Source organism: Microcystis viridis FACHB-1342 (assembly GCF_014698335.1).
In the GTDB taxonomy this organism is placed as follows: domain Bacteria; phylum Cyanobacteriota; class Cyanobacteriia; order Cyanobacteriales; family Microcystaceae; genus Microcystis; species Microcystis ichthyoblabe_A.
The window spans coordinates 1-42,614 of sequence record NZ_JACJSV010000043.1; the positions used below are offsets into that span (position 1 = coordinate 1).

The 42,614-nt window shown below is 44.0% G+C and carries 30 protein-coding genes, 3 tRNA genes and 4 pseudogenes; 20 read left to right on the top strand and 17 right to left on the bottom strand.

Going from position 1 to position 42,614, the window contains the following annotated elements:
* A pseudogene (locus H6G40_RS22860) lies at nt 1-67 on the bottom strand (GDP-mannose 4,6-dehydratase); the annotation flags it as partial.
* Between the two features lie 301 nt (nt 68-368).
* Between H6G40_RS22860 and rpsT the strand changes: the two are divergent.
* The 4 genes from rpsT to H6G40_RS14525 all read left to right on the top strand — a co-directional run bounded on the left by rpsT (nt 369) and on the right by H6G40_RS14525 (nt 9,188).
* Nucleotides 369-662 (top strand): 30S ribosomal protein S20, encoded by a 294-nt coding sequence (gene rpsT, locus H6G40_RS14510; RefSeq protein WP_069474334.1) that lies wholly within the window; start codon nt 369-371, stop codon nt 660-662.
* Between the two features lie 50 nt (nt 663-712).
* Nucleotides 713-1,492, top strand: coding sequence for a TatD family hydrolase (locus tag H6G40_RS14515; protein ID WP_069474335.1), 780 nt, complete (start codon nt 713-715; stop codon nt 1,490-1,492).
* A gap of 153 nt (nt 1,493-1,645) precedes the next feature.
* Nucleotides 1,646-4,957, top strand: a complete 3,312-nt coding sequence (rpoB, locus tag H6G40_RS14520) for a DNA-directed RNA polymerase subunit beta (RefSeq protein WP_002735867.1) — start codon at nt 1,646-1,648, stop codon at nt 4,955-4,957.
* Nucleotides 4,958-5,180: 223 nt separating this feature from the next.
* Nucleotides 5,181-9,188, top strand: coding sequence for a DNA-directed RNA polymerase subunit beta' (locus H6G40_RS14525; protein ID WP_002737103.1), 4,008 nt, complete (start codon nt 5,181-5,183; stop codon nt 9,186-9,188).
* A 189-nt stretch (nt 9,189-9,377) separates the two neighbouring features.
* Here H6G40_RS14525 and H6G40_RS14530 read toward each other — a convergent pair.
* The 3 genes from H6G40_RS14530 to H6G40_RS14540 form a co-directional block, all read right to left on the bottom strand.
* Nucleotides 9,378-9,451: transfer RNA gene (locus tag H6G40_RS14530), tRNA-Pro, on the bottom strand.
* Nucleotides 9,452-9,491: 40 nt separating this feature from the next.
* Nucleotides 9,492-10,007 carry a GNAT family N-acetyltransferase gene (locus H6G40_RS14535; RefSeq protein WP_002736326.1) on the bottom strand — a complete coding sequence of 172 codons (516 nt, stop codon included), beginning with the start codon at nt 10,005-10,007 and terminating at the stop codon, nt 9,492-9,494.
* Nucleotides 10,008-10,113: 106 nt separating this feature from the next.
* Nucleotides 10,114-10,198 (bottom strand) — tRNA-Ser (locus tag H6G40_RS14540).
* 734 nt (nt 10,199-10,932) lie between these two features.
* On the opposite strand from H6G40_RS14540, the gene H6G40_RS14545 reads away from it, so the two are divergent.
* From H6G40_RS14545 to H6G40_RS14555, 3 genes are all read left to right on the top strand, one after another.
* A complete protein-coding gene (locus tag H6G40_RS14545; RefSeq protein ID WP_002752328.1) occupies nt 10,933-11,694 on the top strand; it encodes a peptidylprolyl isomerase in 762 nt (253 codons plus the stop codon).
* Nucleotides 11,695-11,770: 76 nt separating this feature from the next.
* Complete coding sequence (locus H6G40_RS14550; RefSeq protein WP_002735308.1) at nt 11,771-14,764, top strand: peptidase domain-containing ABC transporter; 2,994 nt, start codon at nt 11,771-11,773, stop codon at nt 14,762-14,764.
* Nucleotides 14,765-14,925: 161 nt separating this feature from the next.
* Nucleotides 14,926-16,695 carry a beta-barrel domain-containing protein gene (locus tag H6G40_RS14555; protein ID WP_002736909.1) on the top strand — a complete coding sequence of 590 codons (1,770 nt, stop codon included), beginning with the start codon at nt 14,926-14,928 and terminating at the stop codon, nt 16,693-16,695.
* On the opposite strand, the gene hisA is transcribed toward H6G40_RS14555, so the two are convergent.
* Nucleotides 16,692-17,453, bottom strand: a complete 762-nt coding sequence (hisA, locus tag H6G40_RS14560) for a 1-(5-phosphoribosyl)-5-[(5-phosphoribosylamino)methylideneamino]imidazole-4-carboxamide isomerase (protein ID WP_002736165.1) — start codon at nt 17,451-17,453, stop codon at nt 16,692-16,694. The two genes, H6G40_RS14555 and hisA, sit on opposite strands and share 4 nt — an antisense overlap.
* A 433-nt stretch (nt 17,454-17,886) precedes the next feature.
* Between hisA and pedR the strand changes: the two genes are divergently transcribed.
* Entirely contained in the window at nt 17,887-18,168 is a 282-nt protein-coding gene (gene pedR / locus H6G40_RS14565; RefSeq protein ID WP_002737431.1) for a photosynthetic electron transport-dependent transcriptional regulator PedR, read from the top strand.
* Entirely contained in the window at nt 18,152-18,703 is a 552-nt protein-coding gene (locus H6G40_RS14570; RefSeq protein WP_002774341.1) for a TolB family protein, read from the top strand. Before pedR ends, H6G40_RS14570 begins: the two co-directional genes overlap by 17 nt.
* Nucleotides 18,704-18,923: 220 nt before the next feature.
* Here H6G40_RS14570 and H6G40_RS14575 read toward each other — a convergent pair.
* The 3 genes and pseudogenes from H6G40_RS14575 to H6G40_RS14585 form a co-directional block, all read right to left on the bottom strand.
* A pseudogene (locus H6G40_RS14575) lies at nt 18,924-19,139 on the bottom strand (IS5/IS1182 family transposase); the annotation flags it as partial.
* A 138-nt stretch (nt 19,140-19,277) separates the two neighbouring features.
* Nucleotides 19,278-20,141, bottom strand: a complete 864-nt coding sequence (locus H6G40_RS14580) for a glycosyltransferase (RefSeq protein WP_002754777.1) — start codon at nt 20,139-20,141, stop codon at nt 19,278-19,280.
* 64 nt (nt 20,142-20,205) lie between these two features.
* Nucleotides 20,206-21,810: a glycosyltransferase 87 family protein gene (locus H6G40_RS14585; RefSeq protein ID WP_002774344.1), complete on the bottom strand. Its 1,605-nt coding sequence runs from the start codon at nt 21,808-21,810 to the stop codon at nt 20,206-20,208.
* Between the two features lie 240 nt (nt 21,811-22,050).
* On the opposite strand from H6G40_RS14585, the gene H6G40_RS14590 reads away from it, so the two are divergent.
* Nucleotides 22,051-23,709 carry a hypothetical protein gene (locus tag H6G40_RS14590; RefSeq protein WP_042790834.1) on the top strand — a complete coding sequence of 553 codons (1,659 nt, stop codon included), beginning with the start codon at nt 22,051-22,053 and terminating at the stop codon, nt 23,707-23,709.
* Complete coding sequence (locus H6G40_RS14595; protein WP_002738077.1) at nt 23,706-24,671, top strand: glycosyltransferase family 2 protein; 966 nt, start codon at nt 23,706-23,708, stop codon at nt 24,669-24,671. The genes H6G40_RS14590 and H6G40_RS14595 overlap by 4 nt, the downstream gene beginning before the upstream one ends.
* Nucleotides 24,672-24,715: 44 nt before the next feature.
* Here the strand turns inward: H6G40_RS14595 and H6G40_RS14600 are convergent, their stop codons facing one another.
* Nucleotides 24,716-25,081 carry a DUF1815 family protein gene (locus H6G40_RS14600; protein WP_002737496.1) on the bottom strand — a complete coding sequence of 122 codons (366 nt, stop codon included), beginning with the start codon at nt 25,079-25,081 and terminating at the stop codon, nt 24,716-24,718.
* 555 nt (nt 25,082-25,636) lie between these two features.
* Here H6G40_RS14600 and rpe point away from each other — a divergent pair.
* A complete protein-coding gene (gene rpe / locus H6G40_RS14605; RefSeq protein ID WP_002736739.1) occupies nt 25,637-26,344 on the top strand; it encodes a ribulose-phosphate 3-epimerase in 708 nt (235 codons plus the stop codon).
* Between the two features lie 273 nt (nt 26,345-26,617).
* On the opposite strand, the gene hisN is transcribed toward rpe, so the two are convergent.
* Nucleotides 26,618-27,424 (bottom strand): histidinol-phosphatase, encoded by an 807-nt coding sequence (gene hisN, locus H6G40_RS14610; protein WP_069474337.1) that lies wholly within the window; start codon nt 27,422-27,424, stop codon nt 26,618-26,620.
* 354 nt (nt 27,425-27,778) lie between these two features.
* On the opposite strand from hisN, the gene H6G40_RS14615 reads away from it, so the two are divergent.
* The 3 genes from H6G40_RS14615 to hypF are packed head-to-tail and all read left to right on the top strand — an operon-like array spanning nt 27,779 to nt 31,273.
* On the top strand, nt 27,779-28,231 hold the full coding sequence (locus H6G40_RS14615) for a rhoptry family protein (RefSeq protein ID WP_069474338.1): 453 nt from the start codon (nt 27,779-27,781) through the stop codon (nt 28,229-28,231).
* A 52-nt stretch (nt 28,232-28,283) separates the two neighbouring features.
* Nucleotides 28,284-28,958 (top strand): hypothetical protein, encoded by a 675-nt coding sequence (locus tag H6G40_RS14620; protein ID WP_002737425.1) that lies wholly within the window; start codon nt 28,284-28,286, stop codon nt 28,956-28,958.
* 50 nt (nt 28,959-29,008) lie between these two features.
* On the top strand, nt 29,009-31,273 hold the full coding sequence (hypF, locus tag H6G40_RS14625) for a carbamoyltransferase HypF (protein ID WP_069474339.1): 2,265 nt from the start codon (nt 29,009-29,011) through the stop codon (nt 31,271-31,273).
* A 92-nt stretch (nt 31,274-31,365) separates the two neighbouring features.
* Here hypF and H6G40_RS14630 read toward each other — a convergent pair whose 3' ends face one another.
* The gene (locus tag H6G40_RS14630) at nt 31,366-31,659 is read right to left on the bottom strand and encodes a hypothetical protein (protein ID WP_002754794.1); all 294 of its coding nucleotides are present in this window, start codon (nt 31,657-31,659) and stop codon (nt 31,366-31,368) included.
* Between the two features lie 365 nt (nt 31,660-32,024).
* Between H6G40_RS14630 and H6G40_RS14635 the strand changes: the two genes are divergently transcribed.
* Nucleotides 32,025-33,755 carry a diflavin flavoprotein gene (locus H6G40_RS14635; protein ID WP_069474340.1) on the top strand — a complete coding sequence of 577 codons (1,731 nt, stop codon included), beginning with the start codon at nt 32,025-32,027 and terminating at the stop codon, nt 33,753-33,755.
* A gap of 72 nt (nt 33,756-33,827) precedes the next feature.
* On the opposite strand, the gene H6G40_RS14640 is transcribed toward H6G40_RS14635, so the two are convergent.
* Together H6G40_RS14640 and H6G40_RS14645 are read right to left on the bottom strand one after the other, a co-directional pair.
* The gene (locus tag H6G40_RS14640) at nt 33,828-34,310 is read right to left on the bottom strand and encodes a PIN domain-containing protein (protein ID WP_069474341.1); all 483 of its coding nucleotides are present in this window, start codon (nt 34,308-34,310) and stop codon (nt 33,828-33,830) included.
* Nucleotides 34,297-34,581 carry a UPF0175 family protein gene (locus H6G40_RS14645; protein WP_002754799.1) on the bottom strand — a complete coding sequence of 95 codons (285 nt, stop codon included), beginning with the start codon at nt 34,579-34,581 and terminating at the stop codon, nt 34,297-34,299. Before H6G40_RS14645 ends, H6G40_RS14640 begins: the two co-directional genes overlap by 14 nt.
* Before the next feature lie 292 nt (nt 34,582-34,873).
* Here H6G40_RS14645 and H6G40_RS14650 point away from each other — a divergent pair.
* Nucleotides 34,874-35,155, top strand: a pseudogene (locus H6G40_RS14650) (flavin reductase family protein); the annotation flags it as partial.
* A gap of 75 nt (nt 35,156-35,230) precedes the next feature.
* Complete coding sequence (bchH, locus tag H6G40_RS14655; protein WP_069474342.1) at nt 35,231-38,896, top strand: magnesium chelatase subunit H; 3,666 nt, start codon at nt 35,231-35,233, stop codon at nt 38,894-38,896.
* 259 nt (nt 38,897-39,155) lie between these two features.
* Here the strand turns inward: bchH and moaC are convergent, their stop codons facing one another.
* Nucleotides 39,156-39,656, bottom strand: coding sequence for a cyclic pyranopterin monophosphate synthase MoaC (gene moaC / locus H6G40_RS14660; RefSeq protein WP_069474343.1), 501 nt, complete (start codon nt 39,654-39,656; stop codon nt 39,156-39,158).
* 43 nt (nt 39,657-39,699) lie between these two features.
* Here moaC and H6G40_RS14665 point away from each other — a divergent pair.
* Together H6G40_RS14665 and H6G40_RS14670 are read left to right on the top strand one after the other, a co-directional pair.
* Nucleotides 39,700-39,773 (top strand) — tRNA-Arg (locus H6G40_RS14665).
* 183 nt (nt 39,774-39,956) lie between these two features.
* A complete protein-coding gene (locus H6G40_RS14670; protein WP_002737966.1) occupies nt 39,957-41,270 on the top strand; it encodes a tetratricopeptide repeat protein in 1,314 nt (437 codons plus the stop codon).
* Between the two features lie 15 nt (nt 41,271-41,285).
* On the opposite strand, the pseudogene H6G40_RS14675 reads toward H6G40_RS14670, so the two are convergent.
* From H6G40_RS14675 to H6G40_RS14685, 3 genes and pseudogenes are all read right to left on the bottom strand, one after another.
* Nucleotides 41,286-41,700: pseudogene (locus H6G40_RS14675) on the bottom strand (type II toxin-antitoxin system VapC family toxin).
* A complete protein-coding gene (locus H6G40_RS14680) occupies nt 41,697-41,960 on the bottom strand; it encodes a hypothetical protein (protein WP_002766985.1) in 264 nt (87 codons plus the stop codon). Before H6G40_RS14680 ends, H6G40_RS14675 begins: the two are co-directional and overlap by 4 nt.
* 60 nt (nt 41,961-42,020) lie before the next feature.
* Nucleotides 42,021-42,272: a hypothetical protein gene (locus H6G40_RS14685; RefSeq protein ID WP_042790830.1), complete on the bottom strand. Its 252-nt coding sequence runs from the start codon at nt 42,270-42,272 to the stop codon at nt 42,021-42,023.
* Between the last annotated feature and the right edge of the window lie 342 nt (nt 42,273-42,614).

Below are 42,614 nucleotides of genomic sequence, written 5' to 3' on the forward strand. Positions count from 1 at the left end.
ATTCGCTTAGATAGGAACCATCTTGACCGGTGATGCCGGTAATTAGGGCGCGTTTAGCTTCAGTCATCAGTAATTTACCTAATCGGAAAGAATAAAGACCAGGGCAGGGTCTGACTGCTTATAGCACACTTTAGCCCCTCATGACAAGTTTAGCGATTAGTTATCGGGACAGTCTTGACAAGATTCCCTGAACCTGAATTCAGGTTTGGCAGTCCCTTTAACCCTTAATCCTTTCCCATCTGTGGAGTCCAAATCCTGAAAATATCTCTTCTTGTCGGGAAAACTCTTGCCACAAATAGCACAAATCTGTTATGATGGTTTGTCTGTGTCCCGATCAACCATACCAGTATTGAGAACAAGAAACGACTGTGGCTAATACAAAGTCTGCACTCAAACGAGTCCAAATCTCCGAAAGAAATCGACTACGCAACAAAGCGTACAAGTCAGCCGTAAGAACCCTGATCAAAAAATGTCTTGTCGCTGTCTCGGCCTACGGAGCCAACCCCAGCCCAGAAGGGTTAGAAAGCGCCCGACAAGCTCTATCAGAAGCTTACAGTAAAATCGATAAAGCCGTCAAGCGCAACGTCTTGCACCGGAACAACGGTGCTAGAAAAAAAGCCGGTTTAGCCAAAGCTTTGCAAAAAGTTAGCCAAGCTTCCTAAGGAACAAGTAAGCTGTAATCAGGACAGACGCAACAAGCGATCGGGGGTCGATGCAATTAATAGATACGCACGTTCATCTGAACTTTGACGTTTTGCAAGCCGACTTGCCCGCTATCTCCGAACGTTGGCGAAGTGTGGGAGTCGTTCATCTGGTTCACTCCTGTGTTGAACCAGAGGAATTTGCGGCGATTAAAGCCATTGCTGATCAATTTGAGGAAATTTCCTTCGCCGTCGGTTTACATCCCCTAGATGCCCAAAAATGGCGAGATAATAGTGCCGAGCAGATCGAATCCCTAGCCCGATCTGATCGGCGCGTCGTGGCGATCGGGGAAATGGGGTTAGACTTCTATAAAGCGGATAACCAAGAGCAGCAAAAACGGGTGTTTTGGACGCAATTGGAAATCGCCGATCGTCTCGATAAACCCGTGATTATCCATTGTCGAGATGCGGCTAAGGAAATGCGGGAGGAAATCAGTGCCTTTCGGCAACAAGTGGGCAAAATTCGCGGCGTGATGCACTGCTGGACTGGCAACCCCGAAGAAACTCAATGGTTTTTAGATTTGGGTTTTTACATCAGCTTTAGCGGCATTGTCACCTTCAAAAACAGTAAAACCGTGCAAGCTGCCGCCCAAATTGTCCCCAGCGATCGCCTACTGATCGAAACCGATTGCCCCTTTCTCTCACCCAATCCCCACCGCGGTAAACCTTGTGAACCCTCTTTCGTCTTCCATGTAGCCGAAACCGTCGCCCGTCTGCGCGGCTATCCGGTCGAAACCCTAGCCGAACAAACCACCCACAACGCCCGCAAATTATTTCAACTCCCCAGTTAAAAAACATAGTTTATTAGACAGGAGAAAGGAGTCAGGAGTCAGGAGAAAGCTTTCATTTATTCTCCGGTGTTCCCCTACTCCCCCATCACCCATCCCCTCACCGCTCACTGATATCCGACCGTCGCTATCGTGTCATCAGCCCTTGTAACCATAATGAACAATCTTACCTTTAACCTCTTACCCGACCTCATCGAAATCCAACACTCCAGTTTTCGGTGGTTTTTGGAAGAAGGACTAATCGAGGAACTGAACAGCTTTTCCCCCATCAGCGACTATACAGGTAAATTAGAACTACATTTCCTCGGCCAGGACTACAGACTCAAAGAACCGAAATACAACGTCGATGAAGCCAAACGACGTGATAGCACCTATTCCGTTCAGATGTACGTTCCTACCCGTCTAATCAACAAAGAAACGGGAGAAAACATCGAACAGGAAGTGTTTATCGGCGATTTACCCCTGATGACCGAACGGGGAACCTTTATCATTAACGGGGCCGAACGAGTCATCGTCAATCAGATCGTCCGTTCCCCCGGTGTTTACTACAAAGCCGAAATCGACAAAAACGGTCGCCGTACCTACTCCGCTTCCCTGATTCCCAACCGAGGAGCTTGGTTAAAATTTGAAACCGACAAAAACGGCTTAGTCTGGGTCAGAATCGACAAAACCCGCAAATTATCCGCCCAAGTTCTCCTGAAAGCGATCGGATTGAGCGATAACGAAATCTTTGACTCCCTACGCCATCCCGAATTTTACCAAAAAACCCTCGACAAAGAAGGCAATCCCACCGAAGAAGAGGCACTCCTCGACCTGTACCGCAAACTACGCCCCGGGGAACCCCCCACCGTCACCGGCGGACAACAACTACTCGAATCGCGCTTTTTTGACAATAAACGCTACGATCTCGGTCGCGTTGGTCGTTATAAACTCAACAAAAAACTACGCCTCAACGTCCCCGATAACCAGCGCGTTCTCACCACCACCGACATCTTATCGGCGATCGACTACCTAATTAACCTCGAATTTGACATCGGCAACACCGACGACATCGACCACCTCGGCAACCGTCGCGTCCGTTCCGTGGGTGAACTGCTCCAAAACCAAGTGCGAGTAGGTTTAAACCGCTTAGAAAGAATCATTCGGGAACGGATGACCGTCAGCGAATCCCAAAACCTCACCCCCGCTTCCCTAGTCAACCCGAAACCCCTAGTAGCGGCGATTAAAGAATTCTTTGGTTCCTCGCAACTCTCCCAGTTCATGGATCAAACCAACCCCCTAGCGGAATTGACCCATAAACGCCGCATTTCCGCCCTTGGACCTGGCGGTCTGACCCGGGAACGGGCCGGTTTTGCCGTGCGCGACATCCACCCCTCCCACCACGGTCGCATTTGTCCGGTGGAAACCCCAGAAGGTCCCAACGCCGGTTTAATCGGTTCCCTGGCCACCTACGCTCGCGTCAACGACTACGGTTTTATTGAAACCCCCTGTTATGCGGTGGAAAATGGCCGAGTACGCTATGATCTCCCCGTTAAATACCTCACCGCCGACGAAGAAGACGATCTCAGAGTCGCACCGGGAGACGTGGCCACCGATGAAAATGGTTATATCCTGGGCGAAACTATCCCCGTGCGCTATCGGCAGGAATTCTCCACCACTTCCCCCGAACAAGTGGACTACGTTTGTGTTTCCCCCGTCCAAATTGTCTCGGTGGCCACTTCCCTGATTCCCTTCCTCGAACACGACGACGCTAACCGCGCCCTCATGGGTTCTAATATGCAACGACAAGCGGTTCCCCTGCTGCGTCCCGAACGTCCCCTGGTGGGTACCGGATTGGAAGCACAGGCCGCTCGCGACTCTGGTATGGTCATCGTTTCGCGTACCAATGGGGTCGTTTCCTACGTCGATGCTAACCGGATTCGCATCAAAGTGGCGGATGAAGACAAAGAGATTTTTGGCAAGAGCGAGATCGAGTACGAAATTCAGAAATATCAACGCTCTAACCAAGATACCTGCCTAAATCAGCGTCCTTTAGTCTATCAAGGTGAACAGGTTGTGCCGGGGCAGATCCTCGCCGATGGTTCCGCCACCGAAGGAGGAGAAATCGCCCTCGGACAGAATATCCTCGTCGCCTATATGCCCTGGGAAGGCTATAACTACGAAGATGCGATTTTAATCAGTGAAAGACTGGTGGCACAAGACACCTACACCAGTATCCACATTGAAAAATACGAAATCGAAGCCCGTCAAACTAAGCTAGGACCAGAGGAAATCACCAGGGAAATTCCCAACGTCGGTGAAGATGCCCTGCGAAACCTCGATGAACGCGGCATTATTCGCATCGGTGCCTGGGTAGAAGCCAGCGATATCCTTGTGGGGAAAGTCACCCCGAAAGGCGAATCAGACCAACCCCCCGAAGAAAAACTACTGCGGGCAATTTTCGGCGAAAAGGCCCGGGATGTACGCGATAACTCCCTGCGCGTCCCCAACGGCGAAAAAGGCCGGGTAGTGGATGTGCGCGTATTTACCCGCGAACAGGGAGATGAATTACCCCCTGGGGCCAATATGGTGGTAAGGGTTTACGTTGCCCAAAAACGCAAAATCCAAGTGGGCGATAAAATGGCGGGTCGTCACGGCAATAAAGGGATTATTTCTCGGATTCTGCCCCTAGAAGATATGCCCTACCTCCCCGATGGTCGCCCCGTCGATATCGTTCTCAATCCCTTGGGGGTTCCCAGTCGCATGAACGTCGGTCAGGTGTTTGAATGTTTACTGGGTTGGGCCGGGGAAAATCTGGGCGTGCGCTTTAAGATTACTCCCTTTGACGAAATGTACGGGGAAGAAGCCAGCCGTTTAACCGTCCACGGATTGCTAGAAAACGCCTCGAAAAAACCCAATCGCGATTGGGTGTTCAAGGAAGAACACGCCGGCAAAGTCACCGTCTATGATGGTCGCACCGGCGAACCCTTTGACCGTCCCGTTACCGTCGGTATGGCCTATATGTTAAAACTGGTTCACCTGGTTGATGATAAAATTCACGCCCGTTCTACTGGTCCCTACTCCTTGGTTACTCAGCAACCCTTGGGCGGTAAAGCTCAACAGGGAGGCCAGCGCTTCGGAGAAATGGAAGTCTGGGCCCTAGAAGCCTACGGGGCGGCCTATACTTTGCAGGAATTGCTAACGGTAAAATCCGATGATATGCAAGGACGGAATGAGGCTTTAAATGCGATCGTAAAAGGCAAGCCGATTCCCCGCCCGGGTACGCCAGAATCCTTTAAGGTTTTGATGCGAGAATTGCAATCCCTCGGCCTCGATATCGCCGTTCACAAGGTGGAAAATGCCCCCGATGGTACTTCCCGCGATGTGGAGGTGGATCTGATGGTCGATGTCGGCCGTCGCGCCCCCTCTCGCCCCACCTACGAATCCTTAACCACGGAAGACCTTGAAGAAGAAGAATCGGAAGTGTAATTTCAGTTATCAGTGAGCAGTAATCAGTAATCAGTGAGAAGTCAGGAGTCAGTAGTCAGGAGACAGGAGAGAATTTTCCAGGAAAAAGCAAAAAAAAGGACAGTAAAGTAAAAATTTGCCTATTCCCTATTCCCCGTTCCCTATTTCCTGTTCCCTTTTCTAACTGAATGCTGAATGCTGAATGCTGATAGCTAATAGCTGTTTACCTGTTACCCGGATCGAGATGTTTTATAACCAAACTGTTGACAAAGGAAAACTGAAAAAACTGATCGCTTGGGCCTATCAAAACTACGGTTCGGCGCGCTGTTCACAAATGGCCGATGAATTGAAAAACCTCGGTTTTCGTTTCGCTACCAAAGCAGGGGTTTCCATTAGTGTGGATGATTTAACCGTACCGCCGGCTAAACGACAAATGATCGAAAGTGCCGAACAGGAAATCCGGCAAACCGAACAGCGTTATGTGCGCGGGGAAATCACCGAAGTGGAACGCTTCCAAAAAGTAATCGATACTTGGAATAGTACATCTGAATCGCTTAAAGATGAAGTAATTCGCAACTTCCAAGTTACCGATCCCCTCAACTCCGTCTATATGATGGCTTTCTCCGGAGCGCGGGGCAATATGAGCCAAGTGCGTCAGTTAGTGGGAATGCGGGGATTAATGGCTAATCCCCAAGGGGAAATTATCGACCTCCCGATTAAGACTAACTTCCGGGAAGGATTGACCGTTACCGAATACGTTATTTCCTCCTACGGGGCGCGCAAAGGTTTAGTTGATACCGCCCTACGGACGGCAGATTCCGGTTATCTGACCCGTCGTCTCGTCGATGTGTCCCAAGATGTCATCGTCCGCGAGGCCGATTGTGGCACCAATCGTTACATCGAATTAACCGCCATGACCGATGGCGATCGCGTGTTAATTCCCTTAAGCGATCGCCTATTAGGTCGTTCCCTGGCCGAAGATGTGGTGGTCAATGGAGAAGTGATCGCCACCCGCAACCAGATTATCGATGACGAAACCGCCGAAAAACTAGGGCGACTCGTCGATAAAATCAAAGTCCGCAGCCCCTTAACCTGTGAAGCGGCCCGCTCGGTTTGCCAAACCTGTTACGGTTGGAGTCTGGCCCACGGTCATCCGGTGGATATGGGGGAAGCAGTGGGAATTATTGCCGCCCAATCGATCGGGGAACCGGGGACTCAGTTAACCATGCGTACCTTCCACACCGGGGGTGTATTTACCGGAGAAGTGGCCCGGCAAGTGCGGAGTCCCTTCGAGGGAAGCGTGCGTTTTCTGCCGGGGTTAAGTATCCGTAACGTGCGAACTCGCCACGGAGATGAACGGGACCAGGTGGAGGCACCGGGGGAAATTAAATTAACACCCAAGGATAAAACTAAAGAAACTGTCACCTACTCTTTAACTCCGGGATCACTGCTATTTGTCACCGATGGGGCAACGGTAAGCGAGGAACAGTTACTAGCGGAAATAACCTCCGATAAAGTCCAAAAATCCACGGAAAAAGCCACAAAAGACGTAACCAGCGACTTAGCTGGCGAGGTGCTATTCTCTCAATTAGTCCCAGAGGAAAAAACCGATCGCCAAGGCAATACCACCCGCATCGCCCAACGGGGGGGATTACTATGGATTCTCTCCGGAGAAGTGTATAACTTGCCAACCGGGGCCGAACCTGTGGTCAGTAACGGCGATCAAGTACAAGTGGGGGATGTTTTAGCAGAAACTAAGCTGGTATCCACTAACGGCGGTTTGGTGCGTTTAGCCCCCAATAGCCGGGAAATCGATATCGTCACCGCTTCCGTGTCCTTGGATCAGGCCGAAGTAAAAGTAGAAAGTAGTGCCGGTCGGGAACAGTTTATTATTCATACGGGAGATGGTCAAAGCTTCCTACTGAAAACCACTCCGGGGACAAAAGTACAGAATCATGCCATTGTCGCCGAGTTAATCGATGATCGCTATCAAACCCACACCGGCGGCATGATTAAATACGTCGATATCGAAGTCGCCAAAGGCAGCCGCAAACAGGGTTATGAAATCACCAAAGGCGGCACGATCCTCTGGATTCCCGAAGAAACCCACGAAGTCAATAAAGATATTTCCCTCTTACAGGTGGAAGATGGGCAGTATGTGGAAGCAGGGGAAGAAGTGGTTAAAGACATCTTCTGTAACTGTAGCGGTGTGGTGGAAGTGATCCAGAAAAATGACATCCTCCGGGAGATTATTGTCAAACCAGGGCTGTTATTTATGGATCTCGAACCGGAATCCTCCGGAATTGCCCAAGAACAGTTAATTTACCCCGGGACACAGTTGACTCCCGAAGTGACGATCGAGGAGTTACGGCAAGCGGAATGGGTGGAAACTAACGAGGGTTTGGGATTACTGCTGCGACCAGTACAGGAGTTCGCCGTAGAAGACCAATCCACTTCTCCCACCCAAGGTTCCGCTAACCAAGAAGGAGGACGACATATCGAACTGCGATCGGTGCAGCGCATCTTCTTTAAAGACGGGGAAAGAGTTAAATCCGTCGAGGGTTGTCAACTGATCAGCACCCAATTAGTCCTCGAAATTTCCAGCGAAGAACCAGAATCAGTCTCCCATCTGACGGCCGATATCGAGTTAGAACCGATTGAGGACAGGGATTGTCAGCGTTTACAGTTAGTTATTCTCGAATCTCTGGTGCTGCGTCGGGATAGTGATAATGATCCTTTAGGGGGTAATATTCAGACTCGCGTTCTCGTCCAAGATGGCGATGAAATTCCACCGGGGGCAGTGGTGGCCCGGACTGAGATTCAGTGTAAGGAAGCTGGAGAAATTCGCGGGATTCGCAAGGGTAGCGAACCGGTACGCCGTCTTTTAATTGTCAGTGACCGTGACGAGTTTATTCTCCCGCTCGCTGTTGCTCCCACCGTCAAAGCTGGGGATCTGGTAATCGCCGAAACCGAGATCGCTGTCGGAGTTTTAGCCCCCAATTCCGGTCAAGTGCTGGCCGTTGACCAAACCACCACCGGCTATGAAATCCGTCTGCGTAAGGCCCGACCCTACCGAGTATCGGCGGGGGCGATTCTGCACATCGATGAGGGAGATCTGGTCCAACGGGGCGATAATTTGGTGCTGTTGGTGTTTGAGCGCTCGAAAACCGGGGATATCATTCAAGGTTTACCCAGAATCGAAGAACTGCTCGAAGCACGCAAACCGAAGGAGGCTTGTGTACTAGCACGCAAACCGGGAGTTTGTCAAGTGGAGTATCAAGATTCTGAGATCGTCGATATTAAGGTGGTCGAGGATGACGGCACGATCAGTGAATATCCGCTTTTAGGCAGTCAAAACCCCCTGGTGAGCGATAATCAGCGTATCGATGTGGGTCAGGCGTTAACCGATGGTCAGGCTAATCCCCACGAGATTTTAGAGGTGTTCTTTAATTATTATGTGGATAGCTTGGGCAGTTACGAAGCGGCCTTAAAAGCCTTGGAAAAAACCCAGATGTTCCTCGTTGATCAGGTACAGTCGGTTTACCAATCCCAGGGGATCGATATTGCTGATAAACACATCGAAGTGATCGTGCGTCAGATGACTTCTAAGGTGCGGATCGATGACGGTGGCGATACCAGTATGTTACCCGGGGAATTGTTGGAATTGCGACAGGTGGAGACGGTAAATGAAGCCATGTCAATCACCGGTGGGGCGGCAGCTAAATATACGCCTGTACTACTGGGAATCACCAAGGCTTCCTTGAATACCGATAGCTTTATCAGTGCCGCCTCCTTCCAAGAAACCACCCGCGTCCTCACGGAAGCGGCGATCGAAGGCAAGTCCGACTGGTTACGCGGTCTCAAGGAAAACGTGATTATCGGTCGTCTGATTCCGGCGGGTACTGGCTTCAATGCCCACGAAAACATGGCGGGGGTCAGCGATTACACCCCCCCGGAGGAGGAATATAACTACAACAACAATCGTGGTTATTACGCTCCTCCCGGCGGCCTCGGTTTCCCCCCTCGTCCCGGTTTCGGCGACAGTAGTGAGGATAGCGATATGATTCTTGACGATCAAACCGCTCGCGCCTACGCTGAGGGTGATGTGGTCGATTTAGAGGATGATGAAATGGCTTTCCTATCTTCCCGCGGCAGCAGTCGCTTTAGTCGCCAACCCATCAGCGACAGCTGGTCAGAAGTCGATGAGGAAGGGGGAGAGGACGATTTCGAGGGGGATTACGAAGAAGAATAATCGTCTGTAGATATCTTAAAAGGAGGAGTGGCAGGAAAAACCTTTGTTATTCCCCAAAAACCTCCTCCTTTTCCCGACAAACTCCCTAATTTTTTAGCTAACTCACCAGAGTTTGGCAATAAAAGAAGGCAGCATTTTTTGTCAACCAGAAAGGGTACAAGGTTGAGATTTGAAGAATTTTCTCTCAAGTCGGGATGACAGGATTTGAACCTGCGGCATCCTGCTCCCAAAGCAGGCGCGCTACCAAGCTGCGCTACATCCCGAGGTAAACTCTTTTTTTAGTATAGCCTAAGAGCCGCATTATTAATCGGGATACCAAAACATCCCTTTGATACCTTCGGGATCGAGAACAAAACCGAGACGACGATAGAAATCCACCACCTGCGGATCGGCGAAAAGAGTTATATTACTGATGTCCTCACCTCGCAACTTCCTGATCATAAATTTCATTAATGCTTTACCAAAGCCTTTACTTTGATAGTGAGGATGAACAACCACATCCCAGACCGTAGCATTAAAAGCGTGATCGGAAGTGGCACGAGCAAAACCCACTAAACGACGGCGATTACCTCGCACTTCCCACATCGACACCACTAAAAAACTACATTCGATCGCTTTTTTAACCTTGCGTAAAGGACGACGGGCCCAACCTACCGAGTCACAAAGTTCTTCTAACTCATATAGATCTAGCTCTCGATCGGTACTAAAAAATACTCGCGTCTGTCCGAGGTCATTCTGGGCAACCTCTACCAAGTCTCCCGAATAGTCAGGTGATGCAGTGACTTCCGAGCTATTAAATAATCTCTTCCAAAAAACCATGCCGGGGGGCTACTGCCTCAATATTATCCTTTTAGCCTAGTATATTTTATTTTCCCCTCTCTAAGAACAATCGGGCAACCGGAGTCCAAATGTGATTGGGTGAGTACGGAGAGGGTGGGATTTGAACCCACGAACCATTGCTGGTTACTCGATTTCAAGTCGAGCGCGATCGACCACTCTGCCACCTCTCCAAGGCAGCTAGACTTATATCCTATCATTAGATTCCTTGCATAAATCAAAAAATTTTCCGCAAATGAAAGGAAAAGGTGTGCATATTAGACCTCTTGCAGAAATCAAAAATCGTTGTTAGGGTTAGGAGTCAGTAGCCAGTAGTCAGTAGTCAGGAGAATTAAGAATGAATAATAATCAATTAAATGGTCTATTTACAGATTTTTAGCGTTGGCTGAATAAGTCTGTTGGTGGAGTCAGTAGCCGGTCGTCAGGAGATAGGAGTCAGGAGATAGGAGTCAGGAGATAGGAGATTATTTTATTTATTCTCCCCACACCCCACACCCCACTTCCCACTTCCCACACCCCACACCCTGTCCCCACGAAAAACTTTTTCAGCAGACCCTGATTATGCAAGAGGTTTACTATCGGGTTAAAGATTAAAATTTCCCCTTTCCCCCTTCCCCGACTTCTGCAAGAGGTCTATTCTAGTACATTAGAAGTGTGATTAGGGGTTTCTGAGCAGGATGTTGGGCGGAGGCCGATAGGCCCGACTACTTCCCCTCACTACCCCCGCCGGGATGACCGACTTATTCCTTTAATTTCTGTAATTTTCAGCTTTCAAAGGGTAAAACTCAAATTAGAATAGGGAGGGGTGCCTTAAAATTGCTGTTTTGGCGTATAATCACCTCAATAAAATTTAGAAGCTCCTAGAGTTGATAGTTTTAAACATTTCTGTGAGGAAAATGTATTTATTATGAGTTCAATTATTGAAATCGGCGACCAAAAAATTAGCGAGTCAGAGGTATTGCCTCTTTTGGCAAAATATGGTATGTTACCCCAGTTAATCCGGGAAGTAATTATCGAACAAGCGATCGCCAATATCACCTGCAATCCCGAAGAAAGAAACGCGGCCTATTCCCGTTTCTATCAAAATAATCAAATTGCCAACGATGAGCAAATGAAATCTTGGTTACAACAAAACGGGATGGATTCCGAGCAACTAGAATATCTAATTCTGCGGGACATTAAATTAGAAAAATTTAAACAGGAGACTTGGGATAACAAAGTAGAATCCTACTTCTTGCAAGTCAAAAGTCAATTGGATAAGGTGGTTTATTCCCTGATTCGGACAAAAAATATCGGCATTGCCCAAGAACTATTTTTCCGGATACAGGATCGAGAAAATAGCTTCGCTGAACTGGCCAAAAAATACTCCCAAGGATCAGAAGCGGAAACCGGAGGACTGCTTGGACCCGTGGAACTGAGCACTCCCCACCCCCAGATCGGGCAAATTCTCAAAGCAAGTAAACCGGGGCAACTGTGGCCACCGACGCAAGTGGGAGAATGGGTCGTGATTGTCCGGTTAGAAAAATATTTATCCTGTGAATTGGACCCTCCCACCCGTCAACGCTTACGGAATGATTTATTCCAACAATGGTTAATGACTCAAATGCAAACAGTGAAATCTATCCCCGAATCAACCCCAGTCAATAGCGAGCAGGTATCGATTACATAGCATTTCCTTGCAAAACTGGGTAAACCCAGTCTTTTCGCTTAATTATTTGTCAACTTAGTCAATTTTCGCCTAGCTAATGAGTTATACCACTTTAGATTTTACCGCCTTTCTGGAGACTGTACAGCCCTTTGATCGCCTGCCCGTAGAGGTTAGACGTTCCCTCGGTCAGAAATTACAACCCTTTCGCTATGAGATGGGCAATGCCATACTCAAGTGCGATCGCTTACCCTCTCACCTCGTTCTTCTCTACGAGGGAGAGGCCAGACTTTTGGGTTACGATGCTAGGGTTAACAATTCGCTGCCGGTTACTTTGGCTAAATTGCAGCAAGGAGATTTATTTGGGTGGATGAGTCTTCTGCGCGGTACCCCCTGTGAAACGGTGATCGCTTCTTCGGAAGTCACGATCTGTTTAACCTTAAAAGAAGAGGATTTTTGGTCTTTAATCAATAATTACCCGGAATTTAAGCAATATTTCTTTGAACAAACCTCGATCGCTGAAGTTTATGCGACCCTAGGCTCCTATCTTAATCAACAGGCCTGGGGTGGGGGAGACCTGAAAGAAATTGCACAGGCTCTTTTAAACAGAGCTTGTGTGTCCTACAACCAGATTAACGATGATTATCTCTGGTTAGTCAGCGAAAATACCGACAATTATCCTATCGGCACAGTTATCACCCAAAATAATCCGACTAACACCCGTTTATTAGGTCTTTTCTCCAATCAGTTAGATGAATTCTTCGACGTAGCTCAGGGCAAGTTCTTGACAGTTGCAACCGAAGCGGCTGCGGAAACAAAAACCGATGATATCTGGGAAACCCAAGTCATTAAGGGAAATAAACCCACCCAGGTATTAGATATCCCTCAAGGAAAAATAAGCGACATCACCAGCGATATCGACCTTGAAAACACTGTCGAGAAAAACCGGAAATCCTATCCCTTTTTCAGGGGAAAAACGGAACTAGAGGCGGTGAGTGCCTGTTTTCAGATGATCTGCAAATATTTTAATATCCCCTTTCGCAAGGACGTGATCCAACGCATACTAGGGGATCAACTGCAAAGAACTGGCAGCCTTTCCCTGCCCCTGTGTGGGGCTGTGGCCGAGGTAGTGGGACTCCATAGTCAATTAGTGCCTTTACCTGCTACTTCCTTGCCCAATATCAACCCTCCTGCCCTAATTCGCTGGCAAGACAGCATCGTTATCCTCTACGAAATCAATCAACGGGAAACCACGATCGCTGTTCCCGAACGGGGGATAATTAAACGCAAAACCAGCGAATTTCTGGAATCTTGGGGCGAAAAAGGGGAAGTAATTCTGCTTAAACCCACCAAACACACCCAGCAACAGCGTTTTGGCCTATCATGGTTTTGGCCTTCTGTCAAGAAACATAAACGAGTCTTAATAGAAGTTTTTATTGCTTCTTTCTTCGTGCAGTTATTTGCCCTGGCCAATCCCTTGATGATTCAGGTGATCATCGATAAAGTGATCGTGCAGAATAGCCCAGAAACTCTGAATACCCTCGGGGTTTTCCTGTTAGTAATTGCCGTTTTTGAGGGAATTTTAACCTTTTTGAGGACATCCCTTTTTGTCGATACCACTAACCGCATCGACATGACCCTCGGTTCGGAAATTATCGATCACCTGCTGCGCTTACCCCTGAAATACTTTGAACGGCGACCTGTGGGGGAAATTTCGACAAGAATCAATGAATTAGAGAATATTCGGCAATTTTTAACAGGCACAGCCCTAACGGTGGTATTAGATGCCATTTTCTCGGTTATCTACATCGTGGTTATGTTGATCTATAGCCCGATTCTAACCGTTTGGGCGCTGGGAGTCGTACCGATTTTAGTTCTGTCCACAGCTATTTTCGCACCAATCGTGCGGCGACAACTGCGAGCAAAAGCGGAACGAAACGCCGAAACCCAATCCTATCTGGTGGAGGTGATGACGGGAATCCAAACAGTAAAAGCACAGAATATCGAATTGCGTTCCCGTTGGCAGTGGCAAGAACGTTATGCTCGCTATGTGGCCGAAGGTTTTCAAACGGTAATGACCTCAACTTTGGCCGGTTCCTTTAGTCACTTCTTTAACCAATTATCGGGTTTATTAGTGCTGTGGGTGGGAGCAGCCTTAGTTTTAGACGGACAACTCACCCTTGGTCAATTAATCGCCTTCCGGATTATCTCTTCCTACGTTACCTCGCCGATTCTGCGTTTGACCCAACTCTGGCAAAACTTCCAAGAAACCGGCTTATCCCTGGAAAGATTAGCCGATATCGTCGATACTCCCCAAGAAGCGGAACTCGATCGCCACAATATCCCCATGCCCTTAATTAAAGGCACTGTCACCTACGAAAACCTCGCTTTCCGCTTCAATCCCCACGGTGCCCTGCAACTATACAACATCAATTTAGAATTCCCCGCCGGCACTTTTGTCGCTTTGGTGGGAGAAAGTGGCGCCGGGAAAAGTACCATCACTAAACTATTAGCTCGTCTCTACGAACCAGAATCGGGACGGATTCTCATTGATGGCTACGATATCAACAAAGTGGAACTCTATTCCCTGCGTCGTCAAATCGGCATGGTTCCCCAAGAAACTCTATTATTTGACGGTACGGTACAGGAAAATATCGCCCTGACTAACCCCGATGCGACGGTGGAGGAAATTGTCTCGGCAGCGAGAGCAGCTGCAGCCCACGAATTTATTATGACCCTACCCAATGGCTATAATACCCGCGTCGGTGAACGGGGGGCATCCCTATCGGGGGGACAACGACAACGGGTTGCGATCGCTCGTTCCGTCCTGCAAAGACCGCAAATTCTCATTCTTGATGAGGCCACCAGCGCCCTCGACTATAATACCGAACGGCAAGTGTGCCTGAATCTCAAAGAAGTTTTCAAGGATCATACGGTCTTTTTTATTACCCATCGTTTAGCTTCGATCAAATCCGCCGATATTATTGTCATGATGGATAAAGGGACAGTAGCGGAGGAAGGCACCCACGAGGAATTAATGGCCAAAAAAGGCCTTTACTATACTCTCTATAAACAACAGGATTCGCAAATCTAGTTAGTCAGGAGACAGGAGTCAGGAGACAGTAATCAGGAGTCAGAAGATTAGTTTTATTTATTCTCCCCACACCCTACACCCCATCACCCCACACCCCATCACTCCACACCCCACACCCACGAAAAACTTTTTCAGCAAACCCTAAATATAGGAGAATCCCCATGAACGGTAATTCTAACAACGGCCACAACGGCAACGGCAAAGGTAAAAGCGATGAACTGACCCAAGCGGGTAAAAACGTGGCCACTACCACGAAAAATAAAAGTATTACCCCTTCTTTACCCACTTTCAGCCCACCGGAACAATCGGTGATTCTGAAACAATCGCCCATTTGGTCGCGGACGATTATCTGGACATTAATGAGTGTCACCACTGCCGCTTTAATTTGGTCAGTGTTCGCCAAAATCGAGCAGGTGGTCGGTGCCCAAGGACAACTTAAACCCCAGGGCAAAGTGCAAGAAGTACAAGCACCGGTGAATGGGGTGGTACAGTTCGTTAAAGTTAAAGATGGCGATCGAGTTAACAAAGGGGATGTACTGGTTTTAATGGATTCCAGTGCCTCGCAAGTGCAGTTAGAATCTTTGAAAAAAATTCGCGCCACTGCTGAGAAGGAAAATCAATTCTATCGTCTCTTAATGGCGCAGGATCTGACACCGGCAGCAGTGGAAAGTTCGATCGCTCAATTAAAATTACCGAGTGAAATCGCCGATTTAGCCCGTAATCGTGCCGCTTTGGTAGCAGAAAATCAACTTTATCAAGCACAGGTCAGTGAAGGTGCCTCTAGCTCTGCTCTACAAGGGGAAGAGTTAGCCCGTTTAGAGGTTGCCCAACGAGAGGCCAATTCTCGACAAGCGGCCGCTAGATTGGAAATGGAACAATTAGCAAAACAATTGAACCAAACCAGGGTACAGTTGGCCGATGCCCGCTCCCAATTAATCAATGATCGCTTCGTCTTAGAAGAAATTAAGACTCGTAATGCCAATTCGATGAAACAAGGCCAAGAAGGCTTGGATATCGAGCGTAATATTCTTAAGGATATTGAACCCTTGGGAGAAGAAGGGGCGGTCGCCCGTTATCAGATTAATAAACAAAAACAATCTGTCACTGACCGTCAAAATGAACTGCAGCAGCAAGAGGCTAACGGCAAAATTGATCGAGAAAAACAAGAGCAAGAAGTACAAACCCGCATCGCCGAAATTTCCCGTTTGGAACAGGAAGAAAAGCGTTATTCCCTATTGATCTCCCAAGCGCGAGAAAGGCTGATTAACACCACAGTAATCACGGAAAAAGATGTGCGTGATAAAATGGCGGACAATCAGAAACGGATTGCTGAAATCGATAGTCAGATCAGTCGCGTTATCATTGATAACAACAAGCGCATTGCTGAGTTAGATAGTCAAATTAGTCAAGCACAACAGACGATTAAATATCAAAAAATTACCGCCCCCATCGATGGTGTGGTCTTTGATCTCAAGGCGCGGCCTGGGTTTGTTCCCCAACCAAGTCAAGCGGAAGCATTGTTAAAAATTGTTCCCGATGGCTGTCCCACCCAGATCAAAGATGCTGCTAAAGGTTGTTTAGTGGCAGAGGTGGACGTGACTAACCAAGACATCGGTTTTGTGCGCGTGGGACAAAAGACCGATATTCGCATTGATTCCTTTTCCTACAGTGAATACGGCGATATTAAGGGAGAAGTAATCTCGATCGGTTCTGATGCTTTACCTCCCGACGAAAATCACCGTTTTTATCGGTTCCCTGTCCGGGTAAGCTTGAGCAGTCAAGAGTTAGTTTTGAAAGATAAATCTACTCTGCCGCTGCAATCGGGGATGTCTGTGAGTGTCAACATCAAAGTCAATGAAAATCGCACGGTTTTGGGGCTATTTACCGATATGTTCAATAAACAGGTGGATACTCTCAAACAAGTCCGTTAGGCGAAAAAATTCGGGGGTAGATCCTGCCAACGGCCTGAACCGATCGCGCTAATCGCTTCCGAGAGGTTAACTGCACCGGTATAAAGAGCGCGGCCCACGATTACTCCCGTTACTCCTAAAGGTTCCAAAGACAATAAACTCAGTAAGTCCGTCAGGGAACTAATGCCCCCGGAGGCGATGACGGGAATTTCGACAGATTCGGCTAATTCTCGCAAAGCGGCGAGATTCGGGCCAGAAAGGGTGCCATCTCGATGAATATCAGTGTAGATAATCGTGCTGGCTCCTCTTTTTGCCATATCTTGACCGAGTGCGATCGCATCTACTGAGGAAGTTTCTAACCACCCCCTGGTGGCTACTTTACCATCGCGAGCATCAATACCAACAATTATTTGCCCCGGAAAGCTTTGACAAAGTTCGCTGACTAATTCTGGCTTTTCTACGGCTACTGTCCCTAAAATCGCCTTTTCTACCCCGATTTTTAGGAGATTACTCACCGTTTCTAGATCTCGCAGTCCACCCCCCACCTGTACGGGAATGGCAATATCATTAAGAATTGTTTCAATGGTTGACAAATTAACCGATTTACCCTCTTTGGCTCCATCCAAATCGACTAAATGTAATCTGGTTGCCCCCTGATTGACCCATTCTCGCGCCACTATTGCGGGATTATCATTAAAAACCTGCGATTGTTGGTAATCTCCCTGATAAAGTCGCACACATTTGCCATCGAGAATATCAATAGCGGGGATAACTTCCATGTTTTTCTCAATATCTAACTAAGGAGCGTTTTTTATTATATATTACCAGCCTTGTCAGTTATCAGTTATCAGTTATCAGTTATCAGTTTTGAGTCTGAGAGGGGAACAATCCCTCTCAACGCATTGTCCACAAAGGTTTTAAAGTGCCAGCCATTGCGGGGATCGGGGGGAAAATTCCTGGACTTTTTCCCTGAAAATTAGGTAACTGACTACCTCAAAACTGGTAAAACCCCACACCCCAAACCCCATACCCCACTCCCAGGAAAAGCTTTTTGCCGCAAACCATCTATATTAAGTGTGCATGATCAAATGGCAGTAACAGTGCTGTCTTTTCACTGATTACTGTTTACTGATCACTGATTACTGATTATCGATTCCTAGGGGAAAAAATTCTTCTAGAATGATAAGTACATATACGAGAGGAATTATACTCATGTCTGCTGGGAAGTTTCAAACAGCCGCTTCATTATCCGATCGAGAGCTAGAAATACTCGATTTAGTGGCTAATGGTTTAACTAATCAAGAAATCTCGGAAAAGCTGGAGATTAGTAAGCGTACCGTTGATAATCATATTAGTAATATCTTGACGAAAACAAAAACCGATAATCGGGTGGAATTGGTGCGTTGGGCATTGCATTGGGGTAAAGTTTGTCTTGATGATATTAATTGTTGTATCCTTCCTTCCCCGGCGCTGACCGATGATCAGGTTTCCTAAACTTCTTCGACTTTTGCTTGCGGTTAATATCATCAGTCTGGGGGGATGTAGTGATGCGGGTTTTGTCACCCCTCCCCAACAGCTTTTAGGAAATACTTTAAATACCCCTTCCTCAGAAGATAATCCCCGTTTTAACTACGATGGTCGTTATCTGGTTTTTGCCTCTGATCGCAGGGGTCAACGAACGATTTATTTATTCGATCGAGTGGCTAATCGTTTAGTTCCCCTACCGGGGTTAAATCAAGCAAAAACCTATCAAGATCAGCCAGATATTAGTGCCGATGGTCGTTATATTGTTTATGTGTCGGAACAGTCCGGTAAACCCGATATATATATTTATGATCGACAAACTCTGCAAGCAAAAAATCTCACCGAAAATATCTTAGGAGAAGTGCGTCATCCGACGATTAGTGGTAACGGTCGTTTTATTGCTTTTGAAAGTAATCGTTTCGGTCAATGGAATCTGGAAATATTCGATCGAGGTGGCGAAATTTCTCCTTCTTTACCCCCGATAAATTCTTCCCCGTCCCGATAGTATTGGGAGAGAAGGGAGAAGGGTGCGGGGAACTCACAGGTGTAGGTATTTTACAAACCTGTGAAGAGAAGACAAGGAGGACAAGGAGGGAAAGTGGACAAGGAAGTTTTTAGGCGCAAAGAGCAAAAGTGAGATGAGGAAGTATTAACAGCAAGAGTAGATTTTGTCAGGGACTGTTGTGGAAATAAACCATTTAAAGAAATAGCGGATCTTCTCGTTTCTGTTCAGTATTTTTATCAGCTACTAATTGGGATTTTAAAGTATGATAACCTCTTTTACTACCCAAAAAATCTTTCTGTTTCTTTTGGTGGCGTTCCCTGGGAGTTTCCGTTACATCCATTACCGTTACGACCGGTATCTCTGCTTGATTTAGTAGAGCTTTTTTTCCTTTTAAACGGAAGTTTCCCGATGGTAAAAGCATCCGTCTTTTTGAATTGTTCATCTGGTAAGTTTTGATAATCCATACTTTTGCTAATAAACATAGCAAAAGTATAGATGATTTCCTGACCTAAGATCACATTTTATTCTTTTTTCCACTTCCATCTAAAAATCGAGAAAAAAGAAAAACGCTGCATTATACCATAAAAAAATTATGTAAGAGGTTTATTCTTTGACAATAGAGTTGAATTCCTTGCAGCTTGGCTAAGGAGAATTTGGGTTTAATGGGAAGGAGCAGTAAAGACATAAAACTCATCCGCAGCAAGCGATAAACAAGGATAGTTAAAGTCGTATGTTTTTCGAGACTGAGAAGATAACCATAGATATTATGAGTTAGTCTTAGATAACCATAGCGTCGGGTGATAGAAGATGGTTCATGAATAATTTTAATCTGATTGGTAACAACGACTAAATAGCCTTGATTTGCGTATCTTCGGGAAAAATCAAAGTCTTCGTAGTAGAGAAAGTAATCGGGATCAAAATGGGGACAAGTGGAAAAATTAGAGAAATTAATTAATAAACTGCATCCCGTCACCCAGTCAGGAATAAGATAGGGTTTATTTCCATAGTCTAAGGATTCCTCTACCACGTTAATTGTGCCGATTTTAGCATTAAATTTTCCCCAACCAAACCAGATTTTACCATCCGGTTCGTAAATTTCTGTACCAGCGATGGCAACTTCGGGATATTGCTGAAAAAATTTGCTTGCTTTCTCCAGAGAGTCCGGTAATAAGTAAGCATCGGGATTAACTAACCAAACGATAGCTTCTTTGTCTTGTTGATAAATCCAATCAAGTCCTAGATTACATCCTTTCCCAAATCCTAAATTTTCTCCCGCTTCAATAATCTTGACTCTTTGCGCTGCTAAAGATTGGATATTTTTATCTTCAGTGGAATTGTTAATAATGATGAGAGTAGCAGATAAGTTATCGTTGAGGGAAACGATTAAACGCTTAATTAATTCCCCGCAATTGTAGTTAACCGTCAATAGATAAATCATTACAGATAAAAGGTAGGAGTCACTGGCAATTAATAATGGTTAGAGAATAGCTTTTCCGTACTAATTACTCTTTTTGGAGAGGACAGAGATTATACTTTTCAATTTTACTGGAAAAGGGTTGACAATTTTGGAAGTCAATCTCTAGATTTTCTTTAGCTAAATCCTTCCCTAGCTCTGGAGATTTGCTATTAAAGTCAGTCATCAGAATATAGAGATTACCCACGGGGGTTTCTGCGATAAACTTTTCAGCATTTTTTCGCATTAAAGTTCCCTCACTAACTCCCATATTTCCTCGCAATCGCACAAAACGAGTCGAAGCGGGAAAATGGGGAACTAGATAACCCGTTCCTTCATCTCCCCACATAACAATCGTGGAATTTTCGTAGGGTTTTAATGCTTGACTATCGATACCAAAGTAATTATCTGACCATCCCATTCTCCACCAGTCTAAGGGTTTGACTGTAGCGGCAATTAAGGCAAAAATAGCGATTGAGATTATAAAAACTGTCCTTTTATGAGGATAAAGATAGGCAATGATCAGGATAATTAAAACTGGTGTAATTAACTCTAAAACTATCAAGTAACGATAGATAGAAAAACCCTTTAACCAGATCAGATAGGCACTACAATAAAAAGGTAATAGAAATCCGAGAATGGGTACATGGACTAAATTATTTTTTTGCTCTAGAGAACGGCGAGAGGTGTACTGATAAATAATCACTCCCAGAAGAATGACAATTAAAAGATAGGCAATGGCAAAACGAGTCTCTTTAAATTTTACCTCAGCCACTAGGGTTTGTTCCTGCACAAAATAAAAGGGATAAAATAAAAATTGCCAAACATCTTTCGGTAAAAACCGGGTATCTTGCAGGTTAAAATCTGTTTCGATGTAGGGAGATTGAAAAATTTTGTTGAAAAAGGGAAAAAGGGGATTAGCAAAATTAGTCCACATCAGGATTATCCAATAACCCATCGTCAGGGAAAAACCCACAGCCATAGAGAGAATTAAAGTCAGAAGATTACGCAGCTTTTCTTTGATGGTATTGGTTAAAAAACTAATCGCCACGATTAAACTGATACTATACAGTGCCGTGGTCAATTTTAGTCCCGTTGCTAGTCCTAAAAGCAATCCTGCGAAAATTATCGTTTTAAGCTTAACTGGTTGATTACGACCAAGACAAGCGATAATCAAAAATAATCCTGCCAAAACAAAAACACTGCTGGTACTATCTCCGATACTGGTTCCTAATTCGGAAATATAGGCTGCGCCAAAAATACTGGTAATCGCTGCCGCTATGCTTAAAGTTATCTTGTATCTTTCGCAAACCTTATCAAAGGAGTGATAAGTGATTAAATGAACTAACCACTGATTTAAACCGTGAAATCCTCCCAAGAAAAACCCAACCACCACCGGAGGTAGTTTTAGGTAATAGATAGCAACAAAAAAAGGAACATCCATCAAAGGATTAAAGAAAGTTTGTATCTGTGCTGGGAGGACATCATACTTAAAACGTCCCGTTAATAACATATAGGGATTATAAAAATGATAATTCCGTAAATCCCAGCTAACATCTTGACCTAAGATAACTGATAAAATCCCTAGTCCGATAAAATAAACTACTGCCCAGAGGAGGGGATGAGTCAGGTTGAACCGTTTTAATAATGTCATAACTTAATCAATAATTCTGGTGAATTTGACGAGAAAACTAACCCGTTTTTGTGCCATTAGACTAATTAGTAGCTCTGGGACGAGTCGGACTTTTAGCTGATAGCTTTTTACTTGATATACCATGTTTGGCTAACAAATACAAACGGAAACTTTTAACTCCCAAAAACGTCCTTAGGCGAGTTGACCAAATTTTGATATACTAAGGTGATAAAATTGCCCACCATACTGACTCGATCGCCCATGAAGTCCAGAAAAGGGTTAATCTCGGTCAAGCAAGCTTATCTAAAAATTCTATCGGTCATCCTAGTTCTGGCGATAATTGGTTTATCGGTAGTCGGAAACTATGGTATCACTTGGGACGAACCGATCGAAGTGGATATGGTCAATCATAATCTCGAATATATCCGAGAAAACAAGCCCATATCAGAAATGTCCCGTCATTACGGCTTTTATTTTAACTACATCTCCCAGCTCATCTACGAGAGCAAAGAAAAATTTTTCCCCGCTACCCCCAATCTTCCTCCCAATCCCACTGATAAGGATAAATGGCTATCGAGGATCTGGCAAATAACCCGGGTTAAGCACGTCGTCACCTTTCTTTTTTCCCTGATTGCCTATCTATCGGTGGTGGGAATCGTCGCTATCTTAGCAGGAATCGAATCTGCTTGGTTAGGGGTGCTAATTTTAGCCCTATTTCCCGCTTTTTGGGGTCATAGCTTCTTTAATCCCAAAGATATCCCCTTTGCAGCCATGTTCACCCTCGGAACCTTCGCTGGTTCCGTATTACTAGATAAATATTTTCAGTCCGAAAATCAGACTATTAAACTAGGATTTAACCGTTTAACCGTTTATTCTTGCCTCTACGGGATTCTCGCTGGTTTAATCACCGGAATTCGCATCGGTGGCTTTTTTATCCTCTTTTATCTCATCTTCGCCCATCTGGTGGCCCGATGGAATTTAAAAACAATCCTCAAAACTCTCTGGCGTTTTCTGCCCCTATACGCAGTTATTATACTTTTTTGGGCAATAACCACCTATATAGTCTATCCTGCTGCTTGGAGAAACCCGATTACTTGGTTTATCGAAGCGATAACCCTCATGTCGAAGTATAACATCTGGGATAATACGGTTCTCTTTGACGGTCAAAATATCCCCGGTCGTTCCTTGCCTTGGTACTATCTACCCCGGCTATTTTCCCTCACCACCCCCGTCCTCCTGCAAATCGCCGTCCTATTGGGTGTAATGGGGATTTTGACAAAAATGACCAAATTAACGCCAAGCCAGCGTGCTTGCGCCATAATCACCCTACTGCAAGCGTTTTTACTGCCCACCTTTGCTATCCTGCGTCAATCTACCCTCTACGACGGCATCCGTCACTTTTTATTTGTCATTCCCGCCCTAGCAGCGATCGCATCTACGGCCATTATTTGGACATATCATAAACTCAAGCGAAAGTCAATAAAAATCTTTCTAACGACCCTGCTAATCCTCAACTTTAGCGTCATTGTCTATGACATGATTAGCCTGCATCCCTACGAATACACCTACTATAATCGCGCCTACGGAGGCTTAAAAGCGGTCCAAGGTCAACAGGAAACCGATTACTGGGGATTAAGTCTCAAGGAGGGGATGGAATGGCTTAATCAAAATGCCGCCGCTAACTCTACCATTGTGGTTGCCGGTCCGATATTTGCGGCGGAAATGGTAGAGAATCACCAACGAAACTTTACGATAATCTATCGAGATGACTTTGCTTGGGGAAAAGCTCCCGAACCCGATTATTACATGGGTTTATCCCGATACGATTATTTCCAAGCTTTCCCCCATTGTCCCATTGTTCACGCCGTCCAACGCCAAGACACCCCCCTAACCATCATTAAACGTTGTCCTCAGCTATGATCGAAATGACCGCTATTCCGCCGATTTCCTTGCAAAACTACCGTATCGCTGCGATTATTCCCTGTCACAACGAAGAACTAACGATTGCTAAAGTTGTCTCCCAATTCCAAACTTTTCTGCCAGAAGCGGCAATTTATGTTTATAACAACCGCTCTAGCGATGATACCGTGACCGAGGCCCTGAAAGCGGGGGCGATCGTGCGTCAGGAAACCCAACCGGGAAAAGGCAATGTTGTCCGGCGGATGTTTGCCGATATCGAAGCGGATATCTATGTTCTCATCGATGGTGATGATACCTACGAAATTGCGGCAGTACGACGCTTAATTGAACGAATGCTGCGGGAACAATTGGATATGGTGGTCGGTGCGCGTCGGGAAGCGGTAAAATCCTCCCAGGCTTATCGCCGGGGTCATCGCGCCGGTAATCTATTTTTAACAGGATTCGTTAAATTTCTGTTTGGAGCGCGTTTAATCGATATGCTCTCCGGTTATCGCATCTTTTCTCGTCGTTTCGTCAAATCTTTTCCCGCTTTGTCCAATGGTTTCGAGATTGAAACCGAGTTAACTATCCACACTTTAGAATTAAAAATTCCCTTCGCTGAAGAACCAACCCTCTACGGGGAACGTCCCGAAGGTTCCCAAAGTAAGTTAAAAACCTTTCAAGATGGCTGGCGGGTATTGGGAACCGCTATCCTACTTTTTAAAGAAATTCGTCCTTTTCTCTTTTTTAGCCTTGTCTCGCTGATTTTGGCGGTTATTTCCCTCCTCTTAGCGATTCCCGTCCTGTTTGAATACCTCGAAACCGGCTTAGTGCCACGTTTTCCCACCGCTATTTTATCGGCCTCGATCATGCTTTTAGCCTTTTTAGGTTTGACCTCTGGCATGATCCTCGATTCCGTCTCCCGGGGACGAAAAGAGATGAAACGAATGGCTTATCTAGCTAACAGTTGGCTGAAAGCTTAGGGAAAAAAGCTCCCTAAACATACAAGTTTAGGTCACATCTCCAGTTAAACCGTCTCTAACCGTTGCAGCACGGAGGAGGGTTTTTTGTCAATAAATTCCGCCGGCGGAATTTGATATTTAATCAGATTGGCTAATTCCTGTAGTTGGCTGATGGCTTCCGCGCCTTCGAGTTTCATTAACTCTCGATCATCGCGCATTTCTGTCCAGGTGATGCCGTAATCGGACACGAGAAACCGAATTAGATGGGTTTCCCCCAATCCCACCATAAAAGATGCGCTATTCATTTGACCGCCACAGGTGTAGCAAGATGCTAGATAACCTTGATTTTCTAAGGCGATCGCTAAAGCCTGTAAATCCATGACTAAGTCTTTGACCAGTTGGCGATGCTGTTCTGCAAGTCGTTTAAACACAATTTTCCTCCTGATAACACTCCTCAAGTATAAAACCTTAACACTTTTTTAAGATTCTTTTCTGAGAAAATAGGGTACGTGAACTAAGTTTTCTTACGGATGGTAAGTAACAAAATGTAAAGAACCCAAAATCTAGGGTAGCGTAAATTTCTGAGATAGCTAAGTATATATAACTACAGAACCACCAGTTTATCCGTCTTTCCGCCCCCTCGATCCCAACTATTCCCATCATGCCTATTTTTAAAGTTTATGATCCAGTTTCGACAAAAAAGTTCGTAAATCTATATTGACAATTACATAAACCTATGCTTCTATGCCGGATGCGGAGGGGTGTGGGGTGTGGGGTGCGGGGTGTGGGGTGTAGGGTGTGGGGTGTGGGGTGTAGGGTGTAGGGTGTGGGGTGTGGGGTGTAGGGTGTAGGGTGTTTTCTCAGTGAACTGATAACTGATAACTGATAACTGATAACTGATAACTGATAACTGATCACTGATCACTGATCACTGATTGCTGATAAGATTGTTACGAAAATATAAACACGAAATTCTATAGTTAGCCATGACCCAAAACGGAAGCTCGAAGTCGATCGTTGTCTCTCCCTCGATCCTATCGGCGGATTTTAGTAAATTAGGAGCCGATATCGAGGCTGTGGATAAGGCAGGAGCCGATTGGATTCACGTTGATGTGATGGATGGTCGTTTTGTCCCGAATATCACCATTGGACCCCTGATTGTCTCCGCTATTCGTCCCTATACGAAAAAACCTTTAGATGTGCATTTAATGATCGTGGAACCAGAAAAATATGTGGCTGACTTTGCGAAAGCGGGTGCTGACATTATTTCTGTTCACGCTGAACATAATGCTTCTCCCCACCTCCATCGTACTCTTTGCCAAATTCGCGAACTCGGTAAACAAGCGGGTGTGGTGTTAAATCCCTCCACTCCCTTAGATTTAATCGAATATGTGCTGCATTTATGCGATTTAGTCCTAATTATGAGCGTTAACCCCGGTTTTGGTGGCCAGAGTTTTATCCCGGAAGTTGTCCCCAAAATCCGTCAATTACGTCAAATCTGCGATGAAAAAGGCTTGGATCCCTGGATTGAAGTGGATGGCGGCTTAAAACCGGCTAATACTTGGCAAGTTCTCGAAGCGGGTGCTAATGCGATCGTAGCAGGTTCGGCGGTATTTAATGCCCCTGATTACGCAGCAGCGATCGAAGGTATCCGTAACAGCAAACGTCCCCAACCTCAATTAGCCACCGTTTAATTGTCGCAGGGGTGGGTTAGCTGTTGATTAATTAGGGTCTGCTGAAAAAGTTTTTTGTGGGGACAGGGTGTGGGGTGTGGGGTGTGGGGTGTGGGGTGTAGGTTTTTACTGATTCCCATCTGGTCAATTACCTAATTTTCAGAGAAAAAGTCCCGTAATTTTCCCACGATCACTCCCATAACTGGGACTTTTTGATTGACAAAAAGTCTAAAAGTCTTACCCAACAAGGTTTTTAGATTTATTCAGCCAGCCTTAATTATCTTAGTATTGGCACTAACCCACTCTGCTGATTTGTTCTAAAACCTGCCGCCATAAACCCGAATTAGAGACGGCTAAAACTTCGCTAGAATCAGCTTGTAGGGGATTACCAGACCAATCGCTAATTATTCCGCCCGCACCTTCAATAATCGGGATTAAAGCACAAAAATCGTAGTATTTCAGGTCTGATTCTAGGATTACCATCGGCATGGCAGTGCAGCCAGTGGCTAACATCATATAGTTATAACAATCACCCCCAAAAGCGGTACGTTTGCAGACGGTTTGCAGCTGACGAGCGATCGCTTGTTGTCGTTCTGTGATAAACATTAAGGGAGTGGTGGAGGCTAAACAGGCATTTTTTAAGACAAGTTCCCGATCCTGACGATAGGGATTAACAATCATCTGGTTATTATAAAGACTGGCTTTTCCCTTCACTCCTAACCAGCGATCGCCTAAAATCGGTTGATCGACAATTCCTAAAATCGGTTGATTTTCTGCCACTAGGCCGATTAAAGTCCCAAAAATCGGTAATCCTTTGACAAAAGAGGATGTGCCATCGATCGGATCCAATACCCAATAACGACCACTTTGGGAAGGAATATTGGCTCCTTCTTCCCTAATAACCCCATCTTCAGGCAATTCTCGCCGAATAATCGCCACCATCGCCTCCTCAGCTTCTTGATCGGCGATTGTTACTATTGAGGAAACTTGATCGAGTTTTGTTTCGGTTTCTAGATGAGGCTGCCGAAAATAGCGCCGGATAATCTCTCCAGACGCGTCCGCTAATTGATGAGCTAGTTGGATAGTGCGATCAATATTCATCAAGAAAAGTTATCCATACAGGAAAACAATAATATTTATTTATGTTAAAGGGAAGTGGGGATTTAGCGGAAATTTCCCTATCACCCTAAATCCCTATTGCCTCTTGGATAGTGCGATCGATATTCATCAATAAAAGTTATCCATAGTGGAAAACAATAATATTTATTTATGGTAAAGGGAAGTGGGGAGATGGGGGATTTAGCGGAAATTTCCCTATCACCCTAAATCCCTATTGCTGTGTCGAACCTAGAACCATCAATGGGGAACAGCTTGATTTTGACTCCATAATTAAGTTAGTCAACAATCGATTTAATCTCAAGACGAGAAAAAATTAATCTATTAGGAGTTTAGCTGATGACGGCTTTTACGGAAAATGACCTAAAAAGGTTAGAAAATCTGATTATCAATGGACAAAAAGCAATCGAAACTCGTTTAACCTCTCTGGAGAGTGGACAAAAAGCGATCGAAACTCGTTTAACCTCTCTGGAGAATGGACAAAAAGCGATCGAAACTCGTTTAACCTCTTTGGAGAGTGGACAAAAAGCGATCGAGAATAGTGTCGGAGAGATCAAAAGAGAAATTCAGGTCTTAGAGATAGGACAGACGGAAATTAAGGGAGAAATCAGGACTTTAGACGCAAAAATCACCGGTTTAAATGAAAGAGTGAAACTCATCGAGGCATCCGTGGGAAAAATTCCCGATTTAGCCGAAAAAATTGGGGAGGTAAAAAACTGGAAACAGATCGGTATATCGATTGTGACTGCTTTTGTGGGTGGGGTAATTGGTTGGTTGATTCGGGGAAAATAAAACTAGGCCATGTAACATAGTATTAAGCATTTGTATATTTTTATTAATTTTTATGGAACAGACAGCTTTAAATCTGATCGCGATTACCGTTTTTTCGATCACTCTTTCCGTATTTGTCACTCCTTTGCTGTCTATTTCGCCTTTTGTCCCTGCTTTGGCTACTTTTAGCCTCTTGGGATTAGTTACCGTCGATACTCTCACCTTTAATAACCGAGGCGTGACTTTACTACTGGATGCTCTTTCTCCTAGTAAACACCGTCAAAGAGTTATTCACCACGAAGCCGGACATTTTCTCACCGCTTATATTTTAGGCATTCCGATCGCCAGTTATAGTTTGACCGCTTGGGAAGCCTTTCGTCAAGGCCAGGAGGGAGTCGGCGGCGTTCAATTTGACCTAGCAGATTTAGAGCAAAAAGTCAAGAACTTTACCGATTTTCCTGCTTTTTTAGAGCGAATTTCTACGGTGTGGATGGCGGGAATTGCTGCCGAAACCTTAGTTTATGGTAAAGCGGAGGGGGGAGAAAGCGATCGATTTTATCTGCAATCGGCCTTAAAATTAGCGGGGGTTCCTGAGAATAATTATGCCCAAAAAGAGCGCTGGAGTTTATTACAGGCAAAAACTCTTTTAGAAAAACAACAGACTGCCTATCAAGCTTTAGTGATAGCTATGGAAAAAAGGACCAGTGTGGAAGAATGCTGTCGAGTGATTAGTGAAAGTTTAGTATAACGGGAAAAGTAATCAGGGATAGATTTGATAATTTCCCCGTTAAATTATTTATGAATAATCAGAGCATTCAATCCGATCAGCGATTAGCTTTAATTGTGCGCGGAGCAGTACAAGGGGTCGGTTTTCGTCCTTTTGTTTATCGATTAGCAACGGAATTAAACCTAACTGGTTGGGTGAATAATACAGCAGCGGGAGTTTTTATTGAAGTTGAGGGCAATCGAGACAAACTAGAAACTTTTTTGAATCGATTATCTTTAGAAAAACCACCTCGATCGCTAATTGAAAATATTGAGACTCAATGGTTAAATCCTGTCGGTTATCAAAACTTTAGCATACGTCATAGCAGCGGCGGTGAAAAAAATACAATTGTTCTGCCCGATTTAGCCACTTGTCCCGATTGTTTAGCCGATATTTTTGACCCGAATAATCGTCGTTATCGCTATCCTTTTACTAACTGCACTAACTGCGGTCCTCGCTACAGTATTATCGAGAGTTTACCCTATGATCGCAGTGCCACAACTATGAGGGGTTTTAATCAGTGTCCCGAATGTCAAAGGGAATACGAAAACCCTCTGGATCGCCGTTTTCATGCCCAACCGAATGCCTGTCCTAGTTGCGGACCCAAAATTAGTCTTTTAGACAGTCAAGGCTCTGTATTAGCGGAAAAAGATCAGGCTTTAATAGCCACTGCTAGAGCAATTCAACAGGGAAAAATTATAGCGATCAAAGGATTAGGAGGATTTCACCTAGTTGTCGATGCAAGAAATACGGAAGCAGTGCAAAAATTGCGACAACGTAAACAGCGACTGGATAAGCCTTTTGCCGTGATGTATCCTAATCTTGAGTTAGTGAAAAAGCATGGTTATGTATCTTCTTTAGAATCGCAATTATTACAGTCTCCTGCTGCGGCAATTGTCCTGATTAAACAGCGAAAAAATTATCTTTCTGCTGCCGTTTCTCCGGGTAATCCCTACCTAGGAGTCATGTTACCCTATACTCCCCTACATCATCTTTTATTAGCAGAATTAGGCTTTCCTATTGTAGCAACCAGTGGTAATCTAGCCGATGAACCTATCTGTATTGACGAAAAAGAAGCTTTAGAAAAATTAGGAAAAATCGCCGATTTATTTCTAGTTCATAATCGTCCCATAGTTCGACCAGTGGATGACTCTATTATCAGGGAAATGGCGGGAAAAGCGATGATTTTGCGGCGAGCGCGGGGATATGCTCCCTTTCCCGTTAAAGTTAATGAGGGAGATTTCCCCCCGATTCTGGCCGTGGGAAGTTATTTTAAAAATACCGTGGCTATCTACCAAAAAAATCAAGTTTTTATTAGTCAACATATCGGCGATTTAGATACAGTTAATGCTGTTAATCATTTTGAAAATATCCTCGATAGTTTAAAAAAATTATACGAGTTTGCACCCGAAGTTATTGCCTGTGATGCTCATCCTGAATATCTAGCAACCAAGTACGCTTATAGCTTAAATTTGCCCGTTATTCCCATTCAACACCATTACGCTCACGTTTTATCCTGCATGGCAGAACATCAGCTACAACCTCCAGTTTTAGGGGTTGCTTGGGATGGAACAGGATACGGTTTAGACGGCACAATTTGGGGGGGAGAATTTATCCATATTGCTGCCGATTCTTGGCAGCGAGTCGCCCATTTTAAACCCTGGCCATTACCCGGAGGAGAAAAAGCGGTTAAAGAACCCAGACGAGTGGCTTTAGGATTACTAGAAGTTATGGAAAATACTGATAGGATAAAATCAGCTTTTAGTGAACAGGAATGGTCGATTTTTAGGCAAATGTTAACAAAAAAAATTAATTGTCCTTTAACTTCTAGTGTCGGGCGTTTGTTTGATGGTGTGGCGGCGATTCTAGGTTTATGTTATCAATTAAGTTTTGAGGGACAGGCAGCAATGCAGTTAGAATTTGCCCTTGATGGCATTAAAACGGAAGAGTATTATCATTTTTCTTTATCCTCCGACTCCCCCATAGTTATTGATTGGAATCAGATAATTTTAGGAGTTGTTGAAGATTTAGAAAAACAAGTACAAATCGGCATAATTGCCGCTAAATTTCATAATAGTTTAAGTGAGATTATTGTAGAAATTGCTCAGAAAATAGGCAGAGAAAAAATTCTCCTGACGGGAGGCTGTTTTCAAAATCGTTATCTGACGGAAAGAACAATTAATCGCTTACAAGCTTCGGGATTTCAACCCTACTGGCAGCAAACAGTTCCCACTAATGATGGTGGTATTAGCCTTGGTCAAATTATCGGAGCTTTTTCTCAACTTAAACAGTTCTAGAATAGCCGACAATCTACCTTTTTATTAGGTTATGTCAGCAGCGTTAAAGATAAACCACAGAGACACAAAGAACACAGAGAGCCGATTTTTTTCTAGACTGTTAAACGATGCCACTCAACGATTTTATTGCCTACTTTCAAAATAATTGCTTGACCTAAACCCAGTTCTTGTGTCACATTAACTAGATGGGCGAAATTTTGACGAGTGATTGCTAGTCCCTGCAAACAGGCTAGAAAATCGAGACAGAGAACCGTAGAAAATTCCCAAGTTTGCCGGTAAATACGGCAATTGTCCGGTAAAAAAGCCACAAGAGTGCGAAAATGACTCAAAGCGGCTTTCTCAAAATTGGCGCTAGTGCAGTCAAAAGACGAGTGCTGATAGCTCATAAAAACTTTGCCTGATAGGGAGATAGCAGGGTTTCCCTCAGACTAGCACCTCGCTTCTGGGGATCACGTTCCCTTTAGAATTTCTCAATAGACTGGCAAATCCCCCCAGAGGAGTATCGTTACCCGCGAGCCAATTGCTAGAAGCTAGGTTTCTTCCCAGAGATAGTGTACTGTAGATATTGATGTCCTTCCGGCTGGTAAGATAACCTATAAATTTCCCCACTCGTCCCCAGCGATAAAAGGCTGTATTTAGTCAAAAATCAAGTGTTGACTTTGATGCCAAACTTGCCTAGTAAAAAATGATCACAGCCTCAAGTTGCCGCTTAACTAATTGACTACTTAACTGATAACTGGTAACTAAGATTATGAATAATGCAATTGTCAAACCGAGAGATGTACAAGTAGCACCTATTGCCGTCGATACTTTTGTCTTTCGTTCCCGCACTTGGGACCGGTTAAAATTCGAGATCGAATATGGATTACAAAAGGGAACTACCGCCAATAGTTATCTGATTAAAGGTGAAAAAGTCGCTCTTTTTGATCCACCGGGGGAATCATTCTCGGCTATATTTTTAGAGGCTTTAACTAAAAGAATCGATTCGAAAACTATTGATTATATTATCCTCGGTCACGTTAACCCCAATCGTGCCGTCACCCTCAAGGCACTTTTAGAAATCGCGCCTCAAGTCACTTTTGTTTGTTCCAATCCGGGGGCAATTTCCCTGAAAAAAATTCTCGAAACCGAAGCATTAAATCTGTTGGTTGTCAAGGGGGAAGAAATATTAAATTTAGGGGCAAACCATCAATTAGAATTTATCCCCACTCCTAACCCCAGATTTCCCGATCAACTCTGTACCTACGACAGTAAAACCGATATTCTCTACACCGATAAATTATTCGGAGCGCACGTTTGTGGCGACCAAATTTTTGATGAGGGTTGGAGCGTTTATAACGAAGATCGGCGTTATTATTTTGATTGTCTCATGGCTCCCTATGCCAGCCAAATTAGCAACGCTTTGGAGAAATTAGCCGCTAAATCGCCCTTATTTTATGCTGTTGGTCACGGCCCTCTGGTGCGTTACGCGATGCACGAATTGACCCTTTCCTATCAACAATGGTTGGCAGTACAAAAGTATCAAGAGTTGACAATCGCCCTGATTTATGCCAGTGCCTACGGCAACACCACCACCCTCGCTCAAGCGATCGCCATGGGGATCACGAAAGCGGGAGTAGCAGTCACGGCGATTAATGCCGAGTTCGCTGAACCGGACGAGATCAAAACGGCGATCGAAAAAAGTGTCGGTTTTATCTTTGGTTCCCCCACTTTGGGAGGACACGCACCGACTCCCATCCAAACCGCCTTGGGGATTACCCTAGCAAATGGCGATAAAAGCAAGCTGGTGGGAGTTTTTGGCTCCTACGGTTGGAGTGGGGAAGCGGTCGATCTTTTAGAAGGTAAATTCCGGGATGGCGGTTATCGCTTCGGTTTTGAGCCAATTCGGGTTAAATTTAAACCCACGGAGGCAATTTTAAAGACCTGTGAGGAAGCAGGAACCGATTTCGCTCAAGCAGTCAAAAAAGCTCGCAAAAGCAGACAACCGAAAACTAATGTTAACCAATCCCAAAGCGATCGGCGATCGCAGGCTCTGGGCCGTTTGGTGGGTTCTCTCTGTATCGTCACCTGCGAATTGGGGGAATTGCGCGGCGCCATGTTAGCCTCTTGGGTGTCGCAAGCGACGTTCACCCCCCCCGGATTGACTATTGCCGTGGCGAAAGAACGAGCGATAGAGTCTCTGCTTTATAGTGGTACGCCTTTTGTCCTTAATATCCTCCAAGAAGGTCAACATTTAGCTTTAATGAAGCATTTTCTTAAACCTTTTTCCCCCGGAGAAGATCGTTTCGCTAATATCGAAACCACTAAAGCTGAGAACGGTGCGCCGATTCTGGCCGAAGCGCTCGCTTATCTGGAATGTCGGGTGGAACAACGAATGGAGTGCGGTGATCATTGGCTGCTTTATGCGATCGCAGAAAAAGGTAAGGTTTTACACCAGGGTTTAACCGCCATCCATCATCGCAAATCTGGCAGTTATTATTAACTCATGGTGACGGGCAAGGGATCGCAAAAAACAAGGGTTTCGGCTGATCCCGAAAGTGAACAATACTCTCCCCTATCCTTCTGCTACTGTTTGTAAAACAAGATCAATAAATTTCTGGCTGTAGTATATGCCTTGTTGTTGCATCGTTTCTATGTAAGGTTTGACTGCAGCGATCTTTCCCAACTGTTTTGCTTTAATTAAAATACCGATCGAACCTGTAATTGGAATATTGAGAGATTTACACACCTGACGAGCAGCTAATTCATCGATAAGCACTAAAGAGGCTTTTTGTTCTAGTGCAAGGACGATGACTTCTGATTCTCCTCGATCCAGAGTCGGTAATAGTAAGGAAACCTGCTGTTGAGAGGCGATTTCTCGGACAGAAATCCACTGTTCTCGTAATAGATCGATCGAGCCAGTTTTCTCTTGATCGTAAGTGCTGATTTCAAGAGCTACCGCCTTAGGAATAATGATGCTTTTAACTATTTCTTGTAAAAGACCGAGTTGACCAATTCGCGCAAAAGCGATGAGGGGAGTAGCGTTACTTACAATCATCAGGCTCCAGTTTTTCTATTCCCTTTAATTCAACCGCTAACGCCGATTCGTCATAATCAAACAATACAATCCCTTTTTTAGACAAAATATCCATAAATTCTAGGCGATTAATTCTCGCTAATTCCGCCGCTTTTCCTAAAGAAAGTCGCTTTTCTTGAAAATAATAAATAGCGGCCAGAAGTTTAATTTCTTGACCGAGTTCATCAATTCCTATTTTTAAAGCGGCAAGAACATCGGGAGAAAATTCTAGATTTAATATTTCATTTTTCATTCTAAGTACCTAGTTAAAAATAAAGTTAACTTTAGAGACAAGGGAACTCCGGAACAGGGAACAGAAGGGTTTCTGACTTTTTTTAAGATGTCTCTTAATTATTACAGCTTACAGCGTTTCTCATAAGGATGGCAGCAATTCTCATTTTGAAACGATTTTGCGTTGTTTCAGCGATCTAGAGATTCGTTAAGAATTATTAACCCCTCTAGGTGCAAGGGCTTTAATGTCATGAAACCTTAAAATGAGAATTGCTGATAATACCTCCCATCGACTCTACCCACTTTATATCCATTTTGTCCTTAATATCCTGCAAGAAGGACAACATATAGCTTTAATGAAGCATTTTCTTAAACCTTTTTCCCCCGGAGAAGATCGTTTCGCTAATATCGAAACCACTAAAGCTGAGAACGGTGGGCCGATTTTGGCCGAAGCGCTCGCTTATCTGGAATGTCGGGTGGAACAACGAATGGAGTGCGGTGATCATTGGCTGCTTTATGCGATCGCAGAAAAAGGCAGGGTTTTACACCAGGGTTTAACCGCCATCCATCATCGCAAATCTGGCAGTTATTATTAATTTGTTGTTATGATCATTTCAGGGGGTGTGTTAAGGCAAAATAACGCACCCTGATTTATCAGAAAATAAATTCTTATGAAAAGTATTGTTTTAATTGTTGGCTTTGAAACCTTTAACACCAATTTATATCGGCAATCGGGCCTGTTGGCTAGTTCTAAATGTCCCGATTTAGAAGTAAAAGTATTCAGCGATAAATCCTTGACTAGCGAACCGGAAATAGTCGAGCAAGCTTTAGCCAATGCCGACGTTTTTTTTGCTAGTTTGATCTTCGATTACGATCAAGTTACTTGGCTGCGGCAACGAGCGGCAGAGATTCCGATTCGCTTAGTTTTTGAGTCTGCTTTAGAGTTAATGAGTTTAACCCGTTTGGGAGAATTTGCCATCGGGGATAAACCAAAAGGAATGCCAAAACCAATTCAATTTATCTTGAGTAAATTTTCCAGTGGCAAGGAAGAAGATAAGTTAGCTGCTTATCTCAGTTTCCTCAAAACTGGTCCGAAACTGCTGAAATTTATTCCCGCTAAAAAAGTTCAAGATTTGCGTAATTGGTTAATTATCTACGGTTATTGGAATGCGGGAGGAACCGAAAATGTTGCCGCTATGTGTTGGGTAATTGCCCAAAAATATCTAGGATTAAAAGTACAGGAAATACCCGAAGTCATCGAAACTCCCAATAAGGGACTATTACACCCCGATTATCAGAGTTATTTTCTCACTCCCCAAGAATATTTAACTTGGTATAAAAAAAATAAATCTCTTGATAAACCAGTGGTTGCACTGCTGCTTTATCGGAAGCACGTTATCAGTAAACTACCCTATATTAATCAATTAATCCGTCATTTTGAAACGGCTAATTTAATTCCCCTACCCGTGTTTATTAACGGAGTGGAAGGCCATACAATTGTTCGGGATTGGTTAACCACAGACTACGAAATTCAGCAAAGAAAAAAAGGAATCATTGAAACTCCTTCTTTAAGTGAAAATGCGGTGACAGTAGATGCAATTGTCTCGACGATTGGCTTTCCTTTGGTGGGAGGTCCTGCGGGTTCTATGGAAGCAGGAAGACAGGTAGAAGTGGCTAAACGAATTCTGTCTGCTAAAAATATTCCTTATCTTATCGCTGCCCCTTTATTGATTCAAGATATTTATTCTTGGACAAGACAGGGAATCGGTGGTTTACAGAGTGTGGTTCTATACGCTTTACCGGAATTAGATGGGGCAATTGATACAATTCCTCTGGGGGGATTAGTGGGGGAAACTATCTATTTAATCCCCGAAAGATTACAGCGTTTAACTGGACGTTTGCATAGTTGGATTAAGTTACATAAAACCCCTCCGCAAGAACGCAAAATAGCCATCATTCTCTATGGATTTCCCCCAGGTTATGGGGCAGTTGGTACGGCAGCTTTATTAAATGTTCCCCGGAGTTTAGTTAAGTTTTTACAAGCTTTACAAGCGCAGGGTTATAATCTGGGAACGATTCCCGAAGACGGGGAAGAAATTATTCAAAAAGTCAAATTTGCCGATGATGAAAATCTCTCTAAACAAAATCGTTTATCGATAGAAACTTTAGAAAATTGGCTAGGTTATCTATTAACTTCTCGCATCGAAAAACACTGGAAATCCCTTAAAGATGCGGGGATAAAAACTATTGGCGACCAGTATCATTTAGGGGGAATTGAGTTAGGTAATATCTGGATTGGAGTGCAACCACCTTTAGGAATTGCTGGGGATCCGATGCGGTTAATGTTTGAAAAAGATTTAACTCCTCACCCTCAGTATGCAGCCTTTTATCAGTGGTTACAAAAAGATTTTAAGACCGATGCGCTCGTTCATTTTGGTATGCACGGAACTGTCGAATGGCTGCCCGGTTCACCCCTAGGAAATACTGGTTATTCTTGGTCAGATATTTTATTAGGAGATTTACCGAATTTATATATTTATGCCGCTAATAATCCCTCGGAATCTATCCTAGCTAAACGTCGCGGTTATGGGGTGTTAATTTCCCATAATGTGCCTCCCTACGGACGAGCAGGATTATATAAAGAATTGATGATTTTACGAGATTTGATTGCCGAGTTTCGAGAAAATCCTGAGAAAAATTACGCTTTAAGAGATAGTATTCTCCAAAAGATTATTGATACAGGTATCGCTAAAGATTGTCCTTTTCTGGAAGCAGAAAAACAGGGAATAGAATTCACTTTAGAAAATGCCAAATTATTTAGCCGCTATGCACTAACCGATTATTTTGTCAAGGTGTATAATTACCTGCAAATCGTCGAACAAAGACTATTTTCTTCGGGTTTACACACCCTAGGAACTGCTCCCAATCAGGAAGAATTAAAAGGTTATCTTGACGCTTATTTCACCGATTTATCTGAGCGAGAATTTCAGCAAATTATCGCTGACGAAGCAACCAATGAAAAGCTTAAAGAAGGCATTGCTATTAAAAATTTATTAGGACAAAATAGCGAAGAATTAACTAATCTTTTGCGGGGATTAAATGGGGAATATGTACCACCGGCACCGGGGGGTGATTTACTCCGGGATGGTGCGGGAGTTTTACCCACAGGACGCAATATACACGCTTTGGATCCCTACCGAATGCCTTCCCCCGCAGCCTACACGCGCGGACGAGAAATCGCCAAAAAACTCCTAGAACAAAACTTAACCGAAAAAGGAAAATATCCCGAAACTGTAGCAGTTTTACTCTGGGGATTAGATGTGATTAAAACTAAGGGTGAATCCCTGGGTATTCTCTTAGAATTAGTCGGTGCGGAACCAGTCAAAGAGGGGACAGGAAGAATTGTCAGGTATGAATTAAAACCTTTAGGGGAAATTGGACACCCGCGCATCGATATTCTGGCTAATTTATCGGGAATTTTTCGGGATACTTTTATCAATATTATCGAGTTATTGGATGATTTAATGCAGCGGGTAGCTGAGATAGAAGAATCGGAAAATGATAATTATATCCGTAAGCACTATTTAGCCTTAAAAAGTCAAGGAATTGACAATGCGAGCGCTCGTTTATTTTCCAATCCTGCTGGGGATTTTGGCTCTTTAGTTAATGACCAAGTAGTGGAGGGAAATTGGGATAATGAAAACGAATTAGCGAAAACTTGGGAAAAGCGTAATGTTTTTAGTTATGGTCGTCAAGATAAGGGACAAGCGCGGCCAGAAGTGCTACAACAGTTATTAAAAACCAGTGAAAGTATTATCCAAGAAATTGACTCGGTAGAATACGGTTTAACCGATATTCAGGAATACTACGGCAACACGGGAGGATTAAAATTAGCCGCAGAAAAACAAAGCGGTAAACGGGTGATGACGAGTTTTGTTGAGAGTTTTTCCAATGATACAACTCCCCGCAAATTAGAGGAGGTTTTGCGCTTAGAATACCGCAGTAAATTACTCAATCCTAAATGGGCCAATGCCATGGTTAATCAAGGTTCCGGTGGGGCCTACGAAATCTCCCAAAGAATGACCGCTTTAATTGGTTGGGGCGGTACGGCTAATTTTAGTGACGATTGGGTGTATGATCAGGCAGCCGATACCTACGCTTTTGATACAGAAATGGCGGAAAAATTGCGTCAAGCTAATCCCGAAGCTTTCCGTAATATTGTCGGTAGAATGTTAGAAGCACAGGGTCGCGGTTTTTGGCAAGCAGACCCCGACAAATTAGAGAAATTACAGGAATTATATCAATTGACCGATGAAAAGTTAGAAGGGGTTACTTAGGTTTTTTAGGCTGCATCTCATTTTTGTCAATCTACCAAGTTGGGATTTTTACGGGGACACTCTCGGCTAAAATCGGTCATTACTTCCGATTTTACCACTCAATCCAAGCCTTTGGGGGGTTCTACCCCCCAAAACCCCCGCGCATTAGTTTTTCGGTGGGATGCTTACACGCAGCCGCTGACCCATCTGTAATAATTTAAGAGTCACTGATAATTGCTGATTGTCGGTATTTCTGCAAATGTGAGATGCACCCGGGTTTTCATGGCAACAGGGTATCCTGATGATAATCTGATTTCCCTCCTGTTTTACTCAGCAAACGGATATTCTCAATCAGAATTGATTTTTCTAACGCTTTAGCCATATCGTATAAAGTCAAGGCTGCCACAGATACCGCCGTTAAAGCTTCCATTTCTACCCCAGTTTCCGATTTTGTCACCACTTCTGCGCGAATTTCGTAACCGGGTAACTCTGCTTTCGGGATAATCTGAACATTGATTTTTTGCAGGGGTAAGGGATGGCAAAGGGGAATTAAGGAGGAAGTTTGTTTGGCCGCCATAATTCCCGCTAGTCTGGCCGTCCCTAAAACGTCACCTTTAGGCGCATTTCCCTGTTCTATGGCTTCAAAAGTCGTTTTTAGCATTCTCACTTGTCCTAGGGCGATAGCAGTGCGTTTAGTGGGCATTTTCTCCGATACATCCACCATCTGGGCCTGTCCTTGGCTGTCGAGATGAGATAATTTTTCTTTACCCTCTTGCGTCATTGAATGAACCTGTGCTATAGTAGTTTACTGTTGAGAAAAACAAGGGCTTGTAGCTTAGTGGATTAGAGCGTGTGGCTACGGACCACAAGGTCGGGAGTTCGAGTCTCTCCAAGCCCGTTAGATACAATGGCATATACTACAGGAATTAGGGACATATAGTTCCTAATTTCTTTGGTTTTTTGCCCCATCTTCCCACTTTCCTATACTTTTTAAACAGGATTTAGTATCAGCAGCCAGTTTTGCCGAGGTATTTTTTACCCTCAAACAGTGAAAGAAACTAAACTTTTAGGATTGTATAATATGAATTCTCCTGCACCTGTGCCGACACCCTTTCAAGTTGCTTTAGAGCGTTACCAGAATGCTCTAAATTATTTAGATACTTCTCATAATAAATCTCTGAAAAAAGCACAGGCTTTAGAAATTATTGCCGCCAGAGATGCTCTTCATAAACAAATGGAAGCTGAGGCGGAAATTTCCGTTGATATGTCGTCAAAATTAATCGAACAAGATAATAGATTAAAACAGAAAAGTTACAAAATTACTCAAGTTCTTGACTTAGCTGAATATCGGGAGACTTTACCTATGTCTGCTCAAGCTTGGTGGTGGCATTTAGAAAGTAGGGAATCTCTGCATCCTTGCAATCGCTTTGATTGGCTATTGAGAATCGTTAAACTGGTTTTATTAGGGGTTAATTTTACATTAATCGGAACGATTGCTACTCGGTTTCTTAGTGGTGGTTCAGGTTTGCTAGAAATAGGAGGTGTTATTTTTTCGACTTTCATTTCTTTATTACAAACTGAAAATGCTCTCACACGGACGCGCCAGAAGGGTTTTGTTAAGTTAATGAAATTGCTTGGGATTGCTGAACATTGGTATGAAGAAATACAGTTTTCTGTAACAGTAATAGTCTTTGCTATTCTCTTGGGAATTTATCTAAATTTCTCTTGGTTTTCTGAGCTTTATAAGCAAGAAGGAAGCCATTTACAATCTCCTCCGCCAGCAAGTCAAGAATTTCCTAATTTAGCTTCAGCCGAAGAGAAGTATTTAAAAGCGATTGAGTTAGATCCAGATAATTTAGATGCTCATTATAAGTTGGCAACACTTTATGAAGAGTTACAGGATTTGACTAATGGGAAAAAACACTATTTAATTGCGGCAAAAGGTGGTTTTATAGATGCTTATAATAATCTCGCTTATTGGTATCTGCGCGATAATAAGAATGCAGAAGCGGTAGAGTTACTGGAAAAAGCTAAGAGATTATTAGCAGAAAAAGATGAAAAACTAGACCAATTTACTGAAGAGGAGAAACGCAATTTAGCAGTACAAAAATATAGTATTTATAAAAATCTAGGCTGGGCCAGATTTAAGCAAAATCGCAGTGAAGATACAGTTCCTAATCTTTTAGTTGCTATTGGTATCGCTGAAAATCCAGCTTATCAGAAATTTATCCGCAATCCCGGTGCTGCTTTTTGTATTTATGCTCAACTTTTAGAAAAAGAAGACAAGAAATTATCTCAGGAAAATTGGCGTAAATGTCTTAAATTAGCCGAAGGGAGGGAAATTAACACAGAGGAGGAGCAATGGTTATATGAAGCGAGGAAAAAATTGAAGTGAAGTAAAGTTTAGTGACTATTCTCTGAGTAATGCGCCAAATCCTTCTTGCTGAAAATGCTTATCAAAGGTTAATATTTCATCGATTTCCAGTTGTCTCATAATCTGCATTGAAGCACAATCAGTTAAACTGTATCCTTTATCTAATCGTCTTTGGTAAAAATCAAAAGCCTGCTGAAATTGTTCACTGGTTTGGGGAATGATTTCTATACTAGAATCGTTTTTCAAATCGTTGGTTAAGTTAATAGCAGATTGGCGTAGATAATCTCCTCTTCCTGACAATGCGTTAAGTAATTCTGTCAAAATCATTTCGCTAGTAATTCCTGTAAATTTTCCTAGTCTTACTGTCATTAGTGTGGCAAGTTCATGGAGATTGTCTCTATAATCAGCGAGTGCTTGCAAATTAGGATGTATCTAAGAAAATTTTTCTCATTCTTCCTCATCTTCTCTTGGTGCGCCGTACATATAGTGTTCAAAATTACGCGCAAAGTCTGTAGGTAAGTGTTTTCGCCATTCTGACTGGGGAACAAGTGCGCCAATTTCTGCAATTCTTTGCCAAAAAGGTTTTTTGCGGAATTCGGGATCAGCTTGAAGTTGAGCGAATTTTGCTTGTAATTCAGCTATTGTCGGAAGTTCCTCTATTGTCGGAATTTCTTCTGTGCGAGTGGGATTGTTTGGGGGATTCATAATCATTTAGTGGGATTAGTTTACTACATATATTCTAACTTTGAATTGACGTTAGTTCTGTGTTTGTTATTTTTCCTCATCTTCTCTCGGTGCGCCGTACATATAATGTTCCGCGTTACGCGCAAAGTCTGTAGGTAAGTGTTTTCGCCATTCTGATTGGGGAACAACGTTACCAATCTCAACAATTCTTTGCCAAAAAGGTTTTTTGCGAAATTCTGGATCATTTTCTAGTGCATCCCATTTAGCATCGAGTTCTTCCATTGATAACTCAGGCTCTTCGGATGTGTTAGAGGTTGAATGATTGTTTAAGTTAGTCATGATTAAAGTTTCCTTAGTGATAATAGGTTACTTTTATTATAGCATTTTCAAGTTGGATTGAGGTACGGAGATTATCGAGGGTAATTAACCACAGAGACACAGAGGACAGGGAGATTATTTGCCAATGTTATAATTTGTACTCAATAATAAAGGTGTTCGCTTTTGGAACACAATATTTAAGATGGAATTAACGGGAAGACTCCATGAACGCTATAAAGCAAAAATCTTAAATTGATAAAAGCGCCAATTCAAAAATGAAACGCATCAACCTCAAGAGTTGACAAAGAAAGGCTCATCAGGTACTGTCTGATCATTAACAAAAACAAATCAGACCCAAAATGA

Bases quoted from the DNA above. Each gene is read 5' to 3' on its own strand.
- H6G40_RS14515 (WP_069474335.1), top strand. From the start codon at position 713: ATGCAATTAATAGATACGCACGTTCATCTGAACTTTGACGTTTTGCAA.
- rpoB (WP_002735867.1), top strand. From the start codon at position 1,646: ATGAACAATCTTACCTTTAACCTCTTACCCGACCTCATCGAAATCCAA.
- H6G40_RS14525 (WP_002737103.1), top strand. From the start codon at position 5,181: ATGTTTTATAACCAAACTGTTGACAAAGGAAAACTGAAAAAACTGATC.
- H6G40_RS14535 (WP_002736326.1), bottom strand. From the start codon at position 10,007: ATGGTTTTTTGGAAGAGATTATTTAATAGCTCGGAAGTCACTGCATCA.
- H6G40_RS14545 (WP_002752328.1), top strand. From the start codon at position 10,933: ATGAGTTCAATTATTGAAATCGGCGACCAAAAAATTAGCGAGTCAGAG.
- H6G40_RS14550 (WP_002735308.1), top strand. From the start codon at position 11,771: ATGAGTTATACCACTTTAGATTTTACCGCCTTTCTGGAGACTGTACAG.
- H6G40_RS14555 (WP_002736909.1), top strand. From the start codon at position 14,926: ATGAACGGTAATTCTAACAACGGCCACAACGGCAACGGCAAAGGTAAA.
- hisA (WP_002736165.1), bottom strand. From the start codon at position 17,453: ATGGAAGTTATCCCCGCTATTGATATTCTCGATGGCAAATGTGTGCGA.
- pedR (WP_002737431.1), top strand. From the start codon at position 17,887: ATGTCTGCTGGGAAGTTTCAAACAGCCGCTTCATTATCCGATCGAGAG.
- H6G40_RS14570 (WP_002774341.1), top strand. From the start codon at position 18,152: ATGATCAGGTTTCCTAAACTTCTTCGACTTTTGCTTGCGGTTAATATC.
- H6G40_RS14580 (WP_002754777.1), bottom strand. From the start codon at position 20,141: ATGATTTATCTATTGACGGTTAACTACAATTGCGGGGAATTAATTAAG.
- H6G40_RS14585 (WP_002774344.1), bottom strand. From the start codon at position 21,810: ATGACATTATTAAAACGGTTCAACCTGACTCATCCCCTCCTCTGGGCA.
- H6G40_RS14590 (WP_042790834.1), top strand. From the start codon at position 22,051: ATGAAGTCCAGAAAAGGGTTAATCTCGGTCAAGCAAGCTTATCTAAAA.
- H6G40_RS14595 (WP_002738077.1), top strand. From the start codon at position 23,706: ATGATCGAAATGACCGCTATTCCGCCGATTTCCTTGCAAAACTACCGT.
- rpe (WP_002736739.1), top strand. From the start codon at position 25,637: ATGACCCAAAACGGAAGCTCGAAGTCGATCGTTGTCTCTCCCTCGATC.
- hisN (WP_069474337.1), bottom strand. From the start codon at position 27,424: ATGAATATTGATCGCACTATCCAACTAGCTCATCAATTAGCGGACGCG.
- H6G40_RS14615 (WP_069474338.1), top strand. From the start codon at position 27,779: ATGACGGCTTTTACGGAAAATGACCTAAAAAGGTTAGAAAATCTGATT.
- H6G40_RS14620 (WP_002737425.1), top strand. From the start codon at position 28,284: ATGGAACAGACAGCTTTAAATCTGATCGCGATTACCGTTTTTTCGATC.
- hypF (WP_069474339.1), top strand. From the start codon at position 29,009: ATGAATAATCAGAGCATTCAATCCGATCAGCGATTAGCTTTAATTGTG.
- H6G40_RS14630 (WP_002754794.1), bottom strand. From the start codon at position 31,659: ATGAGCTATCAGCACTCGTCTTTTGACTGCACTAGCGCCAATTTTGAG.
- H6G40_RS14635 (WP_069474340.1), top strand. From the start codon at position 32,025: ATGAATAATGCAATTGTCAAACCGAGAGATGTACAAGTAGCACCTATT.
- H6G40_RS14640 (WP_069474341.1), bottom strand. From the start codon at position 34,310: ATGATTGTAAGTAACGCTACTCCCCTCATCGCTTTTGCGCGAATTGGT.
- H6G40_RS14645 (WP_002754799.1), bottom strand. From the start codon at position 34,581: ATGAAAAATGAAATATTAAATCTAGAATTTTCTCCCGATGTTCTTGCC.
- bchH (WP_069474342.1), top strand. From the start codon at position 35,231: ATGAAAAGTATTGTTTTAATTGTTGGCTTTGAAACCTTTAACACCAAT.
- moaC (WP_069474343.1), bottom strand. From the start codon at position 39,656: ATGACGCAAGAGGGTAAAGAAAAATTATCTCATCTCGACAGCCAAGGA.
- H6G40_RS14670 (WP_002737966.1), top strand. From the start codon at position 39,957: ATGAATTCTCCTGCACCTGTGCCGACACCCTTTCAAGTTGCTTTAGAG.
- H6G40_RS14680 (WP_002766985.1), bottom strand. From the start codon at position 41,960: ATGATTATGAATCCCCCAAACAATCCCACTCGCACAGAAGAAATTCCG.
- H6G40_RS14685 (WP_042790830.1), bottom strand. From the start codon at position 42,272: ATGACTAACTTAAACAATCATTCAACCTCTAACACATCCGAAGAGCCT.